Origin of the sequence: Virgibacillus siamensis, from assembly GCF_900162695.1 — a bacterium.
GTDB classification, from domain to species: Bacteria; Bacillota; Bacilli; order Bacillales; family Amphibacillaceae; genus Lentibacillus; species Lentibacillus siamensis_A.
In genome coordinates, this window is sequence record NZ_FUIH01000007.1 from 689,855 (window position 1) to 747,525 (window position 57,671).

The 57,671-nt window shown below is 40.7% G+C and carries 62 protein-coding genes (2 of these 62 running past the window's edge); 45 read left to right on the forward strand and 17 right to left on the reverse strand.

Annotated elements, in window-relative coordinates; genetic code table 11:
- The 3 genes in view from B1K71_RS07055 to B1K71_RS07065 are tightly spaced (at most 33 nt apart) and all read left to right on the forward strand, a layout consistent with a single transcriptional unit that may run on beyond the window.
- A protein-coding gene (locus B1K71_RS07055; protein ID WP_077325443.1) for a Gfo/Idh/MocA family protein crosses the window boundary here: on the forward strand, positions 1 to 268 show its 3' portion. It extends 743 nt beyond the left edge of the window; the window shows 268 of its 1,011 coding nt (coding positions 744-1,011); the start codon falls outside the window, past its left edge; its stop codon occupies positions 266 to 268.
- The gene (locus B1K71_RS07060; RefSeq protein WP_077325445.1) at positions 265 to 1,125 is read left to right on the forward strand and encodes a sugar phosphate isomerase/epimerase family protein; all 861 of its coding nucleotides are present in this window, start codon (positions 265 to 267) and stop codon (positions 1,123 to 1,125) included. The genes B1K71_RS07055 and B1K71_RS07060 overlap by 4 nt, the downstream gene beginning before the upstream one ends.
- Before the next feature lie 33 nt (positions 1,126 to 1,158).
- Complete coding sequence (locus B1K71_RS07065) at positions 1,159 to 2,232, forward strand: Gfo/Idh/MocA family protein (RefSeq protein WP_077325447.1); 1,074 nt, start codon at positions 1,159 to 1,161, stop codon at positions 2,230 to 2,232.
- A 100-nt stretch (positions 2,233 to 2,332) separates the two neighbouring features.
- On the opposite strand, the gene cydC is transcribed toward B1K71_RS07065, so the two are convergent.
- From cydC to B1K71_RS07085, 4 genes are read right to left on the reverse strand one after another with little or no spacing between them, the layout of a single operon-like run.
- Positions 2,333 to 4,045 (reverse strand): thiol reductant ABC exporter subunit CydC, encoded by a 1,713-nt coding sequence (gene cydC, locus B1K71_RS07070; RefSeq protein WP_077325449.1) that lies wholly within the window; start codon positions 4,043 to 4,045, stop codon positions 2,333 to 2,335.
- Positions 4,042 to 5,775, reverse strand: coding sequence for a thiol reductant ABC exporter subunit CydD (cydD, locus tag B1K71_RS07075; RefSeq protein WP_077325451.1), 1,734 nt, complete (start codon positions 5,773 to 5,775; stop codon positions 4,042 to 4,044). Before cydD ends, cydC begins: the two co-directional genes overlap by 4 nt.
- A gap of 33 nt (positions 5,776 to 5,808) precedes the next feature.
- A complete protein-coding gene (locus B1K71_RS07080; RefSeq protein WP_077325453.1) occupies positions 5,809 to 6,825 on the reverse strand; it encodes a cytochrome d ubiquinol oxidase subunit II in 1,017 nt (338 codons plus the stop codon).
- A complete protein-coding gene (locus B1K71_RS07085; RefSeq protein ID WP_077325455.1) occupies positions 6,822 to 8,177 on the reverse strand; it encodes a cytochrome ubiquinol oxidase subunit I in 1,356 nt (451 codons plus the stop codon). The genes B1K71_RS07080 and B1K71_RS07085 overlap by 4 nt, the downstream gene beginning before the upstream one ends.
- A gap of 308 nt (positions 8,178 to 8,485) precedes the next feature.
- Between B1K71_RS07085 and B1K71_RS07090 the strand changes: the two genes are divergently transcribed.
- Positions 8,486 to 8,671, forward strand: coding sequence for a hypothetical protein (locus tag B1K71_RS07090; RefSeq protein WP_077325457.1), 186 nt, complete (start codon positions 8,486 to 8,488; stop codon positions 8,669 to 8,671).
- A 206-nt stretch (positions 8,672 to 8,877) separates the two neighbouring features.
- Here B1K71_RS07090 and B1K71_RS07095 read toward each other — a convergent pair whose 3' ends face one another.
- The gene (locus tag B1K71_RS07095) at positions 8,878 to 9,555 is read right to left on the reverse strand and encodes a hypothetical protein (protein WP_077325459.1); all 678 of its coding nucleotides are present in this window, start codon (positions 9,553 to 9,555) and stop codon (positions 8,878 to 8,880) included.
- Positions 9,556 to 9,685: 130 nt separating this feature from the next.
- On the opposite strand from B1K71_RS07095, the gene B1K71_RS07100 reads away from it, so the two are divergent.
- Together B1K71_RS07100 and B1K71_RS07105 are read left to right on the forward strand one after the other, a co-directional pair.
- The gene (locus B1K71_RS07100; RefSeq protein WP_428848859.1) at positions 9,686 to 10,435 is read left to right on the forward strand and encodes a gluconate 2-dehydrogenase subunit 3 family protein; all 750 of its coding nucleotides are present in this window, start codon (positions 9,686 to 9,688) and stop codon (positions 10,433 to 10,435) included.
- Between the two features lie 23 nt (positions 10,436 to 10,458).
- Entirely contained in the window at positions 10,459 to 12,177 is a 1,719-nt protein-coding gene (locus tag B1K71_RS07105) for a GMC family oxidoreductase (protein ID WP_077325461.1), read from the forward strand.
- A gap of 98 nt (positions 12,178 to 12,275) precedes the next feature.
- Here B1K71_RS07105 and B1K71_RS07110 read toward each other — a convergent pair whose 3' ends face one another.
- Positions 12,276 to 12,701, reverse strand: a complete 426-nt coding sequence (locus B1K71_RS07110) for a hypothetical protein (RefSeq protein WP_077325463.1) — start codon at positions 12,699 to 12,701, stop codon at positions 12,276 to 12,278.
- Positions 12,691 to 13,467 carry a cytochrome c oxidase assembly protein gene (locus B1K71_RS07115; protein ID WP_077325465.1) on the reverse strand — a complete coding sequence of 259 codons (777 nt, stop codon included), beginning with the start codon at positions 13,465 to 13,467 and terminating at the stop codon, positions 12,691 to 12,693. The genes B1K71_RS07110 and B1K71_RS07115 overlap by 11 nt, the downstream gene beginning before the upstream one ends.
- Before the next feature lie 273 nt (positions 13,468 to 13,740).
- Here B1K71_RS07115 and B1K71_RS07120 point away from each other — a divergent pair, with 273 nt between their 5' ends.
- From B1K71_RS07120 to B1K71_RS07200, 16 genes are all read left to right on the forward strand, one after another.
- A complete protein-coding gene (locus B1K71_RS07120) occupies positions 13,741 to 14,223 on the forward strand; it encodes a DUF2975 domain-containing protein (RefSeq protein ID WP_077325467.1) in 483 nt (160 codons plus the stop codon).
- A gap of 10 nt (positions 14,224 to 14,233) precedes the next feature.
- Positions 14,234 to 14,455, forward strand: a complete 222-nt coding sequence (locus B1K71_RS07125; RefSeq protein ID WP_077325469.1) for a helix-turn-helix domain-containing protein — start codon at positions 14,234 to 14,236, stop codon at positions 14,453 to 14,455.
- A 74-nt stretch (positions 14,456 to 14,529) separates the two neighbouring features.
- A complete protein-coding gene (locus B1K71_RS07130; protein WP_139343371.1) occupies positions 14,530 to 15,327 on the forward strand; it encodes a DUF817 domain-containing protein in 798 nt (265 codons plus the stop codon).
- A gap of 612 nt (positions 15,328 to 15,939) precedes the next feature.
- Entirely contained in the window at positions 15,940 to 16,242 is a 303-nt protein-coding gene (locus B1K71_RS07140; RefSeq protein ID WP_077325475.1) for an urease subunit gamma, read from the forward strand.
- 112 nt (positions 16,243 to 16,354) lie between these two features.
- A complete protein-coding gene (locus B1K71_RS07145; protein WP_077325477.1) occupies positions 16,355 to 16,675 on the forward strand; it encodes an urease subunit beta in 321 nt (106 codons plus the stop codon).
- On the forward strand, positions 16,675 to 18,393 hold the full coding sequence (ureC, locus tag B1K71_RS07150; RefSeq protein WP_077325479.1) for an urease subunit alpha: 1,719 nt from the start codon (positions 16,675 to 16,677) through the stop codon (positions 18,391 to 18,393). Before B1K71_RS07145 ends, ureC begins: the two co-directional genes overlap by 1 nt.
- Before the next feature lie 10 nt (positions 18,394 to 18,403).
- The gene (gene ureE / locus B1K71_RS07155) at positions 18,404 to 18,862 is read left to right on the forward strand and encodes an urease accessory protein UreE (RefSeq protein ID WP_077325481.1); all 459 of its coding nucleotides are present in this window, start codon (positions 18,404 to 18,406) and stop codon (positions 18,860 to 18,862) included.
- Positions 18,852 to 19,538: an urease accessory protein UreF gene (locus B1K71_RS07160; protein WP_077325483.1), complete on the forward strand. Its 687-nt coding sequence runs from the start codon at positions 18,852 to 18,854 to the stop codon at positions 19,536 to 19,538. The genes ureE and B1K71_RS07160 overlap by 11 nt, the downstream gene beginning before the upstream one ends.
- Positions 19,539 to 19,580: 42 nt before the next feature.
- Positions 19,581 to 20,201, forward strand: a complete 621-nt coding sequence (gene ureG / locus B1K71_RS07165; RefSeq protein ID WP_077325485.1) for an urease accessory protein UreG — start codon at positions 19,581 to 19,583, stop codon at positions 20,199 to 20,201.
- Positions 20,194 to 21,018 (forward strand): urease accessory protein UreD, encoded by an 825-nt coding sequence (locus B1K71_RS07170; RefSeq protein WP_077325487.1) that lies wholly within the window; start codon positions 20,194 to 20,196, stop codon positions 21,016 to 21,018. Before ureG ends, B1K71_RS07170 begins: the two co-directional genes overlap by 8 nt.
- A 119-nt stretch (positions 21,019 to 21,137) precedes the next feature.
- Positions 21,138 to 22,736 (forward strand): ABC transporter substrate-binding protein, encoded by a 1,599-nt coding sequence (locus tag B1K71_RS07175; protein ID WP_077325489.1) that lies wholly within the window; start codon positions 21,138 to 21,140, stop codon positions 22,734 to 22,736.
- 20 nt (positions 22,737 to 22,756) lie between these two features.
- Positions 22,757 to 23,743, forward strand: a complete 987-nt coding sequence (locus B1K71_RS07180) for an ABC transporter permease (RefSeq protein WP_077330099.1) — start codon at positions 22,757 to 22,759, stop codon at positions 23,741 to 23,743.
- A complete protein-coding gene (locus B1K71_RS07185) occupies positions 23,740 to 24,606 on the forward strand; it encodes an ABC transporter permease (RefSeq protein ID WP_077325491.1) in 867 nt (288 codons plus the stop codon). Before B1K71_RS07180 ends, B1K71_RS07185 begins: the two co-directional genes overlap by 4 nt.
- A gap of 13 nt (positions 24,607 to 24,619) precedes the next feature.
- Complete coding sequence (locus B1K71_RS07190) at positions 24,620 to 25,588, forward strand: ABC transporter ATP-binding protein (RefSeq protein WP_077325493.1); 969 nt, start codon at positions 24,620 to 24,622, stop codon at positions 25,586 to 25,588.
- Positions 25,581 to 26,192, forward strand: coding sequence for an ABC transporter ATP-binding protein (locus B1K71_RS07195; protein ID WP_077325495.1), 612 nt, complete (start codon positions 25,581 to 25,583; stop codon positions 26,190 to 26,192). The genes B1K71_RS07190 and B1K71_RS07195 overlap by 8 nt, the downstream gene beginning before the upstream one ends.
- A gap of 60 nt (positions 26,193 to 26,252) precedes the next feature.
- Entirely contained in the window at positions 26,253 to 26,687 is a 435-nt protein-coding gene (locus B1K71_RS07200) for a HicA family toxin-antitoxin system (RefSeq protein ID WP_077325497.1), read from the forward strand.
- Between the two features lie 45 nt (positions 26,688 to 26,732).
- Here B1K71_RS07200 and B1K71_RS07205 read toward each other — a convergent pair whose 3' ends face one another.
- Entirely contained in the window at positions 26,733 to 27,635 is a 903-nt protein-coding gene (locus tag B1K71_RS07205) for a DMT family transporter (RefSeq protein WP_077325499.1), read from the reverse strand.
- An 88-nt stretch (positions 27,636 to 27,723) separates the two neighbouring features.
- Between B1K71_RS07205 and B1K71_RS07210 the strand changes: the two genes are divergently transcribed.
- On the forward strand, positions 27,724 to 28,038 hold the full coding sequence (locus tag B1K71_RS07210; RefSeq protein ID WP_139343313.1) for an amidohydrolase family protein: 315 nt from the start codon (positions 27,724 to 27,726) through the stop codon (positions 28,036 to 28,038).
- Positions 28,039 to 28,118: 80 nt separating this feature from the next.
- Here B1K71_RS07210 and B1K71_RS07215 read toward each other — a convergent pair whose 3' ends face one another.
- Positions 28,119 to 28,877 (reverse strand): TerC family protein, encoded by a 759-nt coding sequence (locus tag B1K71_RS07215; protein WP_077325501.1) that lies wholly within the window; start codon positions 28,875 to 28,877, stop codon positions 28,119 to 28,121.
- A 198-nt stretch (positions 28,878 to 29,075) separates the two neighbouring features.
- On the opposite strand from B1K71_RS07215, the gene B1K71_RS07220 reads away from it, so the two are divergent.
- A complete protein-coding gene (locus tag B1K71_RS07220) occupies positions 29,076 to 29,486 on the forward strand; it encodes a VOC family protein (RefSeq protein ID WP_077325503.1) in 411 nt (136 codons plus the stop codon).
- A gap of 350 nt (positions 29,487 to 29,836) precedes the next feature.
- On the opposite strand, the gene B1K71_RS07225 is transcribed toward B1K71_RS07220, so the two are convergent.
- Complete coding sequence (locus B1K71_RS07225; protein ID WP_077325505.1) at positions 29,837 to 30,064, reverse strand: hypothetical protein; 228 nt, start codon at positions 30,062 to 30,064, stop codon at positions 29,837 to 29,839.
- A 193-nt stretch (positions 30,065 to 30,257) separates the two neighbouring features.
- Here B1K71_RS07225 and B1K71_RS07230 point away from each other — a divergent pair, with 193 nt between their 5' ends.
- Complete coding sequence (locus B1K71_RS07230) at positions 30,258 to 31,172, forward strand: VOC family protein (protein ID WP_077325507.1); 915 nt, start codon at positions 30,258 to 30,260, stop codon at positions 31,170 to 31,172.
- A gap of 72 nt (positions 31,173 to 31,244) precedes the next feature.
- Positions 31,245 to 31,700, forward strand: a complete 456-nt coding sequence (locus tag B1K71_RS07235; RefSeq protein ID WP_077325509.1) for a PaaI family thioesterase — start codon at positions 31,245 to 31,247, stop codon at positions 31,698 to 31,700.
- A gap of 54 nt (positions 31,701 to 31,754) precedes the next feature.
- On the opposite strand, the gene blaI is transcribed toward B1K71_RS07235, so the two are convergent.
- Both blaI and B1K71_RS07245 read right to left on the reverse strand, forming a co-directional pair.
- Positions 31,755 to 32,138 carry a penicillinase repressor BlaI gene (gene blaI, locus B1K71_RS07240; protein ID WP_077325511.1) on the reverse strand — a complete coding sequence of 128 codons (384 nt, stop codon included), beginning with the start codon at positions 32,136 to 32,138 and terminating at the stop codon, positions 31,755 to 31,757.
- A gap of 21 nt (positions 32,139 to 32,159) precedes the next feature.
- Positions 32,160 to 33,929 (reverse strand): BlaR1 family beta-lactam sensor/signal transducer, encoded by a 1,770-nt coding sequence (locus tag B1K71_RS07245; RefSeq protein WP_077325513.1) that lies wholly within the window; start codon positions 33,927 to 33,929, stop codon positions 32,160 to 32,162.
- 162 nt (positions 33,930 to 34,091) lie between these two features.
- On the opposite strand from B1K71_RS07245, the gene B1K71_RS07250 reads away from it, so the two are divergent.
- Complete coding sequence (locus B1K71_RS07250; RefSeq protein ID WP_077325515.1) at positions 34,092 to 34,433, forward strand: DnaJ family domain-containing protein; 342 nt, start codon at positions 34,092 to 34,094, stop codon at positions 34,431 to 34,433.
- Between the two features lie 58 nt (positions 34,434 to 34,491).
- Here the strand turns inward: B1K71_RS07250 and bla are convergent, their stop codons facing one another.
- A complete protein-coding gene (bla, locus tag B1K71_RS07255; protein WP_245799197.1) occupies positions 34,492 to 35,421 on the reverse strand; it encodes a class A beta-lactamase in 930 nt (309 codons plus the stop codon).
- Positions 35,422 to 35,613: 192 nt separating this feature from the next.
- Here bla and B1K71_RS19855 point away from each other — a divergent pair, with 192 nt between their 5' ends.
- Positions 35,614 to 35,784, forward strand: a complete 171-nt coding sequence (locus B1K71_RS19855; RefSeq protein ID WP_175631860.1) for a hypothetical protein — start codon at positions 35,614 to 35,616, stop codon at positions 35,782 to 35,784.
- Positions 35,785 to 35,807: 23 nt separating this feature from the next.
- On the opposite strand, the gene B1K71_RS07260 is transcribed toward B1K71_RS19855, so the two are convergent.
- Entirely contained in the window at positions 35,808 to 37,007 is a 1,200-nt protein-coding gene (locus tag B1K71_RS07260) for an ROK family transcriptional regulator (RefSeq protein WP_077330101.1), read from the reverse strand.
- Between the two features lie 215 nt (positions 37,008 to 37,222).
- Here B1K71_RS07260 and B1K71_RS07265 point away from each other — a divergent pair, with 215 nt between their 5' ends.
- The 4 genes from B1K71_RS07265 to B1K71_RS07280 all read left to right on the forward strand — a co-directional run bounded on the left by B1K71_RS07265 (position 37,223) and on the right by B1K71_RS07280 (position 42,212).
- Positions 37,223 to 38,542 (forward strand): extracellular solute-binding protein, encoded by a 1,320-nt coding sequence (locus tag B1K71_RS07265; RefSeq protein WP_245799374.1) that lies wholly within the window; start codon positions 37,223 to 37,225, stop codon positions 38,540 to 38,542.
- A 318-nt stretch (positions 38,543 to 38,860) separates the two neighbouring features.
- Positions 38,861 to 39,739, forward strand: coding sequence for a carbohydrate ABC transporter permease (locus tag B1K71_RS07270; RefSeq protein ID WP_077325521.1), 879 nt, complete (start codon positions 38,861 to 38,863; stop codon positions 39,737 to 39,739).
- A gap of 14 nt (positions 39,740 to 39,753) precedes the next feature.
- Positions 39,754 to 40,575, forward strand: a complete 822-nt coding sequence (locus tag B1K71_RS07275; protein ID WP_077325523.1) for a carbohydrate ABC transporter permease — start codon at positions 39,754 to 39,756, stop codon at positions 40,573 to 40,575.
- A 23-nt stretch (positions 40,576 to 40,598) separates the two neighbouring features.
- Entirely contained in the window at positions 40,599 to 42,212 is a 1,614-nt protein-coding gene (locus B1K71_RS07280) for a glycoside hydrolase family 43 protein (protein ID WP_077325525.1), read from the forward strand.
- Between the two features lie 51 nt (positions 42,213 to 42,263).
- Here B1K71_RS07280 and B1K71_RS07285 read toward each other — a convergent pair whose 3' ends face one another.
- A complete protein-coding gene (locus tag B1K71_RS07285; RefSeq protein WP_077325527.1) occupies positions 42,264 to 42,905 on the reverse strand; it encodes a YesL family protein in 642 nt (213 codons plus the stop codon).
- A 224-nt stretch (positions 42,906 to 43,129) separates the two neighbouring features.
- Between B1K71_RS07285 and xylA the strand changes: the two genes are divergently transcribed.
- From xylA to B1K71_RS07305, 4 genes are all read left to right on the forward strand, one after another.
- Positions 43,130 to 44,455 (forward strand): xylose isomerase, encoded by a 1,326-nt coding sequence (gene xylA / locus B1K71_RS07290; protein ID WP_077325529.1) that lies wholly within the window; start codon positions 43,130 to 43,132, stop codon positions 44,453 to 44,455.
- Between the two features lie 4 nt (positions 44,456 to 44,459).
- Entirely contained in the window at positions 44,460 to 45,959 is a 1,500-nt protein-coding gene (gene xylB / locus B1K71_RS07295; RefSeq protein ID WP_077325531.1) for a xylulokinase, read from the forward strand.
- Positions 45,960 to 46,097: 138 nt separating this feature from the next.
- Positions 46,098 to 47,519 (forward strand): endo-1,4-beta-xylanase, encoded by a 1,422-nt coding sequence (locus B1K71_RS07300; RefSeq protein WP_077325533.1) that lies wholly within the window; start codon positions 46,098 to 46,100, stop codon positions 47,517 to 47,519.
- A gap of 107 nt (positions 47,520 to 47,626) precedes the next feature.
- Complete coding sequence (locus B1K71_RS07305; RefSeq protein WP_077325535.1) at positions 47,627 to 48,337, forward strand: class I SAM-dependent methyltransferase; 711 nt, start codon at positions 47,627 to 47,629, stop codon at positions 48,335 to 48,337.
- 33 nt (positions 48,338 to 48,370) lie between these two features.
- On the opposite strand, the gene B1K71_RS07310 is transcribed toward B1K71_RS07305, so the two are convergent.
- A complete protein-coding gene (locus B1K71_RS07310; RefSeq protein ID WP_175631861.1) occupies positions 48,371 to 48,700 on the reverse strand; it encodes a YolD-like family protein in 330 nt (109 codons plus the stop codon).
- A 156-nt stretch (positions 48,701 to 48,856) separates the two neighbouring features.
- On the opposite strand from B1K71_RS07310, the gene B1K71_RS07315 reads away from it, so the two are divergent.
- Positions 48,857 to 49,465 (forward strand): DUF4352 domain-containing protein, encoded by a 609-nt coding sequence (locus B1K71_RS07315; protein WP_077325539.1) that lies wholly within the window; start codon positions 48,857 to 48,859, stop codon positions 49,463 to 49,465.
- A gap of 405 nt (positions 49,466 to 49,870) precedes the next feature.
- On the opposite strand, the gene B1K71_RS07320 is transcribed toward B1K71_RS07315, so the two are convergent.
- Positions 49,871 to 50,497: a DUF421 domain-containing protein gene (locus tag B1K71_RS07320; protein ID WP_077325541.1), complete on the reverse strand. Its 627-nt coding sequence runs from the start codon at positions 50,495 to 50,497 to the stop codon at positions 49,871 to 49,873.
- 212 nt (positions 50,498 to 50,709) lie between these two features.
- Between B1K71_RS07320 and B1K71_RS07325 the strand changes: the two genes are divergently transcribed.
- From B1K71_RS07325 to B1K71_RS07365, 8 genes are all read left to right on the forward strand, one after another.
- Complete coding sequence (locus B1K71_RS07325) at positions 50,710 to 51,081, forward strand: VOC family protein (RefSeq protein ID WP_083954085.1); 372 nt, start codon at positions 50,710 to 50,712, stop codon at positions 51,079 to 51,081.
- A gap of 161 nt (positions 51,082 to 51,242) precedes the next feature.
- On the forward strand, positions 51,243 to 51,818 hold the full coding sequence (locus B1K71_RS07330) for a GNAT family N-acetyltransferase (RefSeq protein WP_342742157.1): 576 nt from the start codon (positions 51,243 to 51,245) through the stop codon (positions 51,816 to 51,818).
- Positions 51,805 to 52,323, forward strand: a complete 519-nt coding sequence (locus tag B1K71_RS07335; RefSeq protein ID WP_281250326.1) for a GNAT family N-acetyltransferase — start codon at positions 51,805 to 51,807, stop codon at positions 52,321 to 52,323. Before B1K71_RS07330 ends, B1K71_RS07335 begins: the two co-directional genes overlap by 14 nt.
- Positions 52,324 to 52,454: 131 nt before the next feature.
- A complete protein-coding gene (locus tag B1K71_RS07340) occupies positions 52,455 to 53,375 on the forward strand; it encodes a class I SAM-dependent methyltransferase (protein ID WP_077325543.1) in 921 nt (306 codons plus the stop codon).
- 297 nt (positions 53,376 to 53,672) lie between these two features.
- Positions 53,673 to 54,533, forward strand: a complete 861-nt coding sequence (locus B1K71_RS07350; RefSeq protein WP_077325547.1) for an AraC family transcriptional regulator — start codon at positions 53,673 to 53,675, stop codon at positions 54,531 to 54,533.
- Positions 54,534 to 54,881: 348 nt separating this feature from the next.
- Positions 54,882 to 55,871 (forward strand): LacI family DNA-binding transcriptional regulator, encoded by a 990-nt coding sequence (locus tag B1K71_RS07355; protein ID WP_077325549.1) that lies wholly within the window; start codon positions 54,882 to 54,884, stop codon positions 55,869 to 55,871.
- Between the two features lie 20 nt (positions 55,872 to 55,891).
- Positions 55,892 to 57,202, forward strand: coding sequence for an ABC transporter substrate-binding protein (locus tag B1K71_RS07360; RefSeq protein ID WP_077325551.1), 1,311 nt, complete (start codon positions 55,892 to 55,894; stop codon positions 57,200 to 57,202).
- A gap of 212 nt (positions 57,203 to 57,414) precedes the next feature.
- Positions 57,415 to 57,671, forward strand: the start of a protein-coding gene (locus B1K71_RS07365) for a carbohydrate ABC transporter permease (RefSeq protein ID WP_077325553.1). Its footprint extends 1,066 nt past the window's final position; 257 of the gene's 1,323 nt are visible here — the first part of the coding sequence; it begins with the start codon at positions 57,415 to 57,417; its stop codon lies beyond the right edge, outside the window.

The following is a 57,671-nucleotide window of genomic DNA, read 5'->3' on the forward strand; positions in this document are numbered from 1 at the left end:
GAAATTAACGATTAAAGACAGTATTTTAACGAAGCTGAATGATGATGGTAAAAAAGAAAAGGTTATTGAAGATACCAAACTGCCCGGTGCTAAATTTTATTATGGAGCAAGTCATGCAAAATTAATTAATCATTTTTATTTTTGTATCGAAAATGATACGGATGATTATATTCATGCGAAGGAAGCACAAACCTCGATGGAAATAATTAATGCAATTCGCGGATCATCGGAAATAAAAAAAGAAATAAAAATGGAGGTATACCAATGAATAAAGGAAAAATTGGCGTTCAAATGATGATGCTTAAAGGTAAAGTTGAAGAACTTGGAGCTTATGAAACTTTGAAAAAATTACATGAGTTAGGTTTTAGTGCAGTGGAAGTGTCACAGATTCCAATGACTGAAGAAAATGTATCGGAGTTAAAAAGGGCAAGTGAAGATTTTGGTATAAAAATTGCAGCACTTTCTGCAGGTCTAGAGCCAATGATGCCGGGTTCTCTTGGGGAAACGTTAAAAGGTGATTTTGATAAAATTGTGAGTGATTGTAAAACGCTGGATTGTAATTTTGTTCGTATTGGTATGCTGCCATTAACTAAAATGGCTGACAAAGATAAAATAATGGAGTTTATACATGATGCTGAAATAATGGCTGGGCGCTTGGCTGAGCACGATATTGAATTGTATTATCATACGCATCATATTGAATTCCAAAAATACGATGGGGAATATCTTCTAGACCTTATGAAAAACAACACGTCTAAGTTGGGTTTTGAATTGGATGTTCACTGGATTCAAAGAGCAGGTGAAGATCCTGTGAAAGTTATTCAACATTATAAGGATCGTATTTCATTATTACATTTGAAAGATTACCGTATTGGAAAATTAGATGTGAATGATGAAGATTTTAAAGAATTGGGTAAATTCTTTGGGAAATTTACCAATATTATTGAATTTGCAGAAGTCGGTGAAGGAAATCTTGATATGAATGCGGTAATTGCGGCCGGTCTTGAGAGCGGCGCTCAGTATTTCTTAATTGAACAGGATGATACATATGGACGTGATCCATTTGATTGTTTAAAAACATCCGCTGAAAATTTAAGAGAATTAGGATATGCAGATTGGTTTTAATAAGTTTTTGGGAACAAAGGGAGTGGATGATACATGAATAAGGATGGAATGAATTACGCACCCAAAGGTAAACCCAATCCGGTTGTGAAAGAAGGGGAGTTCCCGGTTGCAGCTGCAGCCCTTGATCACGGCCATATTAATGGAATGTGTAATGGATTAGTAGAAGCAGGCGCTGCACTGAAATGGGTATATGACCCTGATCCTGAAAAAGTGAAAGCGTTTGTTGAACGATTTCCAGGTGTTCAAATTGCGGATTCATTGGAGCAAATTTTAACCGATGAATCGATAAAATTAGTAGCAGGAGCAGCTATTCCTTCTGAGCGGAGTGCGTTAGGTAATAAAGTAATGGAAGCAGGTAAAGATTATTTCACAGATAAAACACCTTTTACCACAGAAGCCCAGCTAGAAGAAACGAGGCATGTAGTGGAAAAAACCGGACAAAAATATATGGTTTATTTCAGCGAACGACTGCATGTGGAAGGTGCCGTGTTTGCAGGTGATCTTATTCATGATGGTGCAATCGGAAACGTTATTCAGGTGACTGGGTTTGGACCGCATCGTTTGAATGCACCCAGCCGTCCGGATTGGTTTTTTAATAAAGAACAATACGGTGGTATACTATGTGATATCGGAAGTCATCAAATTGAACAATTTTTATATTATGCAGACTGTAAAGATGCTGAAATTTTACACAGTAAGGTAGGAAACTATAATAATCCCGACCATCCGGAATTGGAGGATTATGGTGATGCCACAATACGTGGAGATAACGGTGCAACACAATTTTTTAAGGTGGATTGGTTCACACCGGAAGGGTTGAGTACATGGGGGGATGGCCGCACCTTCATTACGGGAACAGAAGGAACAATTGAAATCCGGAAATACGTTGATGTGGCACGTGCGGAGTCCGGCGATCACCTCTATTTAGTAAATAAAGATGGCGAGAAACATTACGAGTTATCAGGTAAGGTAGGCTTTCCCTTTTTCGGTGAACTTATAAAGGATTGTATGAACCGTACGGAAAATGCGATGACGCAGGAACATGCGTTTAAGGCTGCGGAATTATGTTTACAAGCACAGAAACAGGCAATTGTTGTATCACAGTAAGAATAAATAAGGCTGTTCTGAAGTTCTGAAAAAATAATAGTTTGACAGATATGTACAACCCATCATTATGACGGGATTGTACATATCTAATAATTACCCTTCAAAGCAGGTCTTTTTCAATTTGTTTCATCTGATAAAAATAACCTTCCAATTGCATCAGTTCTTCAAATGTTCCAGATTCGATAATTGTCCCTTGGTCCATAACAATGATTTGATCCATTTGCTCAAGTCCTGTCAGGCGGTGACTGACAAGTATAAGTGTATCTGCTTTCGCTTGATCAAACAGATGTTGATAAATGGAATGTTCCGTAAGGGCGTCTATGGAGGATGTTGGTTCATCCAATAACCAGACTCGCGCACCCTTTAACATTGCCCGGGCAATCGCGAGCCGTTGTTTTTCCCCGCCGGAAAGATTTTCACCTTTCTCAAAAACAGGATCGGACAAGGTAAAATGATCAAGCTGGAGTTTTTTGAGCACTTCCCACATTTGTGCATCGGTTAAATCATCTTTGGCAAGGAGCAGGTTACTTCTGATTGTTCCATAGAAAAAATGATTTTCCTGTAAGACGACATTGGTTTCTTTCCATATATCCGTGTCTTTCAGGTCATCGATTAAAATGTCATCAAACCGAATATTTCCGGTATCGGCTTGATTCATTTTGAGTATTAACTGCAGCAGTGTTGATTTTCCACATCCACTGGGGCCGACAATAGCGGTCTTTGAACCGGCCGGAAAGTGTACATTCACATGCTCTAAAGCCTTGCGTTTTTCGCCCGGAAACGAAAATGTGATATTATCCATTTTAATATGGTGTGCTGTATTAGGCTGAATTTGCCCTGTTTTTTCAGGTTTCCTTGATTTGTCATGGTGTACAACCGAGAAAAGGCGTGTTGCTGCCCGCATACTGTCTTGCAGATGAATGGGAAAGACAGCCATTGGCGGTGCATCTTCAAAAACGGTCAGGGAAATCATCAGCAGCATTGCCAGAAAAATACCTTCCAGATGTCCCTCCACTACAAGATAAACCCCAGTTGCCAGGACACACCAGGATACAAGCAGGGAAAGAAATGTATTAACGGATTGACTGTATATCGTATTGATATTTTCTTTCTTCTGTTCGTTAATATATGCTTTGGATGATTGGAGCAGATTCGCTTTTTTTTCGTCTAGCTTTTGATAAATCTTCAAATCACGGAATCCATGAAATAGTTCGGTGACTTCCGTTGATAAACCGCCCCGTTTTTCACGGACGCGGTTGTCAATGTTTGCCTGTCTCAGAGTGAAGAGGGCGGGTACTGCGACAACTGTCAATAATAGCCCCGCTAGTAAAATTAACGCTGCATAAATGGAATAAAAAGCGGTAAACAGGATGGTACTCAAAAAAACAGTAAACAGTACAATCGGCGGATAAAAAACGCGTAAAAAGAAATTTTGCAGAGATTCAACGTCGCCAACAATTCGTGCCAGAAGATCGCCGCTTCGATACCTTTGCAAGATTCCCGGGGCAAGTGGTTCCAGCTTTTCAAAAAATGCAACCCGCAAATTACTTAATATGGTGAATGTTGCCCGATGGGAAAAGTACCGTTCGGCGTATTTGCTTATTGCCTTTGTGATTCCAAGCATTTTTACCGTCGATGTTAAAATGATTAACGCATATAAAGGAGGAGCAAGTGCAGCTTTGGAAATAAGATATCCACTGGCTGCAAATAAACCAACCGCAGAAACCCCGGCAATGAACGCAAAAAGAATGGAATAAACAATATCTTTCTTTTCAATCATCATTAATTTCATAACGATCACTAAATCTTTCATTCTGCCACTCCTCCTTGCTGTACGAGAACCATATCCCTGTATGCTGCAGCTGACTTCATCAGCTCATTATGTGTTCCTTCAGTGAGCAGTCTGCCATTTTCAAGGAACAGTATTTTATCAGCTTGCTTGATGGTGTGAAGCCGGTGGGCAACAGTTATTACGGTGGCATGTTGCGCCAATTGCTTCATGGAACTTTGCAGGATTTGTTCTGTTTGCAGATCCAAGCCTGTTGTTGGTTCATCAAACAGTATGATGGATGGCTTCTTAAGAAACGCTCTCGCGATAGCGATTCGTTGTTTTTCCCCGCCGGAAAGTCCTCGGCCGGCTTCTCCCACAGGTGTATCAAATCCGTTTTCAAGGGCCTGTGCCATGTCTGCAATTCCTGCTTGTTTTGCCGCCATTTCCACTTCATCGCGTGCAGCGTCTGATTTTCCGCCAATTGCAATATTCTGTGCAATGGTACCGGAAAAAATATACGGGTTTTGTGAAATATAGCAGAGTTGGTCAAACCAATCTTTCTCCTTATATTCTGAAATCAATTTATGGTTTACATGGACACTTCCTTCAGACAGCGGGATCAGACCAGCAATCAAATGGAGAAGCGTTGATTTTCCGGAACCGCTTCGGCCGGCGATGGCAATCTGCCCAAACGAAGGTATTTCTGTAGTAATATTTGTCAACGCGAATTGGTTTTCGCCATAACTGTAACCAGCATTCTGTAATGTAATACTAGGTGGCATCGTATTTTTGGGGAGGTCTGCATTTCCCCATGTGACAGTCCGGCTTGGTTCAGCAAGTTCATCCATCACTTTTTGAGCCGCTCCCATACTGCTTCTGCCATTGTGAAACGTACTGCCTAATTGCTTTAGCGATGAATAAAACTCGGGAGCAAGCACTAGTACGAAGAAAGCGGTGAAAAATGAAATGCTTTCGTAAATAATTAACTGAATCGCTACTTCAAGCGCAATGATTCCAATGCTTAGCATAGAAATCAGTTCAAGCATGAAAGATGAGGTAAAAGCAACTTTTAAAATCTGCATTGTAGCATCCCGGAATCCAAGACTGTTTCTTTCAATTGTTTCGTTTTGCTGTTTTGCCCGTCCGAATAATTTCAATGTCGTAAGTCCCTGTAATGTATCAAGAAAACCTCCGGAAAAAGTGGAAAGCTTGTCAAGTTGTTCCTCAGACTTCTTTTTTGTCTGCAGCCCAATAATAATCATAAAGATAGGAATGAATGGTGCAGTGATTATCATAATAAGCGCTGTGTTGACGTGCTGCGTCAGGACAACTGCTAGAATCAGCAGCGGTGTAAAAGATGTTTGTATCATTTGGGGGATGTATTGGCTGAAATAATTGTCAATTCCATCAACAGCATCCATCATAATGCTTGTCTTTTTCCCTGATTGTCCCTCCAATAAGGATTGTACAGGGCTTCTCCCATACTTATTTAGAAGTTCTTTACGGAAATAACCTTTTACTTTTGCCGCCATCAGTATGCCGGTTCTGCCGCTTAAATAGGTGAATAGGGTCCTGATCAACAGAATAATCAGCAGGATACCCAATAATGGAAGGGCGTCTGAAAAAGACATTTCCTTCACAAAAACCCCATCAACAATTGTGACGATAAGATAACCTTGTCCAACAATTGCAGCACCTATTAAGATTGCCGAAAACAGCAGAAACAACATGCTTCGCTTCTGTATAAATGCCATATCTTTTAAACTATTCATAATCGGATCATTCCCCCGAGACAGGAAATCATATCAGTCACGTTTACCTTTGACATAGTCAGCATTGAACAGGAACAGTTTCATCAATAAAATAAGTGAAGGTATCAGCAATAATAAACCTCCAATAAATGCCGCGATTAATGCAATGGCCATCGAATCATTTGTAACACCATCACTAATGGTTATATATGGATCCAGTATATATGGCAAATGTCCCTTTCCATAGCCGAAGAAGGCAAAGAAGAACTGCAGCATGACACTTATAAAGGCAATGCCAAAATATTTTTTCTCATAGATGAGCCATATCGCAATCATGAAAAATCCAACAGACAATCCAAACATCCACCATAGATCGAGCATAGCTTCAAAGTGCCGTTCATTGTGCTGACTCAATGCGATAAATGTTGTTAAACTGGCGATGATGGTTGGAACGCTCCAAAATAATGCATATTTCCGAACCAAATTTAAAGCGGGCTTATCGTTTGCCCGTGATGCATAGAAAGTCAGGAATGCAGCACTTATATAAAGCACGGAAACGATGGCAAGGAATACAACGCTCCATGCATAAGGGCTGGTGAACAATTCCAGATACTGAAGTGAAACGACGCCGTTTTGTTCAACAATAAATCCGCCTTCCGACAATGTTAAGGCAATAGATAATGATGCAGGGATCAACAATCCGGTTGCTCCATAAAGGAACATGTATATGCTGCTTTGCTTGGAACCGTAATTTTCGAATGCATAAAATGAACCACGGATTGCAAGCAAAATGATTGCAATACTTGCGGGAACCAGAAGCGCAGACCCATAATAATAAGCTGCTTCAGGGAAAAAGCCAACAACACCGACAAAGAAAAACACAAAAAATACGTTAGTAACTTCCCAAACCGGTGACAAGTATCTGGAAATTAATTGATTCATGATGTGATCATGTTTGGTGATTTTTGCGTAATATGCAAAAAACCCTGCACCAAAGTCAATGGAGGCTACAATCAGATAGCCATACAGAAAAATCCACAGCACACTAATCCCTATAATTTCATAGCTCATTCGATATCACCCTTTTCAATAGTTGGGTATTGTTTTTCCAACTCTTCTTCTGCTGGATTATTCCGGAACATCTTCCGTAACGTAATGACGCATAATGTTCCTAAGACGATATACAGGCCCAGGAAAAGGAAGAACATCAGACCGATATATTCAGAAGAGGTCGCGGCCTCTTCAACTCGCATATACCCGCGGATAATCCATGGCTGCCGGCCAACTTCTGCAAGTATCCAGCCGAACTCGATTGCAAGGAATGCTAAAGGTCCGCACACAGCAATTAGTGACAGCATCAGCTTATGATGTGCATTCCAATTTTTTATCTTTGTAACGATAAAATATAGCAGTGGTATGGCTGCCAAAATCATGCCGATTACGACCATTAAATCGAACATATAGTGTATCCAGAGCGGCGGCCGTTCATTTTCGGGGAACTCTTCCAACCCGGTTACTTCACTGCTGAAATCGCTATGTGCCAAAAAACTTAATGCGCCGGGGATGCGGATTTCTCCTGCTGGTTCATTGTCTTCATCCAGCCAGCCGAACAATATTAAATCAGCATTATTTTCGGTTTCAAAATGCCATTCAGCTGCCGCCAGTTTCTCTTCCTGGTGGTTGGCGAGAAATTTAGCAGAAATATCGCCCGACAGCAAATTAACCGATGCGAAAATGAACGTAACGGTCAGGGTAAGTTTCAATGCCTTTTTATGGTAGGCAACACCCTGATCGGTTACTTTTTTCTTCAGAATCATAAAAGCGGCAATGGCAGCAAGAAGAGCAGCACATGTCAGATATGCAGAGCTCAATACATGGAACACCTTTGATGGGGTAGCAGGGTTCAACATAGCTTCAATCGGATTTACCGCGGTAAACGTACCATCCTCCGTAGTAAATCCATCAGGTGTATTCATAAATGCGTTGACCGTTGTAATGAATATGGCGGAAAAACCACCGCCAATGATGACTGGCAATGACAGCAGCCAGTGTGTAATTGGTTTTTTAAATCGATCCCACGTGTATAAATACATACCGAGGAAGATTGCTTCAAAAAAGAATGCGAATACTTCCATAAATAACGGCAGGCTGATCACGTTTCCTGCAACCTGCATAAAGTTGGGCCACACGAGTGACAGCTGCAAGCCAATCGCTGTTCCCGTTACAACCCCAATTGCCACGGTAATGACAAATCCTCGTGTCCAACGTCTGGCTAACATCAGGTAATGTGGATCATTCTTTTTAATACCGATAAGTTCTGCCAGAGAAATCATAAGCGGAACACCAACACCGATTGTTGCAAAGATAATATGAAATCCGAGTGTCATTGCGGTAATAAGTCTGGCAATTAAGACTGTATCCATTGCCGAAACCCTCCTTAAAAACTTGTTAGCGAGAATGTGGCGGTTAACCGTATTATGCCTTTGAAGCTAGTATAAGCTTTCTGTAATAAAAGAGCTATGGCGGATATATGACATTTCAGAAGCAAGGATGGCGTAATTTTTAGCGTAAGCGTTTAACAATCTGTTGTGCTTGATATTCCCTGTTAACGAAAGAAATAAGCTTTCTTTTATCCGCATTTTAGAAGGCAGGCTATCCGACGTTATTCTGTTATATTCAACTGTAAACCGTTAAAATAGTAAGCAGGTAGAAAATAGTAAGGAGTGGTATCATGACAGTCACCAATAATAAATCAGCCAAAAAGGGTACGCACATACGAGTGAGTAATCATGCATACGTAGAGTTAAAGCAATTCGCCTGGGAGAAGAATCAACCGTTGAGTGAAATGATGGATGAAGCAGCGATTTTTTATTTGGAAACCCAGAAAGAGAATATTCGTGATTTATTTAGACAGTAAAAAACACCGGAAACCGGTGTGAAGAGGCTGGATTAACGGACAAAGACATTGGGAGTGCAGGGAAAAAATAACGAGGCTGGGACATATCAAAAAGTGTGATTCAAAAGACGAACAATCTAGCGATTTAGCGAAGTATATTTCCGGAGCGGTTATACGCTCCATTTTTCATTTAGTTGTTCGGATAAACACTTTTGTCCCAGCCTCAATTATTTTCGCGTCATGTTAAGCAGATTTAACAAATCATCAGATGCTTGTTCATACGTTTCCGATTTGATGTTTTCTTTGATACTTTTAATCAGGTCCAGTGCCTCTGGATCAGTTGCTGTAAGAATTTTGACATTGCCGTTAAACATATCATTGATTTCCTGTTTCGCCTGAACCATGTTGTCATGCTGATTTTTATCTGTATCATTGACCCCTTGTGGTTCACCTTTTCCAGACATGCCCTGTGTGCCGCTAAGGAGCTTTTGTTGCATATCATCGTATTTGTGGCTCGTAGTTGTTTGTTTTTTACGGGCAAGCACAACCGAATCATCAATTACAAATACTTTAACTCCGGTTATCCCAACCCCTTTCAGCATTGATTCAAAGTAGGAAGAAACCCCCCCGGCATGAATTCCCGAACTGCCGATGGAACTATATAAATCCTTTCCCATTCCACTGTATGAAGTACCTTCCTTGTTCGTCGTCCCTTTTTTATCACTGGATTCACCCGGAATAACAGATGGGTCATTAAGATCATTATGATTGGCGGTATCTGCTGTATCCGGGTCTGCTTTTTCAGCATTCGTATTCATGGACCCCTGCTGATTCATACAAGCAGATAAGAATGTCAGCAGCGTGCAAATAAGCCCAATGGTAATTAATTTGTTCACTTTATTCATATGAAGCCCTCCAAATCCAAATTATTTTATAGTGTGCACCAAAATTTTGTATGTATGATTGGTTATTTTTGGTGACATAATAAGGTCAAATTTCTTCCGGGGAATTATTTATCCGCGGAAGGTTTAGGAGGTGAGTTCATTGGCAGACGATGAAAATAAGCATGAAGAAACAGACATGTCCCGGCGGAAGTTTTTACGAAATTCCGGATATGCTGTAGGCGGTCTGGCAGTAGGTGGCGTTCTTGGCGGTGTTATCCCATGGGGCACCGATGATGACGATAAGAACAAATCAGCTAAAAAATCACAAAACTATAATCAAGCCTTAATGTTTTTTACGCAGGCGGAATTTAAAACAGTCGATGCGGCAACGGAACGGATTTTTCCAAAAGATGAGGAAGGTCCCGGTGCGCATGATTTAGGTGTTGCATTTTTCATTGACCATCAGCTTGCCGGTTCATACGGGTTTAACGCAAGAGATTATATGCAGCCGCCATTTTTTCATGGTGAAAAGGAACAAGGTTACCAGGGCAGGTTGAAGCGACGGGAGATTTTTAAAATTGCTTTGCGTGAATTGCAGAATTACAGTCATCAAAAGTTCAAAAAAGGATTCACGGAATTGTCGGAGGAACAGCAAGACAAGATTTTGAAAGATTTCCAGGAAGATAATGTGAAGCTGACCACGATTTCTGCAAGTGGATTTTTTGATTTACTGCGCAGTTTGACACTGGAGGGTTTATACAGTGACCCGTTATATGGCGGAAATCGTGATATGGATGGCTGGAGAATGCGAAATTATCCGGGTAACCAAATGAATTATACAAATATAATTGAAGATGAATTCAAGGATATTGAACCGAAGAGCCTGCATGATCATATGTGAATTTAAGAATTGAGGTGACAAACATGGTAAAAAAGCTTCCTAAAGCAGATGTGGTCATTGCCGGTGTTGGCTGGGCGGGAGGCATTATTGCTTCCGAGTTAACAAAGCAGGGACTGCATGTTGTTGGATTGGAAAAGGGGCAAGAACGAAAAACGGAAGATTATTATATGGTTCATGATGAACTGCGCTATGCAATTCGTTATGAACTGATGCAGGATTTATCAAAAGATACGATTACATTCCGTGGAAATGAAAAGATGCGTGCACTTCCAATGCGCCAGTATGGTTCTTTCCTTTTTGGCGACGGTCTTGGTGGTGCCGGTGTGCACTGGAATGGTCAGACATTTCGGTTTCTTCCCTATGATTTTGAGATTCGCAGCAAAACGATAGACCGCTATGGAAAGAATAAAATACCAGCGGATATGACGATTCAGGACTGGGGGATTACGTATGATGAGTTAGAGCCTTATTTTAATAAGTTTGAAAAAATGGCGGGAATATCCGGAGAAGAAAATCCGCTTGGCGGCAAACGTTCGGAAAAGTATCCGACAAAGCCGATGAAACATTCACCACAGATGAAAATGTTTAAAAAGGCGACTGAAAATCTGAAATACCATCCTTATACGATACCTTCAGCAAATCTATCGGAAGCGTATACGAACCCGGATGGAATTTCCAGGTCTGCATGCCAGTATTGTGCATTTTGTGAGCGCTTCGGCTGTGAATACGGTGCAAAGGCGGATCCGGTCGTAACGGTTCTGCCTGTTGCAGAAAAAACGGGAAAATTTGACCTTCGTACACACTCATGGGTCAGAAGGGTTATGCATAATAATGAGGGAAAGGCTACCGGTGTCCTCTATACGGATGTAACAACAGGGGAGGAAATTGAACAGCCGGCAGATGTAGTTGTTTTAACAAGCTATGTTTTTAACAATGTAAAACTCCTGCTGAATTCCAAGATCGGAAAACCGTATGATTCTTCTACAGGAACAGGTGTAATAGGGAAGAACTATGCATATCAGGTAGTAAAGGGAGCAGCATCCGGCTATTTCAAGGATCAAAAGTTTAATAATTTTGCGGGCGCGGGTGCACTTGGTATGGTTATCGATGATTTTAACGGGGATAATTTCGATCATTCAGATGTCGACTTTATTCATGGGGGGTACTTATCGCTTACGCAGACCGGAAAAAGGCCGATTGCCTCAAATCCGATACCAAAAGGATCACCTGTATGGGGAAAGGAATTCAAGAAAAATTCCCTGAATTATATTAATCAGACATTGTCTGTTGGTGCTATGGGGGCCAGCATGCCATATAAGCACCATTATTTGGATCTCGATCCGGTTTATAAAGACACATTCGGTGATCCGGTTGTACGGATGACATATGATTTTGAAAAGCAGGATCAAGCACTTGCCAAGTTTACCTCCAAAAAATCCGCTGAAATTTTAAAAGAAATGGGAGCGGATAAAATTGATTCGATGGATGAGCTTGGTCCGTATAATATCACGACGTACCAGTCAACGCACAATACAGGCGGTGTTATTATGGGGGCCGATCCGCAAACATCAGCGGTAAATAATTACTTACAAGCGTGGGATATGGAAAATCTGTTTGTTGTTGGTGCTTCAGCATTTGCGCATAATGGAGGATATAACCCGACAGGTACAGTCGGAGCATTGGCATACCGGGCAGCGGAAGGAATCATGAAATTCAATAAAAAAGGCGGAATGCTTGCATAGCACATTAGAGGGAAATCGACCGGCGAGGGATGATTCCATCGCCTTGAAGGTTGATTCCATTCTTGGAAAGGTTGATTCCTTTGTCTTGAAGGTTGAATTTATCCGGGTAGAGGTTGATTCCTTGCCTTGAGGGTCGATTTCATCTTGGAGAGGTTGATTCCCTTGTCTTGAAGGTTGATTTCATCCGGGTGAAGGTTGATACCCTCGCCTTGTTGGTTGATTTCATCTTGGAGAGGTTGATACCTGGCCCTGAAGGTCGATTTCATCTTCGAAAGGTTGATACCCTCGCCTTGAAGGTCGATTCCATCCGGGTGAAGGTTGATTCCTGTCCAATGTTGGTTGATTCTATGTGTCTGATGGTTGATATTCACCTCAGAAGGTTGATATAACGCTGGTTTTACGGTACTTTTTTTCAAAATATGGTCTATTGCAGTTGACATCATTCTTGCGATAGCGATAATCGCACAATTGTCCCAGGCTTCTTCTATTTTCTCTATAATGCTCGCATTGCGGCTATTTTCCAAGCCGAAATGCGAGCATTATACTGAATTTGTGCATTCCCATCATTAAGGTTCCGGCCATTATCTGGTCAAAGTTGGTGTTGAAAGGAAGAGGAAGCAGTTTGGCAGAATCAATTTGGGAAGGGGTGCAAAGGTGTGCTGTGATTTCAGTGAGGAAGGGATTTTGAATTCCATCTGTAAAGGCATTCAGGATGAATATTAGACATGCCGGCATCAGTATCATGCCACTGCGAATTGCGTAACGCTTTTTTTGCCTGCCGTATAGACGATGCCTTGGGTCATGGACTGTAATTGGCCGCCACATACTTGACAGAATAAAAAGTAACAACATATACCCATTATGGAGAAGGGTATGTTGTGAAAAAATGTTTAAAAATACAGGCAGATGATACATCAGGAATAATATTCCAAAAGCATACAGCGAAATAACCGGTGGTAAAAAAAGTTTGTTGAATCCTTTCATAGCCGGTACCTTTGACAGTTGACCGGGTATCCCAAGAATAAGGAGCGGTGGGATAATAAAAAATAGAATGCTCATTTGCAGCATGTGTGTACTGAATGAAAGATGACTAATAGCGGCTATTGGACTTCCTGTAGTGATATAGCATAATCCCAAGCCAAGGAAAAAAAGAAGTGACTGTTTATGAACGATGTTGATATCCGTATATCGTTTCAGTGCCAATATATATAAAACAAATATACAGACAAGTCCCATGAATAAGGGTAGATTCCAAACCGATTGATTTATAAGCAAAACATCAAGCTGCATTAAATCTCCTTTCCTTCAAAGTTTATTCTTGAATTATCATAAATTATTTTATGTTTGGTTTGATGGTTTATAACAAAACGCACAAATCCATTAACACATTGGCTGTTTAGGACAACATTCTCACTATAGATGGGGAATGTTTTTTCTTTTGCCTAAAATGAAATACATAATTCTCTAACAATAATAATATTATAAGAAACAATAATTATTTATTGTAATTCGATAAATTGTAGTTTAATATGAAAATGAAACTATGAATGTGAGGTGTTTTTGATGAAACAAGGGTCGACTCTTTTTTTAAAGGCGGCTGTATTTCTTATTGGGGCTCCGGTTCTTGCTTTGTGCATATTTCCCGTGCCTATTATAGCGGAATATGCGGCAGAACTGTATCCGGAGATCGTTTTTATGAAATTTTACTTATTAATTGTTATGTACGGAGCAGCAATTCCATTTTATTTTGCTTTGTATCAGGCTTTAAGACTATTACGTTATATTGACAGGAACATCGCGTTCTCATCATTATCAGTAACGGCTCTAAAAAATATAAAATACTGTGCAATCATAATCAGTGTCATTTATATAGCAGGCATGCCGCTTTTTTATCTTGTAGCGGAGAAAGACGATGCACCAGGTATTATCGTGCTTGGAATGATCATTATTTTTGCATCAATGGTGATTGCAGTCTTTGCGGCTGTTCTTCAAAAGCTTTTAAAAGAAGCAATCGCTATCAAATCAGAAAACGAATTAACGGTCTGAGGTGAATAAAATGGCAATTATAATCAATATTGATGTCATGCTGGCGAAACGGAAAATGAGCGTTACCGAACTGTCGGAAAAGGTTGGTATAACGATGGCTAACCTTTCTATCCTGAAAAATGGAAAGGCAAAGGCGATTCGTTTTTCAACGCTGGAGGCAATCTGCGAGGCTTTGGACTGTCAGCCGGGAGATATTTTGGAATACAGAAATGATGACAACATCCAGTCATAATGTGAGAGGGGAAGTCACACATGAAATTAAGTTTTTCTGAAGTTTCCCGAAAAAAAACCGCGAAAGCGCAAATGATTAGAGGACTGGAACAACTAGTCCGTTTTGGCTGGGAGCAGGCCCTGTCTTGTCTGTTTCCGGTCGTCATTTTTGTTTCCTTAGCCATCACCCAGATCATGCCGCCCCCGCTTCTGCCCCGGTATGACTGGCTGCTGATCATCTTTCTTTTAATGCAGGTTTGGATGGTGCGATCCGGACTTGAATCCGTGGATGAATTAAAGGTTATAACATTATTCCACCTTATTGGACTTACGCTTGAAATCTTTAAGGTGCATATGGGTTCCTGGTCTTATCCGGAAGAAGGATATTTCAAAGTTTTCGGTGTGCCTTTGTACAGCGGATTCATGTACGCAAGTGTTGCCAGTTATCTTTGTCAGGCATGGAGAAGGCTTCAGATAGAATTGGTTAAGTGGCCGCCGTTTTTAACGGTTGTACCACTGGCGGCTGCAATCTATTTGAATTTCTTCACCCACCATTATTGGATAGACGTTCGTTGGTGGTTATCCGGGCTGGTTATTATCATTTTTTGGCAATCATGGGTAACATATGAGGTTGGTGGAATCCGCTACCGTATGCCGATCGTGTTTTCATTTGTGCTCATTGGATTTTTTATATGGATAGCCGAAAACATCGCAACATTCTTCAGTGCCTGGGAATATCCAAACCAGACAGATGCATGGAGTCTTGTTCATTTAGGAAAGGTGAGTTCATGGCTCTTATTAGTGATTGTCAGTTTCCTGATTGTGGCTGCGTTGAAGCAGGTAAAGGGAAAAATGCCACTAACTTCCTCCGATGAAGCGGAAAAATCAATCTAACCATGGACTTATCATGGTCGTTGCAGATTTAAAAATAAAAAACACTTGATTTCCCGGCGAAAATATGTAAAATAGGGTAGAATCAATTATCGAACACTGCGAAATCAAATTAAAAAGTGTCTGAATTGCCCCCCAAAAAACTTTGAGTGTGCAGACACATTCCCGTCATTCCAACTATTCGATGAAGCAGGATGTCGATAATTATTCCTTATTTCATTTCATACCGGTTAATCTACCGGTAATAAAAGTGTAGTTCCCCCACAAGTCATTCAGGAGAATCACCTTCTCTATCAGTTTTCGGAAATGAATGACACACTTGATTAAACTTTTTTTAGATCTAAAAAAAATAACTGCCTGTAGTATTAAGGCAAAATTTTGAATCCCCTGATTTGGGTTTATTTCGTGAATTGTTTGACGGCGGGTGTATTGCCCGTTAATTATGCTGCAAACAACTCTGTGGATTGGCAGCACCTTTACAACAAGACAGTTGATAAAACAGGTTTTATTGATTGGTTTCCAATTCATGAATTCCTGCTAGTTAGTGTAAAAACGTTTCCAGAGCAAAATAAAAGGGAATGCTAAAGTTAGAATACGTTCGAGGAGGGTTAGACTATGCAATTGTTACCACGAGAAATGGACAAACTGATGATTGTGGTTGCAGCGGACCTTGCAAAAAGGCGGAGACAGAGGGGGCTGAAGTTAAATCATCCTGAAGCAATGGCACTTATTACATATGAGGTTATGGAAGGTGCAAGGGATGGTAAATCAGTTGCTGAATTAATGGAATATGGGGCAAAAGTTTTAACACGAAATGATGTAATGGAAGGAATTCCTGAAATGATAGATGATATTCAGGTGGAAGCTACTTTTCCGGATGGAACAAAATTAGTGACAGTGCATAATCCGATACGATGAATAACATTATGACGGAAATGTAACCGGGTTTGCGGACTTTGGAACAAACGCGGCGGATTCAAGGTTATCTACTGTACGGTAGGATCCCGGACGAAGAAAGGAGTTTGATGAAATGTTTCCAGGAGAATTTATTCTGAAGGATGAGGAAATAGTTTGTAATGCTGACAGGTCTGCCTCAAAGCTCAAGGTCATTAATATTGGAGACAGACCGATTCAAGTTGGCTCGCATTATCATTTTTATGAAGTGAATGATTCATTGGAATTTGAACGCGACGAGGCTTACGGAAAGCGGCTGAATGTTCCGGCGGGGGCCGCGGTCCGTTTTGAACCTGGTGATGAAAAAGAAGTAGAATTAATTGATTATGCAGGAAAACGGGAAGTTTATGGTTTTCATAATAAGGTGGATGGACCATTGAAAGGCAGTGATAAATAATGAGTTTTAAGATGCCCAGAGACCAGTATGCCCAAATGTACGGGCCGACCACAGGGGACTCTGTCCGTTTAGCGGATACGGATTTATTTATTCAGGTTGAGAAAGATTACACAACCTATGGGGAAGAAGTTGTATTCGGCGGTGGAAAAGTCATTCGCGATGGAATGGGCGAACATCCATTAATTACACGCGAGGAAGATGAGCGTGTCCCGGATACGGTTATTACGAATGCACTTGTACTCGATTATACCGGGATTTATAAAGCGGACATTGCCATCCGTGAAGGAAATATCTCGGGAATCGGCAAGGCGGGAAATCCACTGGTTCAAAGTAATGTTGATATTATTATCGGTTCAGGAACTGAGATTATTTCCGGAGAGGGTAAAATTCTTACTGCTGGGGCGATTGATACGCACGTTCATTTTATTAATCCGGATCAAGTTGATGTTGCACTTACGAATGGAACGACAACAATAATTGGCGGTGGTGCCGGTCCCGGTGCAGGTTCAAGGGCGACAACGGCAACACCGGGACCATGGCATATCAGCCGGATGCTTGGGGCATTGGAAGACTTTCCGATTAATGTTGGATTGACCGGAAAAGGCCATGCCGCTTCAGATAAGCCTTTGGCAGAGCAAATTCTGGCTGGTGCAATCGGGCTGAAAATACATGAGGATTGGGGCGCAACGCCGTCCGTCATCGATCATGCATTACGGGTTGCTGATAAGTATGACGTACAAATCGCTTTGCATGCGGATACGTTGAACGAGGCAGGATTTTTTGAAAATACCATGAAGGCCATCAATGGTCGTGGTATCCATATGTATCATACAGAAGGTGCTGGCGGCGGACATGCTCCCGATTTAATTAAATCTGCCGGGATGATGAATGTACTGCCAGCTTCAACAAACCCAACTCTTCCATATACAGTTAACACAATTGATGAACATTTGGATATGGTCATGGTTGCACACAATTTAAATGCATCTGTTCCTGAGGATATTGCCTTTGCAGATTCACGTATTCGATCCGAAACAATTGCAGCGGAAGATATTTTACAGGATATAGGTGTATTCAGTATTGTGAGTTCGGATGCACAGGCAATGGGACGCATCGGGGAAGTTGTGCTCAGAACCTGGCAAACAGCCGATAAATTGAAAAAACAACTGGGAACGATGGAGGGTGACAGCGAATACGTGGATAATAACCGGGCTAAACGCTATGTTGCCAAATATACCATTAACCCGGCTATCACGCATGGCATATCGGATTATGTCGGCTCGATTGAAGTCGGTAAAATGGCTGACCTTGTACTTTGGGATCCGAAATTCTTTGGTGCAAAACCGGATATGATTATTAAAAACGGGATGGCAGTCACTGCCTTGATGGGTGACCCGAATGCAACCATTCCAACCCCACAACCGATGATTTACCGCCACATGTTCGGGGCGATAGGAAAAGGGTTGACAAACAGTTCAATTACTTTCGTATCACAAGCAGCTTATGATGATAACATCAAGGAAAAATTGGGGCTTGAGAAGATTATTCTGCCGGTGCATGGTATCCGTCAACTTACTAAAAAGGATATGAAGCTTAATTCCGAGACACCGGATATTGATGTTGATCCACAAACATACGAAGTGAAAATTAATGGTGAGCTTATCACCTGTGATCCGGTTGATACAGTGCCAATGGGGCAACGTTATTTCTTGTTTTGAGGTGAATGAAATGATTATTGAGGAGATTGTAACAAATATAAATGATCTTAGTCCGGACGAACGAAATAAACGGCATTTAGAAAAGGTACATTTGGAAAGTGCAGACTTGATGAAACGTATCCAGCGTGTGGAAACCGACCATGGCAGGGATTTGGGAATACGCCTTAAAAACCCGCATGATTTAGAGGCTGGCGATGTACTTTATATGGATGATCAGAATATTATTATGGTTGAAGTTAAGCGTGACGATTTATTGATTATTCGACCGCGAAATATGTATGAGATGGGTACGATTGCCCATCAGCTGGGCAACCGGCACCTTCCAGCCCAGTTTGAGGGTGAGGAAATGCTTGTGCAGTATGATTATCTCGTGGAAGAGTTGTTAGTTGAACTCGACATTCCTTTTATACGGGAAGACAGAAAAGTTAAACAAGCCTTCCGTCATATAGGACACAGTCATGGATCATAATGTGTTGTCATTGTTCCAATTATGCGATTCGAATTTTCCGACGGGTGCTTTCAGTCATTCATTCGGACTGGAAAGCTATATTCAGTCAGATAAGGTATGTGATCAGACAACATTTTCAGATTGGCTGGAGGTTTATCTGATGGAACAGTTAGTATATGCTGACGGGTTGGCAGCGAGAATTGTTTATGACGCTTTGGATGATGAAAGCCTCGATACCATCTGGAAAATGGATCGCTTATTGACAGTACAAAATATTGCACGGGAAACAAGGGAAGGTACCCAGCAGATGGGAAAACATATGGCGAAAATCGCGGAATCAATTTATGGTGCCCCAATGCTTTCCTTATATAAGGACCGAGTCAGGCAAAAGAAAGCATTTGGACATTCAGCTATCGTGTTCACAATGGCTGGACATCATTTGAACGTTCCAAAACAAACAACCATTTTATATTATCTATATTCAACGATTGTCAATCTTGTACAAAACGCTGTGCGGGCTATTCCATTAGGTCAAACAGCCGGACAAAAAATTATTTATTCGTTTCGGCCAAAACTGCAGGCCGCAGTCAACAAAATTGAACAATTGGACGAAATGGATTTCGGGGCAATATCGCCTGGAATAGAATTATCACAGATGCAACATGAGCGGGTGAATGTAAGAATTTTTATGTCTTAGTAAGTTAAACGGTATAACTCTAATAAAAGGATGTGATTGATAATGGAACCAATTAAGATAGGAATTGGAGGACCTGTGGGAGCGGGCAAAACAGAACTGGTGGAGAAAATAACCCGTACATTGAATGAAGAAATCAGTATGGCGGTCATAACCAATGATATTTATACAAAGGAAGATGCTAAAATACTGAATGAAAATGGCGTTCTTCCAGAAAACAGAATCATTGGTGTGGAAACCGGCGGATGTCCGCATACTGCGATTCGTGAAGATGTGTCAATGAATTCCGAAGCGGTGGAAGAATTACAGGATAGGCACCCTGATGTTGAGCTTATTTTTATCGAGAGCGGCGGGGATAATTTAGCGGCTACATTCAGTCCGGAGCTTGTTGATTTTTCAATTTATATTATTGATGTTGCCCAGGGCGAAAAAATTCCCCGAAAAGGCGGACAAGGGATGATAAAATCCGATTTGTTTATCATCAATAAGACTGACTTAGCCCCATTTGTCGGTGCCAACCTGGATGTTATGGAATCAGATACAAGAGTGTTTCGCGGAAATAAACCGTTTGTATTTACAAATTTAAAAGATAATACCGGTCTTAATGAAGTGGTTGATTGGATTAAGGACAATGCATTGCTGAGAGGTTTAGAACAAGATGTCTGATTGGACAGGAATCCTTGAACTCGATGCAGAAAAACGTCACGGAAAAACAGTTACGAAAAACCTGTATTTTCAAGGCGCCTTTAAAATCATGCGACCCGTTTACCACCATAAATCCAGCCACCCCAGTTACTATGTTCTGAACCCGGGTGGCGGATATCTGGATGGTGACACATATCGGATGAGAATTGCACTTGGTGAAAAGGCTAAACTCACTTTAACAACTCAATCGGCCACAAAAATATATAAAACACCAAATAAACGTGCATACCAGGAGGCTGAATTTCATCTTGAAGAAGGAAGTTACCTGGAGTATCTTCCCGATCCTTTAATAGCATACAAGGATGCGCGATACTTGCAACGAAATATTTTTCATATGGCAAAAGGGGCAACATTGCTTTATTCTGATATTTTGACACCTGGATGGTCGCCGGATAGAAGTGATTTCAGTTATGATTCTTTGCGGCTGGTCAATGAATTTTATATGGTTGGGGAGCTTATCTCCTACGATCATATTAAATTGAATCCGGAAGAACAGCATATGAGCGGGATAGGTTTCATGGAAGGATATACGCACTTGGGATCTTTTATCGTAATAAGTGATAAGGTTGACTCCGAACTTGTTGATCAACTATATGAGATGCTGCAACAGGAACCGGAAGATTTTAAGGCTGGAATCTCAGAACTCGCTGTTCCGGGCTTTACCATAAGGGTATTGGCAAACTCAACACAGATAATTGAGCGAATTATTTCAAAAAGTCACCATATAATAAGTCAGGAATGGTTTCAAACTAAACCAAGTTTTCTAAGAAAATATTAAACTGTTCAGCCCGGCAAACCATTGAAAGGATTGTCGGGCATTCTAAAGATGCCTTATTGAATATTTATATAATTTTTCACAACGTTTTTAGAAGATTGCAAGCAATGGGGGTTGAAAGAATGAAACGTGGAATTATGCTTTTAATTATGTCTATTATGATGATCAGCACTTTATCTGCTTGTGCCGGAAAAGAAGATGACGGATCAAAATCTGCTTATAACGCGAAAGATGAATTGATTTTGGCGATAGGCGGGGAACCGGAAAATGGGTTTGATCCGACAACAGGATGGGGCAGATATGGATCACCGCTTTTCCAAAGTACATTGTTGACGTACGATAAAAATTTTAATATCAACAAGGACTTGGCTGTTCGTTACAATGTCAGTAACAATGGATTGGAATGGACGGTGAAGATCCGGGATGATGTGAAGTTTTCGGATGGTAAACCTCTTACAGTAAAAGATGTCGTTTTTACATATAGAACAGCTAAAACGAGTAATTCTGTAATTGATTTGACGAATGTGAAGCATATCGGGAAAACAGGTCCGCAAACGGTCAAATTCACGTTGAAACAGCCGGACTCCACTTTTATTTATCACCTAACAACCATTGGGATTGTACCGGAACATGCATATAGTGACACGTATAATGAGCATCCGATTGGATCGGGACCGTATCAATTAGTGCAATGGAACAAAGGCCAGCAGCTGATTGTAAAAGCAAATCCATATTATTACGGGGAAAAGCCTTATTTCAAAAAACTTACTTTCTTATTTTTATCACAGGATGCGGCCTTTGCGGCAGCAAAGGCCGGTAAGGTTGATGTTGTGTCGGTGCCTCCAGTATTTGCAAAAGAAAATGTACAGGGAATGCGTCTTGTTGAATTGAAAAGTGTTGATAACCGGGGTATCATGCTCCCTTTTGTACCTGATAAAGGAAAAACGATTGATGGGGCGCCAATTGGCAATGATGTTACCGCCAATCGGGCAATCCGTAAGGCTTTAAATATTGCCGCAGACAGACAGGCATTGGCAAATGGGGTATTGGAAGGATATGGCACACCAGCTTATACAGTTGCAGACCATTTACCATGGTGGAATCCAAAAACGGAAATTGCCGGTGGGAACATACAAAAAGCAAAGGCGATTCTCGAAGATGCCGGATGGAAGGTCAATGATGATGGGGTGCGGGAAAAAAATGGACTTAAAGCTAAGTTCACATTATATTACCCTACAGGTGATCAAATCCGGCAATCCCTGTCAATCGCTTTTGCGGATATGATGAAACCTTTGGGAATTCAAATCGAAACAAAAGGGAAAAGCTGGAATGAATTAGAAAACGTAATGCATGCCAATCCTGTCATGATGGGCTGGGGAAGTCATAATCCTTTGGAAATATATAACTTGTTCAGCAGTAAAACGAAGGGCAAAGGTTTTTATAATGCAAATTATTACTCCAACCCTGTGGTGGATACTTATTTGAATAAAGCCATGCATGCAACAACACAAAAAGAGGCAAACAAGTATTGGAAAAAGGCACAATGGGATGGAGATACTGGTTTTTCTGCCAAGGGAGATGCCCCGTGGGTTTGGCTGGTGAATCTAAAACATCTTTATTTCGTAAGTGAAGACCTGGTAATCGGTGAACAAAAAATTCAGCCTCATGCACATGGTTGGCCAGTAACAGAATTTGTTGAATCATGGCATTGGAAAAGATAGAAAGTAGGCAGGAAATTGCAATGAAACAAATCATAATGTACGTCCTGAAAAAATCTGTGAAACTAGTAACATTACTTATTACAATCAGTATATTATCTTTTATGCTTGTAAGTTATTCACCAATCGATCCAATCCGAGCTTATATCGGGGCGGATATAACGAAGGTGAGTCCGGAGCAAAGAGAAAATATTGCTGAATACTGGGGTCTGGATGAATCCAAGCCGAAGCAGTTTATAAACTGGGCGAGTGCTGTTCTGCACGGCAATCTTGGAACGTCTGTCATATATCGTGATTCTGTAGCAGAAATCATTGCGGAACGCTTCCTTGCATCCTTGGCATTGATGGGAGCTGCCTGGTTTTTGTCAGGTGTCATCGGGTTTTTACTGGGTATAATTGCAGGTATGCGTGAGGGGACAATAATAGATCGAATCATCAAGGGATACTGTTTCACACTTGCTTCGACACCGGCATTTTGGTTAGGTTTGTTGTTTTTAATGCTTTTCTCGGTATGGCTTGGCTGGTTTCCAGTTGGGCTGGCATCTCCAGCCGGTATCGTAACGGAAGATGTAACATTAATAGAGCGTGCCAGACATATAGTTTTGCCTGCCTTGACTTTGAGTATTGTTGGTGTTGCAAATGTAGCACTGCACACAAGACAAAAATTGGTTGATGTGCTTAATAGTGAGTTTGCCCGATTTGCCAAAGCAAAAGGAGAACGAGGGTTTTCACTGCTTTGGCGTCATGGGCTGCGAAATATTTCACTGCCGGCAATCTCGCTTCACTTCGCCTCTTTCGGAGAACTGTTTGGAGGTGCAGTGCTGGCAGAGCAGGTATTTTCCTATCCTGGTCTAGGTCAAGCTGCGGTACAAGCTGGTTTGGGCGGTGACGTGCCGCTCCTGTTAGGTATTACTCTATTTAGTGCGCTGTTTATTTTCGTTGGTAATCTGATTGCTGATTTATTGTATCAGGTGATCGATCCGCGGATTAGAAGGGAAGGATTCCAATGATCGATCGAGCAACCATAAAAACAGAATCAATCAAGCGCATCAGCAGACTCAATCCCCAAAAAAAAGCTGCAGCAACTATTGTAATTGCAATACTCTTGTTAGCGGTGATGGTTGCATTTGGAATGTTTGTTGGGCCGGAAAATCAGGGAGTGAATTTTCAAATTAAAAATAATGAACCGTCGTTTTCCCATCCTTTTGGAACGGATTGGCTGGGCAGGGACATGCTTATACGGACGGTAAAAGGACTTACACTTAGTCTTGGTGTTGGGATATTGGCTGCATCCATAAGCGCGGTTATTGCATTGGTCTTAAGTCTGCTTGCTGCCTCGAATAAAATGATGGATTCGATGGTGACGTGGCTCATCGATCTATTTCTTGGAGTACCGCATATTGTGATCCTAATATTAATTTCGTTTTCCGTTGGCGGGGGGTTTAAAGGGGTTGTTATTGGTATTGCATTAACCCATTGGCCAAGCTTGACCCGCTTACTTCGCGCAGAGGTTCTCCAAATAAAAAACACGGAGTATGTGGCTGTTTCCAAAAGTTTTGGGAAATCGCGTTTTTGGATTGCTGTACATCATGTGCTGCCACATTTAATTCCTCAACTTGTAGTAGGCTTTATTCTGCTGTTCCCACATGCCATTTTACATGAAGCGGCGATTACCTTTCTGGGATTTGGATTGTCATCCGAACAACCGGCAATTGGTATCATTTTATCTGAATCAATGCGGTATTTATCCACTGGTATGTGGTGGTTGGCATTCTTTCCGGGCTTATCGTTATTGGTAATGGTTGGAATTTTCGATATGCTGGGGCGAAATGTGCGGAAATTGCTGGATCCCTTCAATGGCCAACAAATCTAAAGGAGTTGAAATAATGACGACTGCACAAAATAAATACAAGCAAGCTTATACGCATAAGGTGCATCCGCTCTTTGAGGTGAAAAACCTTTCCCTCTCATTCCGGCAATATCAGAAAGGGTTGAAGGAATCAGACATTGACGTAATCACCAACTTTGATTTATCAATTAATGAGGGGGAAATTGTTGCGATTGTTGGTGCCAGCGGTTCCGGAAAAAGTTTATTGGCAGATGCAGTTTTAGGTATACTTCCGGAAAATGCAAAAGTGAATGGTACGATAAATTTTAATGGAGAAAAACTTTCGGAGGAACAACAAATTCGTTTGCGCGGCCATGCTATTTCACTGATTCCCCAATCCATAAATGCGCTTGACCCGTTAATGAAAACAGGTAAACAGGTGCAATCTGTCATCAAAAGCAAGGATAAAAAGGCAATTCAAGAACAGGCTTTTCAGCAAGTTGGTTTATCTCCGGAAACCGGGGAACGTTTTCCGTTTGAATTATCCGGCGGCATGGCAAGAAGAGTATTGGTATCGATGGCGATGGTGAGTGATGCAAAGCTGGTTATAGCTGATGAACCTACACCCGGATTGGATGAATATGCACGTGGGGAAACAATCCGGCTCATCAAGCAGCTGGCTGATCAGGGGAAGGGTATTATGTTTATTACGCATGATATTGATGCCGCTTTGCAAATTGCGGATAAAATTGCTGTTTTCTATGCAGGACAAACAGTTGAGATAGCAAATGCCAAAGATTTCAGTGGACAAGGAGAAAACTTAAGACATCCATATACGAAGGCATTATGGAATGCGTTACCGCAAAATGATTTTATCCCCCTTAAGGGAAACCAGCCATTGCCGGATGAAAGGATACCGGGATGTGTTTTTGAACCAAGATGTCCCATTGCAACAAACCGCTGCAAACAAAAAAGACCCGAGCTTTTAAATGTAAAAGATGGGATGGTAAGGTGTTTTTATGCTTGAAGTAAAAGGAATCAGCTACCGCTATGATAACGATTCTGCCTTATTCAATCAAATTCATATCAACATTAACCCTGGCGAAATAGTTGGCTTATATGGAAAAAGCGGTTCAGGGAAAACGACGATGGCGAAAATAATTGCCGGTTATTTTAAACCTGATAAAGGTTATATAAAGGCAGATGATAAGCATTATCCGATTAAAGGACCTCAGCCTGTGCAATTAGTGTGGCAGCATCCGGAAAGAGCAGTCAATCCGAGATGGCGAATTAAAAAGATACTTTTCGAAGCGGGTCAGCCAAGTCCCGAATTATTAAACGATTTGGGGATTAGTCAAGCCTGGTTAAACCGCTTTCCGAGTGAACTTTCGGGCGATGAATTGCAACGCATCTGCCTTGCGCGTGCACTGTGCTCAAAAACAAAATACTTGATAGCTGATGAAATGACCACGATGCTGGATGCAACGACACAAGCACATATATGGAATGTCATACACCGATTGGCAAAGCAGCATAACCTTGGTATACTTGCAATCAGTCATGAACTGCACCTATTGAGACGGGTAAGCAGCCGTGTTATCAATTTTGATGAACTTGTAAGAAAGCCGTGAATAGGAATACGTATTTTAGGGTAAAGCAATAAGTAAATCAGACTTGTGAGGTGTATTTTGATGGATAATTTTGAGGTCAAAAAAGTATATGAGAAACGGACATATGAACGTCATCGTTTTAGTTTTTCATTGAACGGCAAAGAGTTTAAAGGCAACTTTCATGAAAATGGAATCCAATGGCTGCATCCCCACCCCAAACAAGATGTTGATGCGGATCATTTGGAATGGATCGAGGGTGAAATTTACCGATTAGTTGGTGAAGATGACACTCTGGATGAAGTTGATGATATTGAGGTAAAACCATTTCTGGCAGATCAATCACATGAAGCACATCAATTCAAATTAAAAATCGATGATGAAGAATTTAAAGGTATTATCCGTAATGGGAACTTGGAATGGTTCCACCCGAAACCAAGACGTAAGGTGAAGGATGAAAAAGTGGAAAAGGCGGAGAAGAGAATACATGAAAAGGTCAAAGAACAGAAAGAGGGATAAGGCGAAAGTCTGTGAGCGTGCACTTTTTATCAGGTACAACGCTCACTATTTTTTATGGCCCGTCAATTTTTGTTTTGCCTTAAATTGCTTTCGCTGATAAGTGGAAAAGATAACTCCGCCCACAATAAACAGTGACCCTGTTATCTCTATCCCGGTAATTGGCTTGGCAAGCAATATGAATCCCGCAATCATTGCCACAAAAGGTTCCAAATTGGACAATACAGACGCTTTTGAAGCATCAACATAGCGAATGTTGCTATTCCAAACAAGCGTAGCTATACCGTGGACGGTAACAGCAGTTCCGATGAGCAGCCCCCAATCAAAAACGGTATTGCCGATCCGCAGTGGGTTGTCCAGTATAAAGACAAACGGAACAGACACAATAAATCCAACGATATTTGAATAAAGGGTTATCGTCAGCGGGTCCATTCGTTTGGAAAGCGATCTTGTCATAATAATCATAATGGCGAATGTCACCATTGTCAGAACAATCCATAACAACCCTTTATCAATATATAGAGAGGATAAGCTTCCCTTCGTGACAACAAGGTAGATTCCGATGATTGCAAAAACGGATCCTGCCAGCATACGTATTGTTAATTTTTCTTTCAGGAATATGGCAGCTAAAAAACCGGTCAGAATCGGAGCGGTTGCCAGTACGAGAGCAGATGTTGTTGGATCGGCTGTTTCCAGTCCAACAAAAAAAGACCATTGATTAATGAATACACCAATAATCCCCAAAATGATAACTGCAAGCCAATCTGCTTTATTCAATCGTTTTACATGTTTTTTAAAGCAGGATATACCCGCCAATAATAACACGATAAAGAAAAGCCTTAATGATGTCAGCAGAGTCGGCGAGAAGTCCTGAACCAGGATTTTTCCAAACACAAAATTGCTTCCCCAAACGATGACACAAAACGTCAGCCAAGAATACGCTTTTAACATTTATAATACGGTCTCCTTACTTCATATAACAACTTTTATATTGTAAACCTTTCGATATGTTCTGTATACCTTTTTGCCCGGAAAAATCATGGATCCATGGTATTCACTAGGTGACGGCAATTTAATGCACGTGACCGAAATAGGATTGCATGCCTGTCACATGACAGATTATGATCACATCGTTAAGGCACTTGACATGATTACTGTAAATGGAGCAAAAACACTGGGCATTACTGCGGATTATGGTGTAAAAGAAGGTAATACAGCAAATTTGATTGTCATTGATTCTGATTCAGAGTATGAGGCAATTCGTACGCAGGCACCTGTACTTTATTCAATCCGGAATGGGGAAATCATCGTACAAACAAAACCTTCCGAGACGACGATGAACATCTCCTTGTAATCGGTGGAGCTTAGAGGTTATTAATATTTTTGCCGGGAGAACTTGGTGATTGCCTAAAAAGCGTTTTCTCCCGGTATCATTTATTTTGCGTTTTCTGATTGATTCCTGCCAGATAAAAACCATCCAATAACCGCGATTGCAATTAGTACCCCCCAGAAGATAATTGTCCATACAGTACTGTGCGGGAATGACTCAGGCAATACTCCGACATTCTCATGGGAAAGTGTAATTACAGCCAGTTTCACACCGACCCATGCAACGATAAGGAAAGCAACCGTTTCGAGACCAGGACGTTTATCGAGAAGTTTTGTAAACCAGTCTGCTGCGAATTTAATTAAGATTAATCCCGCTACTGTACCGGCAACAATGATGGCAAATTGTCCACCATCCAAACCGCCGAATTGAGGGAGGGGTGTTTTTGGCAATGTAACTGCAAGCGCAACAGCGGCAAGGACGGAGTCAATTGCGAATGCAATATCAGCTACACCGATTTGTGCTACTGTACCCCAAAAACCGGAATTTTTTTCCGAACGATCATCTTGCTTTCCCTTTGAACTGAAATATGCCTTATAAATATGTTTTCCGCCTATATAAATGAGGTACGCCGCACCAATCGCCTGTACTTGCCAAACATTTGCCAAAAATGATATAAGAAAGATAGAAGCAAATCGGAAAATAAATGCACCCAAAATACCATAATTGATTGCCCGCTTTTTTTGATCATCGGGTAAATGCTTCGCAATCACTGCGATGACGAGTGCATTGTCCGCCGATAGTATTCCTTCCAAACCGATTAATATCAATAAAGTCCATGCGTATTCTATCCATATTGTGTCCATTACATTTGACACCTGCCTTCAAATAAAAAATAGGATTGCACTTGTAGTATAAATAAATTTCCGCTTAATATGCAATGACTGTCATCAGGTTGTCCATCAGGTAACAACTAAAAATTGTAATCCAGAAGTATTCCACTCCATATTTCATGGTAATATGAATTTATGAATGGAATCTATATTTAGGGAGGAATTTTTGAAATGGCAATACAAGTGACGCCTTATTTTATGATGGATGGAAATGCCAGAGAAGCCATCCGATTTTACGAACAAACATTGGAAGCAACCGTTCTTTCTGTTCAAACCTATAAAGACGTGATGCCTTCTTGTCCTACCGCAATAGCGGAACAAGTGGCACATGCATTGTTAAAGGTTGGTGATGATGAACTCCTATTTTCGGATACACCCGGACCGCCAATTCAAAAAGGCAATCAATTGATGATGAGTATTTCAACAGACAGCCCGGAGAGGACAAAGCGGATATTTGAAGCATTGAAGAAGGGCGGCAAGGTTAATCAGCCACTAGAAGAGACGCCATTCAGCCCGGCATTTGGAAATGTAACCGATCAATTTGGTGTAACGTTTCAACTTGTAACAGAAAAATCATCTTAAGCATAAGTGCGATTATTCGCAGTATCACGCTTAAATTAAATGGAGTGCATGTTTGCCGGCACTCCATTTAATTTAAAGTGCCATGTATCCGGTTTTTCCAATAGACGGGTTGGATCAACGTTATGGGTAAGGGAAAGGTTACATTAATGCTAAACATTGAGTTGAAATAGGAAGAGTTGTTGGGAAAAGGACTATTGTCAGTTTGCTGTATTAAATTGGGAGGGATTTTACTATCCGAACTTTGTGGTCTAATCCTTCTTGTTTATTACATACATTGACATACATAAAAACACCATAACATCTCTCTATTCATTAAATTCCCCAATGGGATTGAATACGTTGATTCATGTTTAAGCCCGTTTGGCATAAACTTGTAAATTGTTTCGGAATAAGCAATCTTCTGCGTCTTTAAATAGGTATATTACTTGCATTGTATTGGTATCGTAAAAAAATATGATGTAGTCTTTTTCCTTGTCGATAATTTTTAAGCCGAATGGAAGGTTTGGGTAGGGACTGATCACGATTTCTTCCAGCTCAACGAACTTCTTTATGCAATTAAATACTGCATCATAGGACAAAGCAACTTCACCTCCTATCAATCTATGTACGTTCTTTTCCCCAAAAACATAGATGTAATCTTATTTCGACAAGATCAGTGTAATTTAGAACATCTTTTTCAATAAAAAACCGCAGATAAATTCAGCAATTTAAGAGAAACAAAAACAAAATCAAGTTGGTAGAATAAAAGAAAAATAGGCCAGGAGGATTCGTATGACAAAAGTAATTCAGAATATCGTTCCACATTTATGGTTTGACAAGGAGGCGAATGAAGCAGCAACCTTTTATGCTTCCGTATTCCCTGAATCAAAGGTTACGAATGTAACAACACTTCACGATACACCATCAGGAGACGCACATTTAGTTTCGTTTAAATTATGGAATGAAACGTTCATGGCAATCAGTGCAGGACCTTATTTTAAATTCAATCCGTCGGTATCTTTTATGGTTAATTTTGACCCGTCACGGGAAAAAGACGCAAGTGAAAAAATAAATGAGGTTTGGAGCAGATTCTCTGAAGGCGGTACAGTGTTAATGCCGCTTGCTTCGTATCCGTTCAGTGAGAAGTATGGCTGGATCCAGGATAAGTATGGTTTGTCTTGGCAGTTAATCCTTACAAATCCGGAAGGTGAAGAACGGCCGGAAATTATACCGTCGTTTATGTTTGTGGGTGATAACTGCGGTAAAGCAGAAGAGGCGATTAATTATTATCTGTCTGTATTTAAGAACTCAAAAGAGGGGCATATTGCTCGCTACCCGCAAGGCATGAAACCTGATAAAGAAGGAACAATTATGTTTTCTGATTTCATGCTTGAAGATCAGTGGTTCACCGCAATGGACAGTGCGGGGGATCATAGCTTCCATTTCAATGAGGCAACTTCATTTATGGTATATTGCGACACACAAGAAGAAATTGATTATTACTGGGATAAGCTGTCCGCCGTTCCGGAGGCCGAGCAATGCGGTTGGCTGAAAGATAGGTATGGAATATCCTGGCAGATAGTACCCAGGGAAATGGATGAGATGATGGCAGACGGTACCCCGGAACAAATTGCGCGCTTTAATAAGGCAACTCTTAATATGAAGAAACTTAATATTGCGGAATTAAAGAAAGCATACAATGCATAAAGGCCCGTTGGTGTTAAAATTTCTGAAAAGTATGGTATGCTTATTTAAGCGTTTCAAACCAGGGGGATAAACTTGAAAAAGAAAATAGATGAGAATCAAATTCATGAAAAACATTATAATGAAATTTATGAACAGGTAAAAAGGGATCCGTATGCACAATCACTTGGAATTGAATTAACCGACTTCAAGGCGGGATTTACGGAAGCAATGTTAGTCGTGCAAAGCCATATGGTTAATGCCCATGGGACTGTTCACGGGGCAATCATATACGCATTGGCAGACCACGTTTTTTCGGTTGCCTTCAATGCATATGGTAAAATTTCTGTCGGCCTTTCAACAACAATCCAGTTTATCCGGGCAGCTGAAGCTGGTGACAGAATCACAGCCCGGGCAACTGAAATTAGAAGGAATTATCGAACCGGATTTTATAGAATTGATATATGTCACCAGGATGATTTAATCGCGACAATGGATGCAGTATCATACCGGAAGGATCATTATTTTATTGAACTGGAAGAAAAGTGGTAATGAAAGCGGAGTGAAGGGTTTGAACTTCACTCCGTTTTGTACTGATGGGGAATCTTACTTTTTATTTTGCTTCTTATCCAAAATGGACCTTAACTCTTTGATTTCTTCTTCCGACAGGTCTTCATCCTGAATAAATTGAACGAGCATCGATTTTAAGGTGCCGTCATAGATTCGTTTTACGAAGGATTCTGTTTTTGCACGCTGACATTCGTCCTGGGAGTAGAGCGGATAGAACGTATATATCCGACGATCTTTATGAACACCGACAACCTCTTTTTTTGTAAGCCGATCTAACAAGGTACGTACGGTCTTCGGCTTCCAGTTCGTATGTGCCGGCAAGGATGAAATGATTTCATTTGCTGTTTGCGGCGCTTTTGCCCAAAGCACCTTCAATACTTCCCATTCTGACTCTGAAATAGCGGGTATTTTATTTGTCACGTGGATCCCTGCCTTTATTTTCTAATAAATACCTTTGTCTTTCAAAATGGATTTTGTAATCTTCGCAGCTGTACTGCCGTTTGCATGATGGCTGTTTTCAATATTGGCTGCAAAGAAATAAGTGTTGTGTTCCGTTTCTGCAAATCCAATGAACCAGCCATTCACATTTTTTCCATTGACTGTTCCTGTACCGGTTTTGCCATAAAGGGCTGCTTGGTCTTTGGTCTCTAACTTGATGGCTTCTTTTACGAATTGAATATTCTTCTTATCAAATCCAAATTTGTTTGTGTAAAAGTTTTTGAGTAACTGCACCTGTTCAATTGGCGAAATTTTTAAAGAAGATTCAAGCCAATAGCTTTCAATTCCGCCGGACACATTTTGATTCCCATAATTCAGTTGATCAAGATATGCTTGAATACTTTCCATTTGAACCAACTTATCCAGCCTTTGAAAGTACCAGGTTACGGAGTTTTCCATCGCTGTAAATAAGTTTTGATTTTGGTTCCAGGTGTTGTACGGATATGTTTTGCCATTCCACTTCATGGAGGTCTGATGTCTCGTGATTACACCGGATTCCAATGCGAATAATGCGCTGTATATTTTATATGTGGAATTCGGTGATACCCGTAACGTGCTTTTATCTTTATTATAGATATGGTATTGTGCTTCCCGCAAATCATAAATTACAAAGCTGCCATCATAGTCTTTGAAAAATCCGCTTAAATCTTCATATATCGTATGTTTTTTATCGAAGGTGATCCGATTATCACTATAAGGCATTGCAGAAGCAATCGGAATTTGGCTTGTGACAATTCCTGCCAGTACTATAAAAATCAGCATGCTTTTCAGTTTTAACAGTTTGGATTCTTTTGTGAAGTCCGCAATTCGTTCAATCCGCTTTTTTAACTGTTTTTTTGACCCGGCAAACTGGTTAACGATTGCGAAATGCCTTGAATGATAGGATTTATCTACAAAATTAAGAATCGTGTTCCCGTAGGCTGCATGCTGGTTTTCTTCAAGCATTGTTAGGACGGCTCTGTCACAGGCGATTTCACGGTCCAGACGCATTTCCTTGAAGGCAATCCAGATTAATGGATTAAACCAGTACAAAATCTGGAACAGGATGACTATATAATTCGTGGCAATGTCTTTATATTTAATGTGATTCAGTTCATGCAGCAAAATGTATTTCAAATCTTTCATAGACATCCAGGCTTCCGCATGTTGTGGCAGGATAATGTATGTTCTAAACATGCCGAACGTCAGCGGTGACTTAATAAGTGGTGATTTCACCAATATAATCCGACGCGAAATATGAAGGTGTTGTTTACTTTGTTCGAGTAATGTGAGCACCTCTTTATTTTTAACGATGCTTGCAGATGTCTTGATTTTTCGCAGTTTAAACCAGGCGTTCATTGTCAAAGCAATCATGCCGAGCATTCCTAAAATCCATATAATGGTTACGATATAGTTTGAAAATGTAAGGTCAATCCGGGTAACAGATGTTGAAAAATCGTGCATCCAATTTCCATTTTCCGATGCAGGATTTTCTGATGCAGTGTTGATTGGGGACGTATTGTTTTGTGAAGTCCCATTCCATGAGAATTCACCCCCGAAGTTCAATAATTGTGCCGGCAGGAAGGGAATTATTAATGCAGTCAGTAAAAGAAACCATAAATTATATTGCCATTTGGATGTCAATTGATTTTTAAAAACCTTCCGGATAAGCATAATTGCAGTGACTACAAAAGAAGATATGAACATGCATACAGCCAGTTGGGGGACAGACATCTGTTTTCATCTCCTTTATTGCGAAGTTATTAACTCAAAGTACCTTAATTCTGCCATGGCGTCAAATATGAATTTTTTATGAATAATAGTGTATGCAGCAGGTAATTCCCGCAGCATGCAAGAAATAAAAGAATATCATAATATGGAAAGGAGGTATTGTGTATGAGTGAAAAACATAATGATTTCATCGGCGATATGATGCGGGAAAATCAGGACGACTATAACAATTTACCTGGAAAAGGAAAACCATTGCCGAAAGAAAATTTGCAGATGGACACCTTTCAGCGTTTTCAAAAGACAGCAAAAGATGCCGGTTTTTTGCCGCCATGGTTAAAACTGCAAAAAGAAATAGCTTCTTTATTAAAAACAGCAAAAACAGAAAAAGATTTGGAAGACATAAACTCGAAAATTAAAAAACATAATCGTATCTGTCCCATACCCATGCAAAAAAATTTGGTCAGTTTCGTAAATTTGGAAAAGGCAAAAGACAATTGGAGCGAATGAGGATTATATGAAGGGTCACACATGCCAGATTCGATTGACATGTGTGATCCCGAATTTCTTATTGTAGAGCGTTCAGCGTAATTTCAGCAGCCTTTGCAACCAGTGCGTCGTCATATTCGGCGTCCTCTTTATTGTGCCGGGACATAACCGCGATGACGATTGGTTCTCTGTTCGGCGGCCAAACAATTGCAATGTCATTTCGTGTGCCATAGCTTCCGGCACCGCTTTTGTCACCAACTTTCCATCCTTCAGGCGCACCTGCACGTATCAGTGCGTCTCCCGTTGCATTTCCTTTCATCCAATCGATAAGTAATTCACGCTTATTTTTTGAAAGAAAATCACTTAGGGCGACTTTTTTCAGATTAGCGGCCATGGCTTTTGGTGTGCTGGTATCACGCTTGTTACCCGGTTTGAATTCGTTTAACTCAGTTTCGTAACGTTCCGGCTGGGTAACATCATCACCGATGTTGCGTAAAGCTTGCTCAAATTTATCGGGACCCCCGATCGCTTCAAGCAGGAGGTTCCCGGCGGTGTTATCGCTTTTACGGATGGCTGCTTCACTTATTTCCAGCAATGTCATACCATCATCCACGTGTTTCTCGGTAACCGGGGAATAGGTAACCAGATCATCCTTCGTGTACGGAATAACTCTTTCAAGTTCTTGGATGTCGTTTTGCTTCAGCAAGATTGCTGCAGCCAAAACTTTAAATGTGGACGTGTAGGCGAAACGCTCATTTGGATGGTATGCGACAGTTTGTTTCGTACCTGTATCGATTGCATAAACACCGATTCGGGCGTCGAATTCATTTTCAAGCTGGGCAAATTTTTCATCTTTACTAATTCTTTGCTTTGATTTTTTACCTGTGTCAGATGACGCATCCGTCTTACTGTCTGCATTAGCGCATGCGGTAAGTGTTGTTAATAACATTAATGAAATGAACAATGTAAACATGCAGGTGCTGGACTTCAATGAAAATCTTCTACTCACAAGAATACCCACTTTCTATTGGATTGTTTAAATATCCCGTTTACCAATCGTTTGCGGAAGTTATCAATACCTCCTTTTTAAATCACTGGATTACATCTGTAGTTCAATATTACACATGTAGTCTAAAGGGTGTCAACCCAAAATATAAAAAAGAAGCCTGAAATTATCCTCGAGGTGTCGGAATTAAGGTGAATGATACAGGGAACACGGGAAGGTATTGATTTTAATGATGAAGGCAGATGTGATTTATGGAAGCACGATTTCAAAAATAACGGAGGGGTTATGATACAGGAGTCTGAAACGAAGCGAATGGTTCCATCTAAAAATAATTATATCCCCCGCCTGATTGGCAGGGGATATTAGATTAACATAAAGCAGTTTTATTCTTAAGCCTCGGAAACCCTTTTTTCCACATCAACATTCAGAAATTTTTCGGATGTCAAAGCTGCCACACCAAGTGCAGTTGAGTGCGTGTTCAGTTCAGAAAAATAAATATTCATATCGTCATGCTGATACCAAAGTGTATGTGTTTTCATTCTTTGTTCCAATGTTTCTTTCAGCCATTTCTCCGAAGCAGCAATCCGATTTCCAATTATTATTTGGTCAGGATTGAAGATGTTAATAATATTGTTTACCCCAATCCCCAGGTAATCGCCAACTTTCTCAAATAATTGTATTGCTGCTGGATTATTATTTTCTGCAAAGTCGTTAAGATCCTCCAGGGTAAGTTCTTTATCGCTGGCGGTTGGCAGGTCTGAATGTTTAGCTGCGTTCAATAAAGCCTGTTCCGAAGCATATAATTCCCAGCATCCTTCATTACCGCAACGGCATTTTAGCCCGTTTGCCTGGATTGTCATGTGTCCCAATTCCCCCGAAAAACCGTTACTGCCTTTATATAACTTTCCATTTAGAATAAGTCCTACACCAATTCCAATCCCGGCACTAATATAAATTATGTTTTCAAAATTTTCACCTGCTCCGAACCTTTTTTCACCATATGCTCCAGCATTTGCTTCATTTTCAATGGTCACGGGGATATCATACTTTTTTTCCATGACTGTTTTTAAATCAACATTTTTCCATCCCAGGTTCGGTGCAAGGAGGATTTCATCTTTAGTACTTACTGTTCCGGGAACACCTATCCCAATTCCAATAATGCCGTATGGACTTTTCGGGGCAGAGGCTGTTAGAAAGTCAATTATTTCGAATAATTTCATTTCGATTTCTTCATATGATAATTCATTATGATTCATTTTCTTTTCGCAGTGTATGTTTCCTTGGAGATCGGTTAACGTTCCAAGTAAGTAATTAACTCCCAGATCAATACCTATTGAAAATCCGGCTTCTTCATTGAAATGAAGCATTACAGGTCTTCGTCCACCACTTGATTGCCCTGGACCAGATTCACTGATTAACTGTTCGTTAAGCAATTCATTGACCAGGGACGAAACTGTCCCTTTGTTCAATCCAGTATAGTGGGCGATATTTGCGCGGGAAATAGGGGAGTAAGTCATAATTGTATGAAGTACTAGCGATTTATTTCCTTTTTTAACAACAAATTGGTTCCATGTTTGATTTTGTCCCATAAGAATATCATGCTCTCCTTTATCCACCGAATAAACTATCCTAAACCGATTACTTTTCCATTATTATAACCTATTTATATTACCAAACAAACGGGTTCGTATAGGATCATTAAATTTCATTATAAACTTTGTTCATTCGGTAGACAAACGATGGTTATTTTGCTATTCTATAAATGCATGATTTAGTAAGCGTTTACAATAAAAGGGGGAGAAGTATATTGAAGAATAAAGCGGTAGTTTTGTTTGCTGTCTTATCGTTTGTTTTGCTTGTACTTGCCGGATGTTCAGGCAGTGGGGGAGAAGACGGTGAAAGTGGCGGCAGTGAAGCGTCAGCTGATCAAAAGACAATTGAATTTATGCATTTATGGCCTGAAGGAAGTTCAAAAGATCATTATGAGATTGTAAATAAAATCGTCAGTCAGTATGAAGAAAAGAATCCTGGAGTAAAAGTAGACCTTGAAATCCTGGGTAATGAACAATACAAGGAAAAATTGAAAGTACTATCCTCTTCAAATCAGCTGCCTGATGTTGGGATGACGTGGGCAGCGGGGTTTATGACACCATATATTGAAGGAGATTTGTTCGCTCCATTAAATGATGTTCTGAAAAACGGACTAAAGGACAAGTTTGTTCCAGGAACAACAGATGCCTATAGTTTTGACGGTAAAACATATGGACTTCCATTGGAATTGAATATAGCGCCAATTTTTTATAACAAAGCAATCTTTGATGAATATGGATTGGAAATTCCGAAAACGTATGATGAATTCAAAAATGTTGTTAAAACACTCCATGAAAATGATATAACACCAATCGCTTTAGGAAATAAAGACCGGTGGACAGGGTCATTATGGTATATGTACCTTGCGGACCGCATTGGAGGCTCCAAGACCATAACAAAAGCCATTAACCGAAAAGGGTCCTTCGAAGATCCAGCGCTCATCAAAGCAGCAGAAGAAATTCAAAATCTGGTGGAAATGGACGCATTTAATGAAGGATATAACGCTTTGTCCGATCAGGAAGCAAAAAGTCTGTTTATGAATGGTCAGGCGGCAATGTATCTAATCGGCTCCTGGGATCTTCCAAACTATACTACAAATGAGCAGGTACCACAGGAGTTCAGGGATTCCGTTGGCTTCTTTAATTTCCCGACTGTTAACGGAAATGGCGACATGAACAGCTGGGTAGGCGGGCCTGGAGTTGGTTTGTTTGTGGCCCAAAACTCTGATGTGAAATCAGAGGCAAAAGATTTTGTATCTTTCTTCGTTAAGAAATGGGGACAGCAGGCTGTCGCAGATGCAGGTGTAATACCAGCGACAAAAGCGGATACCAGTTCTGTCGACCTTCCACAAATGTATATTGATGTTTTGGATGAGTTGAATAAAGCTAGTAATATTACTTTATTTGCTGATGTTCAAATGCCTCCTGATGTAGCACAAATTCATTTGGATGCTATACAGGCATTGTTTGGCGGGGAGATGACACCCGAGAAATTTGTGAAATTGCAGGAAAAAGCACTTGCAGAGGGAGAATAAAATTGTTGGGCAACTAGCCCATCCTATTTAGGGGCTGCCAAATATTCGGCGGCTTTTTTTCTTTTGATATATCTATTGGTGAGAATTTAAATTAACTTTGTTTATCCACTAGACAAACAGTAGAGGTTTTGATATTCTAAACATGAACTTACAAACTTTCAAACTATTGAAAGTAATTTTCAAGCTTTTTTATCAACTAAAAAGAAAGCGATTTCAACATGACGAAGTATTCCGTTGGCTACGGTGAGGGATATGAGGCGCTTTGTAATCGAAAATTGGTTGAGCGCTTTAATAGATAAATATTTGGGGGTGAAAGAATTGAACAAAGTTATGTCCAACAAGCTAATGATAGCATTGTATATCCTTCCCGCATTGCTGCTTGTGGCACTCTTAATTTACATTCCGTTATTTCTGAGCGGGTATTATGGGTTAATGGAATGGAATGGGATCGGTGATATGACCTTCATTGGATTAGAAAATTATATGACTGCCATGCAGGATGAAAAGTTCTGGGAAAGTGCAGGACACTCTTTTTTACTCGCACTCTTCTCTGCACTTAGTTTACTTATCTACCTGGCAATATCACTAATTTTGGCTTCCAAAATAAAAGGTGCAGGTCTGCTTAGAAAAATCTACCTGATTCCAATGCTATTGTCTTCAGTGGCAATCGCACAACTTTGGATTAAAGTTTACAATCCCGCAAATGGTATTTTAAACAGTCTTCTGGGATATATTGGCATTGAAGAAACACCTGTATGGCTTGGGGATCCTGATGTAGTATTGTATGCCATTTTTATTCCGATTCTTTGGCAGTATGCGGGTTTTTATATCCTCATTTATTATGCTGCATTAAAGAATATCCCTGAATCACTGATAGAGGCAGCCAAAATCGATGGTGCTTCTCCTATTCAGATAGCATTCAAGGTAAAGCTGCCACTTATTATGGGCGTATTCAAAGTTACAATTGTACTTGCTATTGTCGGGTCTTTAAAATATTTTGACCTGATTTATGTTATGACCGGCGGCGGGCCAAGCGGAGCGAGTGAAGTAATGGCTTCCTATATGTATAAATTGGCATTTTCCACTTCTGAATTTGGTTATGGCAGTGCAGTAGGCTTTCTTCTGTTGATCATTACACTGATTGTCACCTTTTTCATTAGAAAATTAACTGCAACCGATGATGAAATCCAGTATTAAAAGGAGGTAAAACCATGAATCGAATCGGATATTTGTTTCTTTATATATGCCTAGGGATTGTAGGTTTGTTCCAAATTTTCCCGCTGGTGTGGCTCGTCTTGTTTTCGCTGAAGGATACCAGGCAGATTTTCGGAAGCCCCCCGCTTTCCCTTCCGGAAGAATATCAATGGGAAAACTATATTAAAGTATGGCAGAGCGATATAGGAATCTATTTTTTTAATAGTGTGTGGTACACGGTAGTGGCTATTATTTTAACGGTCGTGTTAGCGAGTATGGCTACTTTTGCTATTACACGGATGCGATGGAAGCTAAGCTCCTTTGTACTTGGTTTATTTATGGTTGGATTGATGATACCGATTCATTCAGCATTGATTCCGCTTTTCAAAATGTTTCTGAGCGTTAATCTGATTGATAACCCGTTGTCCATTATCATAACGTATACGACGTATAACCTGCCAATAACAATGATGATTTTACTCGGATTTTACTATACATTGCCCCGGGAAATTGAGGAAGCGGCAATTATTGACGGCTGTTCAATTAACAGATTGTTTTTCCGGATTATTTTGCCAATGACTACACCAGTTATGTCAACTACTGTCATTATCAATATGATTTACAACTGGAATGAATTTGTGTTTGTCAATACGTTTATCAGTTCGGACAAGTACAAAACTTTGACAGTCGGTATACAGAACTTTGTTGGACAATATATGACGGATTGGGGAGCAATTGGTGCGACCCTTGTTATTAGTATTGTGCCGATTCTGATAGCGTTTCTGTTTTTCAGTAACAAGGTTGTGGAAGGTATTTCCGCAAGTGCCGTAAAAGGTTAAATTTAATGAAGGGGGACCAGTAAATGACAACTATTCAAAATCCAATTTTGACAGGGTTCCACCCGGACCCGAGTATTTGCCGGGCAGGGGAGGATTACTATATCGCTGTTTCGACATTTGAGTGGTTTCCGGGGATTGGGATATATCATTCCAAGGATCTGAAAAATTGGCGGTTGATTGGGAGACCGCTTAATAGACTGAGCCAGTTGAATATGATGGGGAATCCTGACTCCGGAGGTATCTGGGCGCCGGCACTATCCTATAGAGACGGTAAGTTTTGGCTGATTTATACGGATGTCAAAGTTACAGAAGGGAACTGGAAAGACTGCCATAATTATTTGGTAACGTGCGATACGATTGATGGCGAATGGTCAGAGCCGGTTTATTTAAACAGTTCGGGATTCGATCCATCCTTATTCCATGATGATGATGGGAGAAAGTATATCACCAATATGCTTTGGGATCATCGTTCCGGTAACCACAATTTTTACGGAATTGTGCTTCAGGAGTACAGTCCGAATGAGCAGAAGCTTGTTGGAAAACCGGAAGTGATTTTTAAAGGGACCGATGTAAAGCTGACCGAGGCACCACATCTATATAAAATGAACGGATATTTTTACTTATTGACCGCTGAAGGTGGGACGAGATTTGAGCACCAAGCTACCATTGCCCGTTCCAAGGAATTGCATGGGCCATATGAGGTGCATCCGGAAAATCCATTAATTACATCGTGGCCATATCCGAGCAATCCGATGCAGAAAGCCGGACATTCTTCTATCGTTCAAACACATACAGATGAGTGGTTTTTGGTCTATTTAACCGGGAGACCGCTGCCGAAAGAAGGGCAGCCGTTATTGGATCCACGCGGATTCTGTCCGCTTGGAAGAGAAACCGCTATTCAACGACTGGATTGGGAAAATGACTGGCCGTATGTAGTCGGCGGGAACCAGCCAGCTGCAGCAATCGAGGGGCCATCAATCAAAGAAGTGCAATGGGGAAAAGATTACGATGAAAAAGATGATTTTGACACGCCTGAATTAAATCCACATTTTCAGACATTACGTATTCCGCTTGGTGGGGAAACACTTTCATTAACGGATAATCCCGGCCATTTGCGGTTATACGGAAAAGAGTCATTAACATCGAAGTTCACGCAGGCATATGTGGCACGGCGCTGGCAGCATTTTAATTTTACAGCGGAGACAAAGGTGGCATTTGATCCAGACAGTTTTCAGCAATCTGCCGGGCTGGTAAATTATTATAATACACAGAATTGGTCATCCTTACAAATTTCCTGGCATGAAGAGAAGGGGAGAATACTCGAACTGATGACGTGTGACAATTTTACGTTTGACCATCCGTTAAAGGGCAGTGAAATTGTTGTGCCGGAGGGTGTGGATTATGTTTATCTGCGCGTTGACGTACAGACAAATATATACGAGTATTCCTATTCGTTTGACGGTTTAGATTGGCGGAAAATTCCAATTCCGTTCCATTCCTACAAGCTTTCGGATGATTACATTCAAGGCGGCGGGTTTTTTACCGGTGCATTCGTTGGGATGCAGTGCCAGGATACGTCAGGACAGAATAAGCATGCCGACTTTGATTATTTTATGTACAGTGAAAATAAATCATAGGGAAATCCCCGCTCTCTTGGGGAAGAGTGGGGAAGACTTTCACTGACATAACTATCTGGCAGCATTTTTACTATTGGTGTTTTCAGCCTTCTTTTCAATTTTTGTAAAAGCATTCAGACAGAGCCACATTGTAATAAACGCATACGTACTTGCACCAAAGATAAATGCCAATGCTGGCAGTTCCGCCATAATAAAGCAGATGGATACAAGACATATAAAAATCAATAAGCTGTGGAGCGGGGAAATTAACATAATCAGAAAAGTATTCCTGATGATTTTTCCTAGTTTTAAATCGTAATGGACGAAAGCGGGAAATATATAAAACAGAAAGAGTAAAAATAAGAACATAAAGACGGACAGCGGTAAATACATTAATCTCAGTAAATCGTTTACATTTACTTGCATGAATACAAAGTCTAAACCTATTAATACTGCAATTCCGATAATAAATACTCCAAGAATATTGCTTTTTACAAAGTCATGTTTGAAATAGTTCCAAAATGTTTTAAAGACCGGAATCTCTGTATTCCCTGTTAACCATTTCCGGATTACGGCGAACATCGCTGTTGTAGCGGGGAAGACACCAAAGATAACACCGCCGGTCAACGTAAATGTGATCCACAGTAAATTCACATATGCAAACCTTGTAATCCATTCCATTACGTTAAAAATAAAAGTGCTGGTACTATTCACGGGGATCCTCCTTGGATTTCAGATAGGCTTCCATGCTTATTATAAGTTAATCATTTTAAATAGGATAGCGTAAGTCTATTATAACTTAGTATATCCGACAGACAAACTAACTTTGTGCTGCTATAATTTGCGCAAGCAGTTACATTCCAGTATACATGCATATTCACCCCATTTTTATCGGGATGTTGAATATATATTATCATTTTAAATGGGAGGTCATCATGATGGCATATTTTAAAGAAGTTGGTCAAATTCAATACGAAGGGTCACAATCTACTAATCCGTTTGCATTTAAATTTTATAATCCTGAAGAAAAAATAGGTGACAAAACGGCAGAAGAACATCTCCGTTTTGCCGTTGCCTATTGGCATACATTCACAATGGATGGATCAGATCCATTTGGTGCGGGTACAATGGTCCGTCCGTGGGATAAGTTTAAAGGTATGGATTTGGCAAAAGCCCGACTGGAGGCTGCCTTTGAATTTTTTGAAAAACTGAACGTACCTTATTTCTGTTTCCATGATGTCGATATTGCACCTGAAGGAAGTAATTTGCGGGAAACGAATCAGAATTTGGATACAATCGTTGGTTTGATGAAGGATTACATGAAAGACAGCAAAACAAAATTACTTTGGAATACGGCGAATAACTTTACACACCCCCGTTTTATTCATGGGGCAGCATCTTCCAACAATGCGGATATTTTTGCGTATACAGCAGCAAAAGTTAAAAAAGGGTTGGAAATTGGAAAAGAACTTGGCGCACAAAATTATGTGTTCTGGGGCGGACGTGAAGGTTATGAAACACTGCTTAATACCGATATGAAACTGGAACTGGATAATTTGGGCCGCTTCTTCCATATGGCTGTCGATTATGCAAAAGAAATTGGCTTTGATGGACAATTTCTGATTGAACCAAAACCGAAAGAACCTACAACACACCAGTATGACTTTGATGTGGCAAGTGGATATGCTTTTCTGCAAAGATACAATCTGCAGGATCATTTTAAATTTAACATTGAAGCAAACCATGCGACACTCGCCGGCCATACGTTTGAACACGAACTGTGCTACGCACGCATAAACGATATGCTAGGTTCGGTGGATGCAAACCAGGGTCATCCGCTGCTCGGGTGGGATACAGATGAATTTCCGACAGACCTGCATGCTGCTGCATTGGCAATGTATGAGATTCTTAAAAACGGCGGTCTTGGCCGTGGCGGTTTGAATTTTGATGCAAAGGTGAGAAGAGGTTCATTCGAGCCGGACGATTTATTCCATGCACATATTGCTGGAATGGACAGCTTTGCAGTAGGACTGAAGGTTGCCCGGAAACTTATCGATGATCGTGTGCTGGAAGATATTTTGGAAGACCGTTACAGCAGCTATACAAATGGAATCGGATTGGATATTGTACAAAACAAAACGGATTTCCATGAGTTGGAGAACCATGCGTTGGGACTTTCGGAAATCAAACATCAATCCGGTCGGCTGGAGAAAATCAAGGCAACAATTAACCAATATTTGCTGAAAGCTTATGCTGGGGAGTAATGCCATGAAATATGTAATCGGAATCGATTTGGGAACGAGTGCGGTTAAGCTTCTGCTGGTAACTAAACATGGCAGCGTTATACAGGAAATTTCCAAAGAATATCCGTTAATTCAGGAAAGAAGCGGATACAGTGAACAAGATCCTAACGTATGGGTGGACCAGACAGTTGCAGGGTTGACTGACTTGCTTCAAGATTTCAACGGTGACCCGGAGGATATTGAAGGAATCAGTTTTTCCGGACAAATGCACGGACTCGTTCTTCTGGATGAAGACAATGAAGTACTGCGGAATGCGATTCTTTGGAATGATACACGGACAACCAATCAATGCCGTCAGATTTATCATGCTGTTGGCGAGGAACGATTGCTGGAAATAGCAAAAAACCCTGCTTTGGAAGGATTTACGTTACCAAAGCTGTTATGGGTGAAAGAACATGAGCCCGCATTGTTTCAGAAAGCTAAGAAATTTGTTTTACCAAAGGATTACTTGCGGTACAAACTGACGGGTCAATTGAACATGGAATATTCTGATGCTGCCGGAACGTTGTTGTTGGATATTCGAAAAAAAGAGTGGAGTAAAGAGATCTGTGCGCTGGTGGACATTGATTCGACCATTTGCCCGCCATTAGTAGATTCCCATGCTGAGATCGGGGGAATACAATCTGGAATTGCGGCATCCACTGGTCTGTCGGAAACAACCCGGGTTTTTGCCGGTGGAGCGGATAATGCTTGTGGCGCCATTGGTTCAGGAATATTAGAAGATGGTAAAACCCTTTGCAGTGTTGGCACATCAGGTGTTGTGCTTTCCTATGAGGGAAGTGATGATAAAGATTTTCAGGGACGTGTCCATTACTTTAATCATGGCGCTCCCGATGCCTTTTATACGATGGGGGTTACTCTATCAGCAGGCAATAGCCTAAGCTGGTTTAAAGATGTCTTTGCCGCGGATGAGTCATTTGAAGATTTGGTTTCTGAAGCGGGAACAGTCCCTGCCGGAGCAAATGGATTATTGTTCACGCCGTATTTGGCAGGGGAAAGAACGCCTTATGCAGACGCATCGATTCGGGCAAGTTTTATCGGTATGGATGTGTCACACCGGCGAAAAGATTTTGTTCGGGCGATCCTTGAAGGGATTACTTTTTCCCTGAATGAATCGATTCATATTTTCCGCAACAATGGAAAAGTAATTGATTCTATTGTTTCGATTGGCGGCGGTGCAAGGAATAAAGTGTGGCTGCAAATGCAGGCGGATATTTTTAACGCAAAAATTATTAAACTTTCAAGTGAGCAGGGCCCGGGAATGGGAGCAGCAATGCTGGCAGCATATGGATGTGGATGGTTTGATTCATTAAGTGAATGTGCAGATGAATTTTTGAAAATAGAAAGCGTGTATACACCGGATAGTGATCGTGCAGAAAGCTATAAGAAGCTATTTGAAATCTATCAGGAAGTATATGGACAGACAAAAGCGATGAACGAAAAACTTGTGGAATTTCGGAATTAATTTATGTAAACAGGCTATCTCAGAAGTATTCAACCAAGATTGAATTATTTTATGAGGTGGCCTTTTTAATTACTTAATGGGAGGTGTTGTAGCGAAGAAGTTAATTTATCAAGTCATTATAGGAAAGGGGTATGTTGAATGGTGAAGTCGCTGCGTATATCAATTATTGCAGTATTTGTTTTGTCACTGGTATTACCTGCCGGGACAAGCACTGCCAAAGCTGAGGAGGGATATAAATCAATTAGTGCGCTGGGGGTAACACCGCTTAAAAGCAGATATGAAGATTCTTTTGAAATCGGAGCTGCAGTTGAACCCTATCAGCTTGAAGGGATTCATGGCGAGATTTTAAAACGGCATTACAACAGCATTGTTGCCGAAAATGTGATGAAACCGATCAATATTCAGCCGGAAGAAGGCAATTTTAATTTTAAGGAAGCTGACAAAATTGTCCAGTTTGCCAAAGAGAATGATATGAATTTGCGTTTCCACACACTTGTTTGGCACAGTCAGGTACCTGAATGGTTTTTCCTGGATGAAGAAGGAAATCCGATGGTGGAGGAAACCGATCCGGAAAAACGTGCAGAAAATAAGGAGCTTTTACTGGATCGACTGAGAAATCACATTAAAACAATCGTGAAAAGGTACAGGGATGTAGTAGATGAGTGGGACGTTGTTAATGAAGTTATCGATCCTTATGCGTCTAATGAACGGGGTCTGCGTGAATCCAATTGGTATAAGATTACCGGTACAGACTATATTAAGGTAGCTCTTGAGACTGTTCATAAATACGCGGGAGAAGATGCCAAATTATATATCAACGATTATAATACTGAAGTGGAACCAAAAAGGACCTACCTCTATAATCTGGTAAAAGATCTGTTGGAGCAGGGGGTTCCGATTGATGGTGTCGGGCATCAGGCGCATATCCAGCTTGGCTGGCCATCTATTGAAGAAATGAGAGACGCCATTAATATGTTTGCCAGTCTTGGATTGGATAATCAAATTACTGAGCTCGATGTCAGCCTTTATGGCTGGCCGCCAAAGCCCGCCTTTCCGAATTATGAAGAAATTCTGGAAAGTGGGCGTCTTTTGGATCAGGCAGATCGATATGATCAATTATTTGAATTGTACGAGGAATTGGATGATAAAATCAGTAATGTAACGTTCTGGGGTATTGCAGATGACCATACATGGCTTGATGATCGTGCTGAAAAGTATAACGATGGCGCAGGTAAAGATGCACCATTTGTTTTTGACCCGAATTTTAATGTGAAGCCCGCCTATTGGGAGATGATGGATTATAATTTGAATGAGATGGATGTGCTAATTGCAGACTTCGAAAAAGAAGGGGAATTTGCGAATTATGGTGCTGCCAGATCATTGCAGGCCAAATTGAGATCCGTCACGCATTTTAAAAAACGGGGAAAAACTGATAAAGCCGTTGAACATATGCGTGATTTCCTCCAAAAGCTTGATAAACAGCGCGATAATGAATTTATTGATGAAGATGCATATAATATTCTGAGACAAAATGCTGAATATTTAGTTAGGAAATGGTAAAATTAGTTAAACCGATTTAACGTACGTAACTTATTGGAAAAGCTGACTCCTTTGAGGAAGGGGTTGGCTTTTCTGCCATTATTTCTTTCCAAGGGGGTAATACCTTAATGAACCACTCAGCAAAAGATACTTATGACAAACTGGCAGGTACATATCAAAATGATATTGATGAGGCAAGCCCATATAACGCTTATTATGAGCGTCCGGCTATGCTGGAGGAGCTGCCTGATGATTTAACTGGAATGAAGATCCTGGATGCTGGATGTGCAGCTGGGTGGTATGCAGAAAAACTCGTGAAGCGCGGGGCAGAAGTTACCGGTATAGATGTCAGTCCTGAAATGGTACAGGAAGCGAAAAATAGATTAGGGAATCACGCGGAAATCTTTTGTCATGACCTTCAGGAGGCATTGCCTTTTGAAGACCATTCCTTTGATATCATTATCAGTTCCCTTACCATGCATTATGTAAAAGAATGGACGCCGACGTTTCAGGAACTTAATCGGGTCATTAAAAATGAAGGAACATTCCTGTTTTCAGTCCACCATCCATTTATGGATTTTACCAGGTTTTCGTGCACGGATTATTTTGAAACACAGTCATTAACGGACACATGGAAAAAACCGAACATCACGATTGATGTCAGCTTTTACCGCAGGCCAATGCAGGATATAATAAGAGAAACAGTGCATTTTTTCATCCTGGAAAAGCTGGTTGAACCACATCCGCACCCAAAGATGAAGCAAGCACATAAAAAATCTTATCAATATCTCATGAACAACCCTCATTTTTTGATAATCAAAGCAAAAGCGGAGAAATAAAGTATTGTATAATTTTAGATAATCATTTATCCGTTATAAAATGGTTACTTCCAATATTGCATCGAAAGTAAGTTTATTTGTTGTCGGGTGTTTAAGGTACAACGTTTTTTGTTCTAAATTTATCTCGCTGATTTTTGCCTTGACTACTGTTACATCATGATTTGCAAAGAATACCACTTCAATCGTCAAATCATTATGAATAGCACATTGCAGTTTCATGTTGATTTCTTCTTTCTGCTGTTCATCAATGATTGGTTTTTTTCTGAACTCCATCTCTGCAAAAATCTCCCTTAACATCTTGACATGCTCCGGGATCATCATTGTAGAGCCAATCCATTTCTTTGAACCTCGGTCATTACTCAATTTCATCACCTGCTTGTGGAACATTTGTTCGATTATAACATGATCTTTTCTGATTGTGAATTCCGGATTAGGAAATCCCTCTTCAGAAGGAGTGCATTTTTTTGCATACCCTAATTGTTACGATAAGATTACAAAATAATTAGGGGGTAATTAGAAATGAAGAAATTATTTACTGGCTGCTTGACTGCGATTGGAGCAGTAGTTGTTTTAGGAATTTTAATTGGTATTTTTGCCAGTGGAGGAGATACGTCTAACACCGCAGAAGGGGGAGCGGATCAGACGAAACAGGAAAATTTGGCCAATAATGATGCTATGAAGCAAGATAAGGAGTCAACAATCAAAAAAGCCGGAATCGGTGAAACTGCTACTGTTGCAAATGTTGGATTTACTGTTAACCATGTTAAAACGACCAGTGAAATTGACAGCGGAAATGAATTTATTGAAAATGCTAAAACAAGTGGTAAATATGTCGTTCTTGATGTGGCAATAAAAAATGGACAGAAGGAGCCACTGATGATTGATTCGAGCTACTTTCAAATCATGTCATCTGACGGAACGACCTATGACCCTGTGACAGATGGACAGGTGATGATGGCAATGGGAGAGAATGGAACAGATTTCTTCCTGCAGCAAATCAATCCCGGCCTGAGTAAATCTGGAAAAGTTGTTTTTGAAGTGCCAAAAGAATTAAATCTTAAAGGTTCCGTTTTGCATTGCCAAACAGGGTTCTTTGGAACGGAAAGTATTGAAATTAATCTAAACTAATGAAAATATAAAGCGGCTGGGACAAAAGTGTGTTATCCAAAGAAAAAAACGAACAACCAATTAGAAAATGGAGCGTCTAGCCGCTCCGGAAATATACTTCGCTTTCACTTTCGAGCATAAGTGCGACATCTGCTTAAGCAAGCTTTCGCAGTGTCTTCTTTACCGCGGGCAGCTGTTGAGCCTCCTCGTGCTGGGTGCTCGTCGTGTTGCAAGTGTTTCAATGAAGCAGCACTCCTCGCAACTCGAAGCATATTCGGTGGAAGTAGTGCTCGTCGCACTGCGGGGTCTCATCTAGGCTTTACTTCCCGCAGGAGTCTCCGTATATTTCCTACGCTAATTCTCTAATTGTTCGTCTTTTTAATAACACGTTTTGTAATGTCCCAGCCACTTTAATTTAAGTGGATTCTATTGCAGGTGTTCCGGGGGTGTATTCTTATGCTCCTTGTTTTTAACTTCTGCAAAAATGTTATTTTGGTTTAATTGCTGTTTAATCTGATGCAATTGGTTGTTAAGCTGCTCTATTTGTTGTTCATTAGATTTGGTTGTGGCTTGCTGTAATTGTTTGAACTCCTTCTTCGTAACGGGTTGTGCATCTTCTTTTAACGTATAACCCAGTTGTCCGTTTGGTTCAAGTGTAGCCCATTGCACATCGTTTATACTCGTTACATTTTTTTGCCTCAAATTCATTTCAAGTTGATCAACGGTCATTCGCAGCTTTGCCATTGTTTTTTCATTCAATGATCCATTTTCAATCAAAACTTTGGATTTTCCGGTTATCAGTTTTTCCAGTCCATCGAATTTGAGCTGGCCAAATTCCATAACAATCAGTGTCAAAACGAGTACTGCGCCGGTTCCGATGGCAATCCAAATGTTTTTATCAGCAATAGGCTGTACAAGTGCTGTTCCAATTGAAATCATGATAATTGTTTCGGCCAATGTCATTTGTGATATTGTTTTTCTGCCAGCTATTCGTAAAAGCAGGGTGCCGACCAGTACAATCAATATTCCTTTCCAAATCCAACTCCACTCCATTAACAGGTCACCCCTTCGAATTTAATTTTAGTTTTAGCTTTTCCCTAAAGCCGCAGTCTATACGATAATGACCGTGGAACAGTGCAATTCTGCATTATTTCCCTGATGGAATTTCTATTAACATTAAATTTATAAGAGGGAATAGGGTGTTTATGTCGAATTGTAATAAAGGAGATAGGGAGATTGATTGTAAAATAATAAGGGGTGTGGCTATGATTCCAATTAAGAACAAAATGAATACCGTTTTTGTGCATGTCAGTGATTTGAAGAATTCAGTAAGGTGGTACAGCAGACTATTGAATGAGCAGGTTGATTTGTCTGAAGTCAAAGAACCAGTTCACAATATGACGCTCAACCAATACACAGGCTTGACATTGGATGCTGGGCCAACCGGTGAGAAAAAGGAAATCGTCCCATCCGAGTATCCATTGTTTAATTTTCACACCGAAGATATTGAGAAGGCGTATGTATTTGTTAAGGAGCTGGGATATCCGATTGAAAGCGAAATTATTCGGTTTGATGATTTTTCGTATTTTAATGTCAGTGATCCGGACGGCAATATAATTATGATCTGTACGGGTTAATGATTGGGGGATAACCATGCTTGCAACAACAAGATGTACTATCCGAAAATTGCAGCGGTCGGATTTTCGGTATATTTTACAATTGTGATGCGATTTGGGGCGGAACGGACTTTATATTCGATTAAGCCTTTAGTGTAAAAAGGCGGGGATTGGCATTGAGGGTGATTTTACTGTTATTTGAAACAGGAAAACTGAAAATTAGGTACCTGCAAGAAAGGGATAAACAATTGTTGGTGAAGTGGCTTTCCGATCCTGCTGTACTGGAATATTATGAAGGCCGGGACAACCCGTTTGATTTGGCAAAAGTAGAAAAAGCGTTTTACGGGAAGGATAATGGTGTTTTCAAATGTTTGGTTTTATACGGAGAAGCAGCAATTGGCTACATTCAGTTTTATCCGGTAAATAAACAAACAAGTACAATCAATGATTTTGATGAGCAGGAAAATACATATGGAATTGATCAATTCATTGGTGAACCTGATTATTGGAACAAAGGAATCGGAACACTGCTTGTCCGGGGTATAGTGGAATTTTTGACAGATAAGAAACAGGCACACAACGTGATACTTGATCCGCAGCTATCCAATAAACGAGCTATAAGATGCTATGAAAAATGCGGGTTCTATAAGGTTCGGGTGCTGCCGGGACATGAATGGCATGAAGGGGAATATCGGGATTGCCTGTTGATGGCGTTAAAGGCAAAGCAGAAAGGAGTGAAAACGTTTGAAAACAGATAAATGTATTCTGCGCACAGGAAAACTGGGTGATGCCGGAGAAATTTTAGAAATAATGAAATCCGTTATGGATGAACATGAGTTTTTAATTACATTATCTGAAGAGTATGATCTGACAACACAACAACAAAGGGAATGGATCGGGAATTTTTTACAGAATGAAAGGGAAACCATTATTGTAGCGGAAATTCACGGTGAAGTTGTCGGCTGGATCAGTTTTCATTCTCCGGACAGGAAAAGAATGGCACATACCGGGGCCTTTGGGATGATGATTCGTAAAGAGTGCAGGAACATGGGAATAGGAAAATTGCTAGTTCAAGCATTATTGGACTGGGCGGAAGCGAATCCTTTCATTGAAAAAGTGTGTTTGGGAGTTTTTTCAACGAATCATCGGGCTATTGCATTGTATAAACGTATGGGTTTTGTTGAAGAAGGCAGGAAAGTTAACGAATTTAAATTAAATGAAAATGAGTATGCAGATGATATTTTGATGTATAAGTTTGTGTAGAAATAGGGAAGTAATGAGTCAATAAAATTGACAAAAAAATCAATTTATGCTATTATTTACTTTTATTATTTTTGTTATATAATAGAATTCTCCATGGCGGGAGAATTCTATTTTTTTAGGGGTGTTTGTGTATGAAGCAGGGTGAATCTAGCATAACTTCATTGGTTTCGGCATTTGGTAGGGCGTATCATAGTCAATTTGGTGAACCAAAGATTTTTGATGACTACATTGTCAGGGCGTTAATTTCTGAGCGGGAGTTCCAGGACATTCGGGAAAATATGATCAGCGGCGTTGAATTTTTCAACAGGGACATTGCTGAAAAATATAAGGATGATCCGGAAGAAATGTTAAAATGGATTACACAGGTTCAGCTTTCTTCAACAACGCTGGCGCGTGCTGCATATTGTGAAAAAGTTTTGAGTAATGCGCTGGACGAAGGCACTGAGCAGTATGTCATTCTGGGAGCAGGTTTGGACACATTTTGTTACCGGCACCCGGATTTGGAAGCGTCTTTGGAAGTTTTTGAGATTGACCATCCGGCAACACAGCAATTTAAAAGGAATCGGCTGGCGGAAAAGAATTTTATGATTCCGGATAACCTGCATTTTATCTCCATGGATTTTACAAAAGGATTTTCACTCCAAAAGCTTATTGATAAGGGGTTCGACCCTGCCAGAAAAACTTTTTTCAGTTTGTTGGGCGTTTCCTATTATTTGAAAAAAAAGGAGCTTGCACTGCTGATTCAATCGTTATTTTCTGAGATGCAGATGGGGAGTTCCATTGTGTTTGATTATGCGGATGAAGGGCTTTTTTATGAAAAAGGATTTTCCGACAGAGTACAGAACATGGTGAAAATGGCAGAGGCGGGCGGCGAACCAATGCAATCAAGCTATTCCTTCGCTAAAATCCGTGAACTTTTGGAGGGAACTGGATTACAGATCAGCGAGCATTTATCACCCCAAGCTATTCAAGCATCCTATTTCCAAAATCGGCAGGACCATCTGTCAGCTTTTGAAACGATTCACTATATTCATGCTGTATTGGTAGAATGAGCGAACATACTATTGTGAAGGGAAACTATTATAATGTTTTACCATTTTATCTGTAACAGGACGGAATATCGACCTCAACCCGGCAATATCAACTATCGCGATATTAGTATCAACCTTCCTGTGGCAGGAATCAACTTTTATCGGGGAGTTATCGACCATCAGCACGAAAATATCAACCTTTACTAGATTGTCAAAAGGAAACATGCTTTTCCAGTACACCCGGTCATAAACGAGCATAAAAAGTCCGGAAGAGCTGAAGGGATCCTGTTAGATTATTCATTGAAGGGGGGGCGTAACATGGAAGGACTTCAACGCATGCTGGATGCGATTGAGTATGTGGAATCCAATTTGGATAATGAACTTCAAATTAACGACATTGCTGCGTGCGCGTATATGTCAAAGTTTCATTTCCAGCGGATGTTCAGCATGCTGACTGGTTTTTCGATAAGTGAATATATTCGAAACCGCCGGATTACCGTGGCAGCACAGGAACTTGTACATTCCGAATCGAAAGTAATTGAGGTGGCAATGAAATATGGTTACGAGAGTCCGGAGTCTTTTGCCAAAGCATTTCGCCGAATTCACGGAATCAGTCCGACTGCGGCGAGGAAGAACAGCCAGTCGTTGAAGGCTTATCCGAAACTTTCCTTTCAAATACAGTTAAAGGGTGATGTGGAGATGGATTACAAGATTGTGGAAAAAGAACCATTCACGGTAATTGGCAAGAGTATACGTACGTCAACAATCAGCGGAGAAAACCATCGGAAGATAGCTGATTTTTGGGTCAGGTCGAACCAAGATGGCTTTGCTGAAGAACTTTCGAAAAACTGTGGATCACTCGGGCTGCTTGGCATTTGCCTGGAATTTGATGAGAAACAGGAAAATATCAGGTATCTGATTGGTGCGGAAAAAAATGTGGATCAAATACCTGACGATTGGGAAAAGGCGACAATTCCTGGCGCTTCATGGGCAGTCTTTCCTGTTCACGGGGCAATGCCCGACGCGATGCCGAAAGTGTGGGAACGTATTTTTTCCGAATGGTTCCCCGCAACCGGTTATGAACATGCAGATGGACCTGAGTTGGAGGTTTACCTAAGCGATAAGGATCCATCATCAGCAGATTATTACAGTGAGATTTGGATACCGATTAAAAAATAATGGGCAGAGGCTGGGGCATATTAAAAATGTGTAATCCTCAAAGATGAACAATTAGCAAATTACCGGATGAAGGATATTTCCGGAACGTTTCTATCATCCATTTTCTAATTCTGGTTTTTCTTTGGATAAAACATTTTTACCCCAGCTTCTTTTCTTGTGCTACATAAAACGTACCCATAAACAGCAAATTCACCTAGTTTTGAAAATTTTAATAAACGTATTGACATTATATTCAGATATTATATAATGACAACTGAAATCGATTTCATATCTAATTAAGGAGATCGTTTTTATTTAGCATTTATATGAAAACGATTTCAGGGTGAAGGAGGGAGTCATAAGCGGGAAATGTCGACGATTGAAGATGTTGCAAAATTAGCTGGGGTTTCGAAGACGACTGTGTCACGGGTGTTAAATGACCATCCGTATGTGGCAGAGGGAAAGAAGGCGCTGGTACAAAAGGCGATGGAGGAATTGCTGTATGTGCCGAATTCGACCGCCCAGCGCTTGCGGAAACAAACGACACAAACGATTGCAGTGCTGATTCCGAGAATTTCCAATCCATTTTTCAGCAAAATGGTTGAAGTTATGGAAAATATGGCTGCCGATCATGGGCTGCAGCTCGTTGTGTGTCAGACGATGTATGATAAACAACGCGAACTGGTTTATCTGGATCTCGTCAAAACGAAACAGATTGATGGCGTTATTTTGGCCTCACTGGAAAATGATTGGGAGGATGTCAAAGATTATACCAATTTCGCTCCCATTATTTTTTGCAATGAGTATGATGACAGGGCTAAGGTTCCCACTGTCCGTCTGAATCAATTTGAGGGTGCGTATATCGGGACAAAACATTTAATCGAAAAAGGCTATCGTAAAATCGCGAAATGCAGAGGTGCTAACTTAACAGGACTGGTAGCTGACAGGCAGCGGGGATTTTTCCAGGCGCTGGATGAAGCTGGACTTTCTTTCGATAATGATTGGATGTTCTTGGAGACTCAGCTTGTGGAAGACGGCAGGAAAGTTTTAAGGAAAATGCTGTCAATGAAAAATCGGCCGGATGCTGTTTTTACCGGAAGTGATGAAGTGGCAGCGGGAATTATTAGTGAGGCAGCGCGATTACATGTGAAAATTCCGGATGAATTGGCCGTGCTGGGTTTTGATAATCAGCAAATTGCCGCACTTGTCAACCCGGGATTAACAACAATTCATCAGCCAATTGATCAAATTGGCAAACTGTCAATAAAAGTAATGATTGATTTATTGCATGGCGAAGGAAATGTGGACAAGCATTTGAAGGAACTGCCAATCTATTTGGTTGAGCGCAGTTCCACTTAAAAAAATGGGGAGGAAGATTTATGGACCGTTTGAAACATTTTAAGCTTGCAGCATTCCTGTTGGTTCTGATGATTGCGCTAGTAGCGTGCAGTTCAGGGTCAGGCGGGGAAAGTGAAGGAAGTTCAGATGGAAAACAGGCTGAAGAAGGATCCGATCAGGGGAAGGTAAAGCTTGTTTATGCGCGGGGGCGTGATACTACCGGGGCTACGCAAAAAATAGTTGATTCATTTAATAAAAGTCATAAGAACATTCAGGTTGAGCTCAGGGAAATGCCTGCCGACAGCGGGAAGCAGCATGACGCGTATGTAACAATGCTGAATGCGAAGTCTTCCGAAATTGATGTATTTGATGTTGATGTTGTATGGCCGGCAGAATTTGCACAAGCAGGATATACACTGCCGTTGGACAGGTTTATTAAAAAAGACAATATTGATCTGAGCAAGTATAACCAAGGGGCATTAAGTGCTGCCCAGTTTAACGGGAAACAGTGGGCATTGCCACGGTATGTAGATGCCGGCTTGTTATTTTACAGGAAAGATTTGGTCGATAAAGCACCGGAAACATGGGATGAACTGACAAAACAGGCGAAAAATCTAAAAGGTAAAAGCGGCACTGATTTCGGCTATGTTTTTCAGGCGAAACAATACGAAGGCCTCGTTTGTAATGCTGTTGAGTTTATCGCGGCGTATGGTGGTGAGATTCTTGACGATAAGGGAGAAGTTGCCATCAATAGTCAGGATAGTATTCAAGGTTTGAAAAAACTTGTGGAGATTGCAAATGCTGATTATGTCCCTGGGAATATTACAACATTCACTGAAGTGGAATCGGAAACTGCCTTCATTGAAGGGGAATCCGTATTTATCCGCAACTGGCCATATCAGTGGGCGCTGTCCAACAACAAAGAAAAGTCAGAAATTTCCGGTAAGGTTGGTGTAGCACCACTTCCAGCTGGTGATGAAAAATCAGCAGCGGCACTGGGCGGCTGGATGGCTGCTATCAACAAGTATTCCGAACACAAACAGGCTGCGTGGGAATTTTTAAAGTATCTGGCAGGACCTAAAGGCCAGAAGATCATGGCAATTGAAGGCGGAAAAGCGCCTAGTTACACACCGTTGTTTGAAGATAGCGAAGTGCTTGAAGCTAATCCATTTTTCAAAAATAAGGAGTTTGTAAAAGGGCTGGATGCTGCAGTTTCCCGTCCGGTAGCTCCGAACTATCAGGAAATATCTGAAATCATTCAGGTCAATGTATCGAAGGCAATTGCCGGGCAGGTATCGGTTGAGCAGGCGGTTAAAAAAATGGAACAAGAACTGAAAAGTGCGGTCAAATAAAACAAAATCATTAGCCTTCAAAATGGATGAAGGCTAATGTGCTTTTACCGCAGCCGCCGAAGGAAGTGCATTTAGCGCTGAAGAAAGCACCGCATCCGCCGAAGGAAGTGCATTTGGCGCTGAAGAAACCGCAACGTCCGCTGAACAGATCGCATCTCGCGCTGATGCAATTGCGAAACTGACAAACAGAATACGTGAAAAGAGGTGTGTATATGGCAGAGAAGGAAAAGAAAGCCCGGAAAAGCAAGTTGAAACGTTCCGAGAAAAAAGCGGCATATTGGCTGGTGGCTCCGTCGATTATTCTGATATTGATTATTGCCATTTATCCGGTTCTGCAGTCTTTTTATTTCAGTCTGTTTGATCTAAAGCTGAATGATCCGACCAAATCGTCCGTTCATCTGAATTATAGTGTCAATATAGAAGAATACCTGAATTACTATCCGTTTTTGGCTGGGGATCTGGAAACAGA

Coding starts and splice junctions, on each gene's coding strand:
- B1K71_RS07060 (WP_077325445.1), top strand. CDS start 265: ATGAATAAAGGAAAAATTGGCGTTCAAATGATGATGCTTAAAGGTAAA.
- B1K71_RS07065 (WP_077325447.1), top strand. CDS start 1,159: ATGAATAAGGATGGAATGAATTACGCACCCAAAGGTAAACCCAATCCG.
- cydC (WP_077325449.1), bottom strand. CDS start 4,045: ATGAAAGATTTAGTGATCGTTATGAAATTAATGATGATTGAAAAGAAA.
- cydD (WP_077325451.1), bottom strand. CDS start 5,775: ATGAATAGTTTAAAAGATATGGCATTTATACAGAAGCGAAGCATGTTG.
- B1K71_RS07080 (WP_077325453.1), bottom strand. CDS start 6,825: ATGAGCTATGAAATTATAGGGATTAGTGTGCTGTGGATTTTTCTGTAT.
- B1K71_RS07085 (WP_077325455.1), bottom strand. CDS start 8,177: ATGGATACAGTCTTAATTGCCAGACTTATTACCGCAATGACACTCGGA.
- B1K71_RS07090 (WP_077325457.1), top strand. CDS start 8,486: ATGACAGTCACCAATAATAAATCAGCCAAAAAGGGTACGCACATACGA.
- B1K71_RS07095 (WP_077325459.1), bottom strand. CDS start 9,555: ATGAATAAAGTGAACAAATTAATTACCATTGGGCTTATTTGCACGCTG.
- B1K71_RS07105 (WP_077325461.1), top strand. CDS start 10,459: ATGGTAAAAAAGCTTCCTAAAGCAGATGTGGTCATTGCCGGTGTTGGC.
- B1K71_RS07115 (WP_077325465.1), bottom strand. CDS start 13,467: ATGCAGCTTGATGTTTTGCTTATAAATCAATCGGTTTGGAATCTACCC.
- B1K71_RS07120 (WP_077325467.1), top strand. CDS start 13,741: ATGAAACAAGGGTCGACTCTTTTTTTAAAGGCGGCTGTATTTCTTATT.
- B1K71_RS07125 (WP_077325469.1), top strand. CDS start 14,234: ATGGCAATTATAATCAATATTGATGTCATGCTGGCGAAACGGAAAATG.
- B1K71_RS07140 (WP_077325475.1), top strand. CDS start 15,940: ATGCAATTGTTACCACGAGAAATGGACAAACTGATGATTGTGGTTGCA.
- B1K71_RS07145 (WP_077325477.1), top strand. CDS start 16,355: ATGTTTCCAGGAGAATTTATTCTGAAGGATGAGGAAATAGTTTGTAAT.
- ureC (WP_077325479.1), top strand. CDS start 16,675: ATGAGTTTTAAGATGCCCAGAGACCAGTATGCCCAAATGTACGGGCCG.
- ureE (WP_077325481.1), top strand. CDS start 18,404: ATGATTATTGAGGAGATTGTAACAAATATAAATGATCTTAGTCCGGAC.
- B1K71_RS07160 (WP_077325483.1), top strand. CDS start 18,852: ATGGATCATAATGTGTTGTCATTGTTCCAATTATGCGATTCGAATTTT.
- ureG (WP_077325485.1), top strand. CDS start 19,581: ATGGAACCAATTAAGATAGGAATTGGAGGACCTGTGGGAGCGGGCAAA.
- B1K71_RS07170 (WP_077325487.1), top strand. CDS start 20,194: ATGTCTGATTGGACAGGAATCCTTGAACTCGATGCAGAAAAACGTCAC.
- B1K71_RS07175 (WP_077325489.1), top strand. CDS start 21,138: ATGAAACGTGGAATTATGCTTTTAATTATGTCTATTATGATGATCAGC.
- B1K71_RS07180 (WP_077330099.1), top strand. CDS start 22,757: ATGAAACAAATCATAATGTACGTCCTGAAAAAATCTGTGAAACTAGTA.
- B1K71_RS07185 (WP_077325491.1), top strand. CDS start 23,740: ATGATCGATCGAGCAACCATAAAAACAGAATCAATCAAGCGCATCAGC.
- B1K71_RS07190 (WP_077325493.1), top strand. CDS start 24,620: ATGACGACTGCACAAAATAAATACAAGCAAGCTTATACGCATAAGGTG.
- B1K71_RS07195 (WP_077325495.1), top strand. CDS start 25,581: ATGCTTGAAGTAAAAGGAATCAGCTACCGCTATGATAACGATTCTGCC.
- B1K71_RS07200 (WP_077325497.1), top strand. CDS start 26,253: ATGGATAATTTTGAGGTCAAAAAAGTATATGAGAAACGGACATATGAA.
- B1K71_RS07205 (WP_077325499.1), bottom strand. CDS start 27,635: ATGTTAAAAGCGTATTCTTGGCTGACGTTTTGTGTCATCGTTTGGGGA.
- B1K71_RS07210 (WP_139343313.1), top strand. CDS start 27,724: ATGGATCCATGGTATTCACTAGGTGACGGCAATTTAATGCACGTGACC.
- B1K71_RS07215 (WP_077325501.1), bottom strand. CDS start 28,877: ATGGACACAATATGGATAGAATACGCATGGACTTTATTGATATTAATC.
- B1K71_RS07220 (WP_077325503.1), top strand. CDS start 29,076: ATGGCAATACAAGTGACGCCTTATTTTATGATGGATGGAAATGCCAGA.
- B1K71_RS07230 (WP_077325507.1), top strand. CDS start 30,258: ATGACAAAAGTAATTCAGAATATCGTTCCACATTTATGGTTTGACAAG.
- B1K71_RS07245 (WP_077325513.1), bottom strand. CDS start 33,929: ATGTCTGTCCCCCAACTGGCTGTATGCATGTTCATATCTTCTTTTGTA.
- B1K71_RS07250 (WP_077325515.1), top strand. CDS start 34,092: ATGAGTGAAAAACATAATGATTTCATCGGCGATATGATGCGGGAAAAT.
- B1K71_RS19855 (WP_175631860.1), top strand. CDS start 35,614: ATGATACAGGGAACACGGGAAGGTATTGATTTTAATGATGAAGGCAGA.
- B1K71_RS07260 (WP_077330101.1), bottom strand. CDS start 37,007: ATGGGACAAAATCAAACATGGAACCAATTTGTTGTTAAAAAAGGAAAT.
- B1K71_RS07275 (WP_077325523.1), top strand. CDS start 39,754: ATGAATCGAATCGGATATTTGTTTCTTTATATATGCCTAGGGATTGTA.
- B1K71_RS07280 (WP_077325525.1), top strand. CDS start 40,599: ATGACAACTATTCAAAATCCAATTTTGACAGGGTTCCACCCGGACCCG.
- xylA (WP_077325529.1), top strand. CDS start 43,130: ATGGCATATTTTAAAGAAGTTGGTCAAATTCAATACGAAGGGTCACAA.
- xylB (WP_077325531.1), top strand. CDS start 44,460: ATGAAATATGTAATCGGAATCGATTTGGGAACGAGTGCGGTTAAGCTT.
- B1K71_RS07300 (WP_077325533.1), top strand. CDS start 46,098: ATGGTGAAGTCGCTGCGTATATCAATTATTGCAGTATTTGTTTTGTCA.
- B1K71_RS07305 (WP_077325535.1), top strand. CDS start 47,627: ATGAACCACTCAGCAAAAGATACTTATGACAAACTGGCAGGTACATAT.
- B1K71_RS07315 (WP_077325539.1), top strand. CDS start 48,857: ATGAAGAAATTATTTACTGGCTGCTTGACTGCGATTGGAGCAGTAGTT.
- B1K71_RS07320 (WP_077325541.1), bottom strand. CDS start 50,497: ATGGAGTGGAGTTGGATTTGGAAAGGAATATTGATTGTACTGGTCGGC.
- B1K71_RS07325 (WP_083954085.1), top strand. CDS start 50,710: ATGATTCCAATTAAGAACAAAATGAATACCGTTTTTGTGCATGTCAGT.
- B1K71_RS07340 (WP_077325543.1), top strand. CDS start 52,455: ATGAAGCAGGGTGAATCTAGCATAACTTCATTGGTTTCGGCATTTGGT.
- B1K71_RS07350 (WP_077325547.1), top strand. CDS start 53,673: ATGGAAGGACTTCAACGCATGCTGGATGCGATTGAGTATGTGGAATCC.
- B1K71_RS07355 (WP_077325549.1), top strand. CDS start 54,882: ATGTCGACGATTGAAGATGTTGCAAAATTAGCTGGGGTTTCGAAGACG.
- B1K71_RS07360 (WP_077325551.1), top strand. CDS start 55,892: ATGGACCGTTTGAAACATTTTAAGCTTGCAGCATTCCTGTTGGTTCTG.